Source organism: Pseudomonas sp. E45-MNA-CIBAN-0222, from assembly GCF_040310405.1.
GTDB classification, from domain to species: Bacteria; Pseudomonadota; Gammaproteobacteria; order Pseudomonadales; family Pseudomonadaceae; genus Stutzerimonas; species Stutzerimonas stutzeri_AC.
Genome location: NZ_JBEOPU010000001.1, coordinates 115,012 through 172,682, shown reverse-complemented (window position 1 = coordinate 172,682; position 57,671 = coordinate 115,012). Strand labels below are relative to the sequence as shown.

Annotated in this window: 39 protein-coding genes and 2 pseudogenes (1 of these 41 running past the window's edge); 27 read left to right on the top strand and 14 right to left on the bottom strand. The window is 63.8% G+C overall.

Translation table 11 applies throughout. The annotated features are described in order from the left end of the window. Positions 1–35 precede the first annotated feature (35 nt). Positions 36–938 (bottom strand): TIGR01777 family oxidoreductase, encoded by a 903-nt coding sequence (locus AAEZ08_RS00735; RefSeq protein ID WP_427701873.1) that lies wholly within the window; start codon positions 936–938, stop codon positions 36–38. A gap of 333 nt (positions 939–1,271) precedes the next feature. On the opposite strand from AAEZ08_RS00735, the gene AAEZ08_RS00730 reads away from it, so the two are divergent. The 9 genes from AAEZ08_RS00730 to AAEZ08_RS00690 are packed head-to-tail and all read left to right on the top strand — an operon-like array spanning position 1,272 to position 10,651. After that, positions 1,272–2,231: a YbgA family protein gene (locus tag AAEZ08_RS00730; protein ID WP_102819720.1), complete on the top strand. Its 960-nt coding sequence runs from the start codon at positions 1,272–1,274 to the stop codon at positions 2,229–2,231. Between the two features lie 2 nt (positions 2,232–2,233). Beyond that, complete coding sequence (locus AAEZ08_RS00725) at positions 2,234–3,169, top strand: MerR family transcriptional regulator (RefSeq protein WP_500123539.1); 936 nt, start codon at positions 2,234–2,236, stop codon at positions 3,167–3,169. Then, positions 3,166–4,596: a deoxyribodipyrimidine photo-lyase gene (gene phrB, locus AAEZ08_RS00720; RefSeq protein ID WP_181066471.1), complete on the top strand. Its 1,431-nt coding sequence runs from the start codon at positions 3,166–3,168 to the stop codon at positions 4,594–4,596. The genes AAEZ08_RS00725 and phrB overlap by 4 nt, the downstream gene beginning before the upstream one ends. Next, positions 4,593–5,021, top strand: a complete 429-nt coding sequence (locus tag AAEZ08_RS00715) for a nuclear transport factor 2 family protein (RefSeq protein WP_058064413.1) — start codon at positions 4,593–4,595, stop codon at positions 5,019–5,021. Before phrB ends, AAEZ08_RS00715 begins: the two co-directional genes overlap by 4 nt. Continuing rightward, positions 5,018–5,785: an SDR family NAD(P)-dependent oxidoreductase gene (locus tag AAEZ08_RS00710; RefSeq protein WP_500123538.1), complete on the top strand. Its 768-nt coding sequence runs from the start codon at positions 5,018–5,020 to the stop codon at positions 5,783–5,785. The genes AAEZ08_RS00715 and AAEZ08_RS00710 overlap by 4 nt, the downstream gene beginning before the upstream one ends. 2 nt (positions 5,786–5,787) lie before the next feature. Continuing rightward, entirely contained in the window at positions 5,788–7,035 is a 1,248-nt protein-coding gene (locus AAEZ08_RS00705) for an NAD(P)/FAD-dependent oxidoreductase (RefSeq protein WP_102819725.1), read from the top strand. Between the two features lie 11 nt (positions 7,036–7,046). Continuing rightward, positions 7,047–7,847, top strand: coding sequence for a DUF1365 domain-containing protein (locus AAEZ08_RS00700; protein ID WP_500123685.1), 801 nt, complete (start codon positions 7,047–7,049; stop codon positions 7,845–7,847). After that, positions 7,834–9,123 carry a class I SAM-dependent methyltransferase gene (locus tag AAEZ08_RS00695; protein WP_483032108.1) on the top strand — a complete coding sequence of 430 codons (1,290 nt, stop codon included), beginning with the start codon at positions 7,834–7,836 and terminating at the stop codon, positions 9,121–9,123. The genes AAEZ08_RS00700 and AAEZ08_RS00695 overlap by 14 nt, the downstream gene beginning before the upstream one ends. A gap of 31 nt (positions 9,124–9,154) precedes the next feature. Then, a complete protein-coding gene (locus AAEZ08_RS00690; RefSeq protein WP_500123537.1) occupies positions 9,155–10,651 on the top strand; it encodes a methyl-accepting chemotaxis protein in 1,497 nt (498 codons plus the stop codon). A gap of 13 nt (positions 10,652–10,664) precedes the next feature. Here AAEZ08_RS00690 and AAEZ08_RS00685 read toward each other — a convergent pair whose 3' ends face one another. Next, the gene (locus AAEZ08_RS00685) at positions 10,665–11,990 is read right to left on the bottom strand and encodes an oxygen-independent coproporphyrinogen III oxidase (RefSeq protein WP_102819729.1); all 1,326 of its coding nucleotides are present in this window, start codon (positions 11,988–11,990) and stop codon (positions 10,665–10,667) included. 257 nt (positions 11,991–12,247) lie between these two features. On the opposite strand from AAEZ08_RS00685, the gene AAEZ08_RS00680 reads away from it, so the two are divergent. From AAEZ08_RS00680 to AAEZ08_RS00660, 5 genes are all read left to right on the top strand, one after another. Beyond that, complete coding sequence (locus AAEZ08_RS00680) at positions 12,248–13,006, top strand: SIR2 family NAD-dependent protein deacylase (RefSeq protein WP_500123536.1); 759 nt, start codon at positions 12,248–12,250, stop codon at positions 13,004–13,006. 435 nt (positions 13,007–13,441) lie between these two features. Continuing rightward, positions 13,442–16,000, top strand: coding sequence for a nitrite reductase large subunit NirB (gene nirB / locus AAEZ08_RS00675; protein WP_500123535.1), 2,559 nt, complete (start codon positions 13,442–13,444; stop codon positions 15,998–16,000). Further along, on the top strand, positions 16,000–16,383 hold the full coding sequence (nirD, locus tag AAEZ08_RS00670; RefSeq protein WP_003282035.1) for a nitrite reductase small subunit NirD: 384 nt from the start codon (positions 16,000–16,002) through the stop codon (positions 16,381–16,383). Before nirB ends, nirD begins: the two co-directional genes overlap by 1 nt. A gap of 181 nt (positions 16,384–16,564) precedes the next feature. Next, on the top strand, positions 16,565–17,377 hold the full coding sequence (locus AAEZ08_RS00665; RefSeq protein WP_500123534.1) for a formate/nitrite transporter family protein: 813 nt from the start codon (positions 16,565–16,567) through the stop codon (positions 17,375–17,377). A gap of 59 nt (positions 17,378–17,436) precedes the next feature. Next, positions 17,437–19,158 carry a bifunctional protein-serine/threonine kinase/phosphatase gene (locus AAEZ08_RS00660; protein WP_500123533.1) on the top strand — a complete coding sequence of 574 codons (1,722 nt, stop codon included), beginning with the start codon at positions 17,437–17,439 and terminating at the stop codon, positions 19,156–19,158. Here the strand turns inward: AAEZ08_RS00660 and AAEZ08_RS00655 are convergent. Next, positions 19,155–21,107 carry a UvrD-helicase domain-containing protein gene (locus tag AAEZ08_RS00655; protein ID WP_500123532.1) on the bottom strand — a complete coding sequence of 651 codons (1,953 nt, stop codon included), beginning with the start codon at positions 21,105–21,107 and terminating at the stop codon, positions 19,155–19,157. The genes AAEZ08_RS00660 and AAEZ08_RS00655 overlap by 4 nt on opposite strands. Before the next feature lie 208 nt (positions 21,108–21,315). On the opposite strand from AAEZ08_RS00655, the pseudogene AAEZ08_RS00650 reads away from it, so the two are divergent. Continuing rightward, a pseudogene (locus tag AAEZ08_RS00650) lies at positions 21,316–24,302 on the top strand (PAS domain-containing protein). 211 nt (positions 24,303–24,513) lie between these two features. After that, positions 24,514–24,702 (top strand): hypothetical protein, encoded by a 189-nt coding sequence (locus AAEZ08_RS00645; protein WP_148273157.1) that lies wholly within the window; start codon positions 24,514–24,516, stop codon positions 24,700–24,702. 52 nt (positions 24,703–24,754) lie between these two features. Here AAEZ08_RS00645 and AAEZ08_RS00640 read toward each other — a convergent pair whose 3' ends face one another. Continuing rightward, on the bottom strand, positions 24,755–26,479 hold the full coding sequence (locus AAEZ08_RS00640; RefSeq protein ID WP_102819734.1) for a potassium/proton antiporter: 1,725 nt from the start codon (positions 26,477–26,479) through the stop codon (positions 24,755–24,757). 214 nt (positions 26,480–26,693) lie between these two features. On the opposite strand from AAEZ08_RS00640, the gene AAEZ08_RS00635 reads away from it, so the two are divergent. Then, on the top strand, positions 26,694–27,185 hold the full coding sequence (locus AAEZ08_RS00635) for a phosphatidylglycerophosphatase A family protein (RefSeq protein WP_003282026.1): 492 nt from the start codon (positions 26,694–26,696) through the stop codon (positions 27,183–27,185). A gap of 202 nt (positions 27,186–27,387) precedes the next feature. Here the strand turns inward: AAEZ08_RS00635 and AAEZ08_RS00630 are convergent, their stop codons facing one another. From AAEZ08_RS00630 to AAEZ08_RS00605, 6 genes are all read right to left on the bottom strand, one after another. Next, the gene (locus AAEZ08_RS00630) at positions 27,388–29,349 is read right to left on the bottom strand and encodes a PhoX family protein (protein WP_003282025.1); all 1,962 of its coding nucleotides are present in this window, start codon (positions 29,347–29,349) and stop codon (positions 27,388–27,390) included. 30 nt (positions 29,350–29,379) lie between these two features. Beyond that, positions 29,380–30,186 (bottom strand): energy transducer TonB, encoded by an 807-nt coding sequence (locus AAEZ08_RS00625; RefSeq protein ID WP_500123531.1) that lies wholly within the window; start codon positions 30,184–30,186, stop codon positions 29,380–29,382. After that, a complete protein-coding gene (tolR, locus tag AAEZ08_RS00620) occupies positions 30,186–30,650 on the bottom strand; it encodes a protein TolR (protein ID WP_003282022.1) in 465 nt (154 codons plus the stop codon). Before tolR ends, AAEZ08_RS00625 begins: the two co-directional genes overlap by 1 nt. A gap of 11 nt (positions 30,651–30,661) precedes the next feature. Next, complete coding sequence (gene tolQ, locus AAEZ08_RS00615; protein WP_058064430.1) at positions 30,662–31,375, bottom strand: protein TolQ; 714 nt, start codon at positions 31,373–31,375, stop codon at positions 30,662–30,664. Positions 31,376–31,444: 69 nt separating this feature from the next. Then, positions 31,445–33,358, bottom strand: a complete 1,914-nt coding sequence (locus tag AAEZ08_RS00610) for a phytase (RefSeq protein ID WP_500123530.1) — start codon at positions 33,356–33,358, stop codon at positions 31,445–31,447. A 74-nt stretch (positions 33,359–33,432) separates the two neighbouring features. Then, positions 33,433–35,913 (bottom strand): TonB-dependent receptor, encoded by a 2,481-nt coding sequence (locus AAEZ08_RS00605; protein WP_500123529.1) that lies wholly within the window; start codon positions 35,911–35,913, stop codon positions 33,433–33,435. A gap of 744 nt (positions 35,914–36,657) precedes the next feature. Here AAEZ08_RS00605 and AAEZ08_RS00600 point away from each other — a divergent pair. The 5 genes from AAEZ08_RS00600 to AAEZ08_RS00580 all read left to right on the top strand — a co-directional run bounded on the left by AAEZ08_RS00600 (position 36,658) and on the right by AAEZ08_RS00580 (position 42,812). Further along, positions 36,658–37,572: a GGDEF domain-containing protein gene (locus AAEZ08_RS00600; protein ID WP_003282017.1), complete on the top strand. Its 915-nt coding sequence runs from the start codon at positions 36,658–36,660 to the stop codon at positions 37,570–37,572. A 7-nt stretch (positions 37,573–37,579) separates the two neighbouring features. Beyond that, the gene (locus AAEZ08_RS00595) at positions 37,580–38,614 is read left to right on the top strand and encodes an AraC family transcriptional regulator (protein WP_427701851.1); all 1,035 of its coding nucleotides are present in this window, start codon (positions 37,580–37,582) and stop codon (positions 38,612–38,614) included. A gap of 45 nt (positions 38,615–38,659) precedes the next feature. Beyond that, on the top strand, positions 38,660–39,562 hold the full coding sequence (locus AAEZ08_RS00590) for a LysR family transcriptional regulator (RefSeq protein ID WP_500123528.1): 903 nt from the start codon (positions 38,660–38,662) through the stop codon (positions 39,560–39,562). 101 nt (positions 39,563–39,663) lie between these two features. Continuing rightward, positions 39,664–40,467 (top strand): formate dehydrogenase accessory sulfurtransferase FdhD, encoded by an 804-nt coding sequence (gene fdhD, locus AAEZ08_RS00585; protein WP_500123527.1) that lies wholly within the window; start codon positions 39,664–39,666, stop codon positions 40,465–40,467. Next, entirely contained in the window at positions 40,464–42,812 is a 2,349-nt protein-coding gene (locus tag AAEZ08_RS00580) for an FdhF/YdeP family oxidoreductase (protein WP_500123526.1), read from the top strand. Before fdhD ends, AAEZ08_RS00580 begins: the two co-directional genes overlap by 4 nt. A gap of 3 nt (positions 42,813–42,815) precedes the next feature. Here the strand turns inward: AAEZ08_RS00580 and AAEZ08_RS00575 are convergent, their stop codons facing one another. The 4 genes from AAEZ08_RS00575 to AAEZ08_RS00560 all read right to left on the bottom strand — a co-directional run bounded on the left by AAEZ08_RS00575 (position 42,816) and on the right by AAEZ08_RS00560 (position 48,517). Continuing rightward, positions 42,816–43,205 (bottom strand): GFA family protein, encoded by a 390-nt coding sequence (locus AAEZ08_RS00575; protein WP_500123525.1) that lies wholly within the window; start codon positions 43,203–43,205, stop codon positions 42,816–42,818. A gap of 131 nt (positions 43,206–43,336) precedes the next feature. Continuing rightward, complete coding sequence (locus AAEZ08_RS00570; protein WP_058065999.1) at positions 43,337–44,041, bottom strand: potassium channel family protein; 705 nt, start codon at positions 44,039–44,041, stop codon at positions 43,337–43,339. After that, positions 44,031–45,359: a TrkH family potassium uptake protein gene (locus AAEZ08_RS00565; RefSeq protein WP_500123524.1), complete on the bottom strand. Its 1,329-nt coding sequence runs from the start codon at positions 45,357–45,359 to the stop codon at positions 44,031–44,033. The genes AAEZ08_RS00570 and AAEZ08_RS00565 overlap by 11 nt, the downstream gene beginning before the upstream one ends. A gap of 131 nt (positions 45,360–45,490) precedes the next feature. Next, positions 45,491–48,517, bottom strand: coding sequence for a PAS domain-containing hybrid sensor histidine kinase/response regulator (locus AAEZ08_RS00560; RefSeq protein ID WP_500123523.1), 3,027 nt, complete (start codon positions 48,515–48,517; stop codon positions 45,491–45,493). A gap of 330 nt (positions 48,518–48,847) precedes the next feature. Here AAEZ08_RS00560 and AAEZ08_RS00555 point away from each other — a divergent pair, with 330 nt between their 5' ends. From AAEZ08_RS00555 to glgP, 5 genes and pseudogenes are all read left to right on the top strand, one after another. Then, entirely contained in the window at positions 48,848–49,621 is a 774-nt protein-coding gene (locus AAEZ08_RS00555; protein WP_014820417.1) for a TerC family protein, read from the top strand. A gap of 427 nt (positions 49,622–50,048) precedes the next feature. After that, complete coding sequence (locus AAEZ08_RS00550) at positions 50,049–50,723, top strand: TIGR04211 family SH3 domain-containing protein (protein WP_014820418.1); 675 nt, start codon at positions 50,049–50,051, stop codon at positions 50,721–50,723. Between the two features lie 315 nt (positions 50,724–51,038). Continuing rightward, positions 51,039–54,158, top strand: coding sequence for a transglycosylase domain-containing protein (locus AAEZ08_RS00545; protein WP_500123522.1), 3,120 nt, complete (start codon positions 51,039–51,041; stop codon positions 54,156–54,158). A gap of 339 nt (positions 54,159–54,497) precedes the next feature. Next, positions 54,498–55,441: pseudogene (locus tag AAEZ08_RS00540) on the top strand (endonuclease/exonuclease/phosphatase family protein). A 75-nt stretch (positions 55,442–55,516) separates the two neighbouring features. Then, positions 55,517–57,671, top strand: partial view of an alpha-glucan family phosphorylase gene (gene glgP / locus AAEZ08_RS00535; RefSeq protein WP_500123521.1) — the 5' portion only. It continues 371 nt past the right edge of the window; 2,155 of the gene's 2,526 nt are visible here — the first part of the coding sequence; it begins with the start codon at positions 55,517–55,519; its stop codon lies off the right edge, out of view.

Below are 57,671 nucleotides of genomic sequence, written 5' to 3'. Positions count from 1 at the left end.
GCGGCAGGCGCGCTATTTTCACACAGGGCGCCCCCTCAGGGGTGCGTCAATAGGTCGGCCAGGGCCGAATCCAGATCACTGAAACGAAAGCTAAAGCCTTCTTCCTGCAACCTTTGCGGTGACACATGCTGGCCACCAAGCAGCAGCCCCGCAAGCTCGCCCAGCATGGGCTTGAGTATCGCTGCCGGCACCGGCAGCACCGTCGGGCGACTCAAGGCACGCCCTAGGCTACGAGTGAAATCTGCGTTGCGCACCGGCTCCGGCGCACACGCATTGTAGGGGCCACTGGCTGCGGGTTGCCGTAGAAGAAAATCAATCAGGGCGATTTGATCCTCTATATGAATCCAGGGCATCCACTGGCGGCCATTGCCCAGACGCCCTCCCAGACCCAGCTTGAACAGCGGCAGCAGACGCGTTAGAAACCCGCCGTCTTTTGCCAGCACCAGCCCGGTACGAACCAGCACCACCCTCATGCCCAGTACCGTCGCTTCCATCGCCCGTTCTTCCCAGGCGTTGCACAACTGGCTGGCAAAGTCGGCTGACACTGGCTGATCGGCTTCGGTGAGGCGGTGTTCACCGCCATCGCCGTACCACCCCACTGCAGAGCCAGAAATCAGCAGCGGCGGTTTCTGCTCGCGCTTGCCGAGCCATTCGACCAACTGATCGGTGAGCTTCACCCGGCTATCCCACAACAGCGCCTTGCGCGACTTGGTCCATGGGCGATCCGCGATAGGCGCGCCGGCCAGGTTGACCACTGCGTCCAGCGCCACCGCATCCAGCTGCTGCAAGCTGCCCACGCCTTGAACTTCGGGACCGCACAGCTGCGCGACCCGCTGCGGCGTGCGGCTCCAGACCCACAGCCGATGCCCATCAGCCACCCAGCGTCGGCACAACGCGCGGCCAATCAAACCGGTACCGCCAGTCAGCAAGATATTCATGTGAGCTCCTGGTGCGCGAGCGCGCTGCGCTAGTTCGAGGACATCCTGTACAGCATACACCTATACAGCGCCATACGAATGTACAGCAACTCGATGCCATGCCCATGACAAATGCAGCAAGTGCCTCCAGGACAAATCGCCGCGACCCTCGTAACGAATAGCTGTGCATCGCGCGTGATTGGCTGTCGCAGCCCTATCCCAGGGCGCTGGCTGACGTAAAACGTATAAGAATTTCGATTAAGTTGTACAGCTCTTATTGACTTGTACAATCTCAGTATTATGATGACCTCACGTTGTACAAAACTCCAGCTTGTACAGGATGAGGTCACCACCATGCACACCACGCTTCCCACGCCCAAGATCGGAATCAGCGCCTGTCTGCTAGGCAACCCGGTGCGCTTCAATGGCGGACACAAGGAATCACGCCTGTGCAGCGAAACCCTGGCGCAACACTTCGAGTTCATTCCGGTATGCCCGGAGGTGGCCATCGGGCTTGGCACGCCTCGCGAACCGATTCGCCTGGTAGGCGATACCGACGCGCCGAGGGCAGTCGGGACCGTACGCCCTGAACTGGACGTCACCGAAGCGCTGGCCACCTACGGTCGGCAGATCGCTGAGCAGCTGCACGGTATCAGCGGCTACATCCTCATGCAGAAGTCGCCGTCCTGCGGAATGGAACGCGTCAAGGTCTATGCCGCCAACGGCCATACCTTGCCCGGTGGAGGCACCGGCGTGTTCGCCCAGGCGCTGATGCAGGCCTGCCCTGACCTTCCGGTAGAAGAGGATGGCCGGCTGAATGATGCCGTGCTGCGCGAGAACTTCCTGACCCGCGTCTACGCCTACGCCGACTGGCAGCGCCTCTTTGAAGCCGGACTGACGCGGCGCGCCGTCGTCGATTTCCACTCGCGTTACAAGTATCAGCTGATGGCCAGCAACCCGCTGCAATACAAGGTGCTAGGTCGCCTGGTCGCCCGATTGGCCGAACACTCGCTCGAGGAGTTTGCGCCCCACTACTTCAGCCAAATGATGCAAGCACTTAAAAAGCCGGCAACTCGCGGCACGCACTGCAACGTTCTGCTGCATTTGAGTGGCTATCTCAAGAACGCACTGGGCTCGGAAGATCGCCGCGAGATACGCCACCTCATCGACCAGTACCGCGACGGAGTCATCCCTCTGGTGGTGCCGCTTACGCTGCTCAAGCATCACTTCCGCCGTCACCCCGATCACTACATTGCGCGCCAGGCCTATATGCAGCCGCACCCTGAAACCCTAAGCCTGCGCAACGGAATCTGACCATGAGTGAACCAAAGGACCTGGAGCAGCAGACCGCCGATGGCCTGCTGCCGATCCGCGAAGTGGCGCGTATTACCGGCGTCAACGCTGTGACCCTGCGTGCCTGGGAGCGCCGTTACGGGCTGATCGTCCCGCTGCGCACGCCCAAGGGTCATCGGCTGTATGAAGAGGCGCACATCCAGCGCATCCGCGACATCCTCACCTGGCTCAACCGCGGTGTCTCCGTCAGCCAGATCAAGCCGCTGCTGGACACTACCACGCCTCCGGAGCTGCCCAGGCAGAACCAGTGGTCCGAGCTCCGCGAAGAGCTGCTGCAGGCCATTGACCGCCTCAGCGAACGACGTCTGGACGATGCCTTCAACCGGGCCATGGCGCTGTATCCGCCGCGCACGCTTTGCCAGCACCTGCTGCATCCGCTACTCGACGCGCTCGAACAACGCTGGCAGGGCCAATACGGCGCCGCCGTGGAGCGGGTGCTGTTTCATTCCTGGCTACGCAGCAAGCTGGCGACACGCATCTACTTCAACAATCGCCAACAGGCAGGGCGCCCGCTGCTGCTTGCCAATCTGGACGATGAGTCCTTCGCGCCGGACCTGTGGCTGACCGCCTGGCTCGTCTCCAGCACAGACTGCCCGGTCGAGATCATCGAGTGGCCGGTACCGCTGAACGAGCTGAGCCTGGCAATGGAACGCATCCTGCCTCGCGCCCTGTTGCTCTACGCGAGCAACAGCCTGCCGGGCAACTGCCTGCAACGCGACCTGCCACGCCTGATCGAGCAAAGCATCGCGCCGCTCTGCGTGGCCGGCCCGGCCGTTCATATCCACGCTCCGGAACTGCATCGACACCGCGGGCTGATGCTCGCCGAGGGTCCCCTCGGCGCTCTGCAACAGCTGCATGGCGCAGGCCTGCTGCCCGGCAGCGAAGGGAGCTCGTCATGACTCAATTGCTCTGGATTCGTACGGATCTACGCACGAGTGACAACACTGCCCTGGCAGCTGCCTTGGCGGCCGGCCCGACCGTGGCGCTTTATCTGGTCACGCCTGGCCAGTGGCTTGCCCACGACGATGCCCCCTGCAAGGTCGATTTCTGGTTGCGCAACCTTGCCGAGCTGTCCACCCGGCTGGGCGCGCTAAACGTGCCACTGCTGATTCGCGAGGTCGATGATTGGCAGACGGTACCAGACGCATTGCTGAAACTCTGCCGCGAACTGAACGTGCAGGGTGTGCATTACAACGAAGAGTATGGCGTCAACGAGCAGCGCAGAGATCGAGCCGTCGCTGCAAAGCTGGATGACCTCGACATCCGCGTGCGCGGTTATCTCGACCAGCTGCTGTTCACCCCGGGTAGCGTGCAGACGCAGTCGGGTAGCTACTTCAAGGTGTTCAGTCAGTTTCGCAAACAGTGCCTCTCGCGCCTCAGTGTGTCGCTGCCGCCCTGCGTGCCGCTGCCGGCAGCGCAGGCGCCTGTTTCCATCACCAGCGATCCGGTTCCCGCAGCGGTGGCTGGTTTCCCACGACCGACCGACTACTTGCGCGCGTTGTGGCCCGCTGGTGAAGAATTCGCGCAACGGCGCCTGGCAATGTTCGTAGAGGACGACCTGAGCGATTACCACCAGCGCCGCGACCTGCCCGCCGAGCCCGGTACCAGCCAGCTGTCGGCCTATCTCGCCGCTGGCGTCCTTTCCATCCGCCAGTGCCTGCACGCGGCGCTTGGCTACAACCAGGGCGAGCTGGACAGCGGCAGCACCGGCGCTACCACCTGGATCAACGAACTGCTCTGGCGCGAGTTCTACAAGCACATTCTGGTGGGCTACCCACGGGTGTCGATGTACCGCGCCTTCCGCCCGGAAACCGAGGCGCTGCCATGGCGGCGCGCGCCATACGAGCTGGAAGCATGGCAGCAGGGCCGCACCGGCTTTCCGGTCATCGATGCAGCCATGCGACAGATGCAGGAAACCGGCTGGATGCACAACCGTTTACGCATGATCGTCGCCATGTTCCTCAGCAAGAACCTGCTGATCGATTGGCGTGAGGGCGAGCGCTGGTTCATGCGCCACCTGATCGACGGCGACCTTGCCGCCAACAACGGCGGCTGGCAGTGGAGCGCCTCCACCGGCACGGATTCGGTGCCCTACTTCCGCCTGTTCAATCCGATCAGCCAGTCGCAGCGCTTCGACCCGGACGGGCAGTTCCTGCGCCGCTGGCTTCCCGAGCTGCAGCACCTGAGCAAGCGCGACGTGCATAACCCGTCGGCGCACCGCAGCCTGTTTGGCGTAACGGAATATCCGGCACCCATCGTCGACCTCAGTGCCACGCGCGCAAGGGCGCTGGATGCCTTTCGCAACTTGCCGGACGCGCAAGCATGAGCGGCTTCCTGCAGCGTTTCGCCAGCGAGTTCGCCCGTCTCGACGCGACCAATCTCGACCGCCTGCGCGACCTCTACAGCGCCGACGTGCACTTCACCGACCCGCTGCATGAGGTCTGCGGGCTAGTCGAGCTGGAACGCTATTTCAGCGAGCTGTACGCCAACGTCGAACACCTGCATTTCGAGTTCATCAGCCACGACGAGGTATGCGACGGCCAGGGCTATCTGCGCTGGATCATGAGCTACCGTCATCCGCGGCTGAACGGCGGCGAGCTGATCAGCCTCGAAGGCTGCTCGCTGCTGCGCTGGAATGGCGCAGGCAAAGTCGTCCGCCACCGCGACTACTTCGATGCCGGCGCCCTGCTCTATCAGCATGTGCCGCTGCTCGGCGCGGCCATTCGCTGGCTGCAGCGGAGGCTCGCGTGAACCTCTCGCGACGTATCTGGCTGACCGGCGCCAGCAGTGGCATCGGCCTGGAGCTGGCGCGCCAGCTGCTCGCCGACGGGCACTGCCTGGCGCTGTCGGCACGCCGCGCCGAGCCGCTGCAGGCCTTTGCCCGGCGTTACCCGGGGCGAGTACTGGTGTTGCCCGGGGATCTCACCGACAGCGAACAGGTGCACGACATCGGCACCGCCATCCAGACGCAATGGGGCGCGCTGGACAGCGTAATCCTCAATGCCGGCACCTGCGAATACATCGATGCCGACCGATTCGACGCGGCGCTGCTGGAGCGTGTGATGGGCGCCAACGTGCTTGCCGTCGGCTACTGCATCGAGGCCGCATTGCCACTGCTGCGCCAAGGGGTGCGCCCGCATCTGGTCGGTGTCGGCAGCTCGGTGACCTGGCTGCCGCTACCGCGTGCCGGGGCTTACGGCGCATCCAAGGCTGCGCTGCGCTACCTGCTCGAATCACTGCGTCTGGATCTGGCCAGCGAGGGCATCGACGTTACCCTCGTCAGCCCCGGTTTCGTCGACACACCGCTGACCCGTCGCAACGACTTTCCCATGCCCATGAGCTGGCCGGCGGACAAGGCCGCACGGCAGATCGCCAGGCGCCTGGAACGCCGCCCGCTGCACATCGCTTTTCCCGCGCCGTTCATCGCCGTACTGCGCCTGCTCTCACTGCTGCCCGCACGCCTGCAATTCGCCCTCGGCCGGCGACTGGCGCGCACGCCACTCAAGGAAGGATAACCATGAAGATCGCCATCATCGGCAGCGGTATTGCCGGACTTACCTGTGCGCATCTGCTGTCCCGTCAGCACCAGATCGCGGTGTTCGAATCCGCCAGCTGGATCGGTGGTCACACCCATACCGTCGACTTTCGCATGCACGGCCGGGACTACGCGGTGGACACCGGCTTCATCGTCTTCAACGACTGGACCTACCCCAACTTCATCAAGTTGCTGGACAAAATCGGGGTGCGCTACAAGCCGACCGAAATGAGCTTTTCGGTGAGCGACCCGCGCAGCGACCTGGAATACAACGGCCACGACCTCAACACCCTGTTCGCCCAGCGCAGCAACCTACTCTCGCCGCCCTTCTGGGGCATGATCCGCGACATCCTGCGCTTCAACCGCGAAGCGCTGGATGACTACAAGCACGGCCGCATCGGGGCCCAGGTCACCCTCGGCGACTACCTCAAGCTGGGCCGCTACAGCCAGCGCTTCATCGATCACTACATCGTGCCGATGGGCGCGGCGATCTGGTCGATGTCGCTGGCCGACATGCTGGAATTCCCGGTGGAATTCTTCATCCGCTTCTTCAAGAACCACGGGCTGCTGTCGGTGAGCGATCGCCCACAGTGGTACGTCGTCGAAGGCGGCTCCAGCGCCTATGTATCGCCACTGACGCGGGGTTTCAGCCAGCACATCCGTCTCAACTGCCCGGTGTTCGAGGTGCTGCGCGATGAGCACGGCGTAACGATCCAGAGCCCGGCCGGTGCCGAGCGTTTCGACAAGGTGATCTTCGCCTGTCACAGCGACCAGGCGCTGAGCCTGCTGGCCGAACCGAGCCGGGTCGAACGAGAGATCCTCGGAGCCATCGGCTACGCCGCAAACGACGTGGTGCTGCACACCGATACGCGCCTGCTGCCCAAGCGGCGCCGCGCCTGGGCCAGCTGGAACTACCGCCTCGGTGGGCCGACCGCGCAGCAGGCCGCGGTGACCTACAACATGAACATTCTGCAGGGCATCGAGTCGCCGGAAACCTTCTGCGTCAGCCTCAACCAGAGCGAAGCGATCGATCCGGAACTGATCCTCGCGCGCTTCTCCTACGCCCACCCGCAGTACAGCCTGGCCGGCATCACCGCGCAGACCCGTGCCGACGAACTCCTCGGCGATCACCACAGCTACTTCTGTGGCGCCTATTGGGGTAACGGCTTCCACGAGGACGGTGTGGTCAGCGCGCTGCGCGTCGCCGCCGCCTTCGGAGAGTCGCTGTGAGTAGCGCCATCGTGCACAGCGCGCTGTACAGCGGCTGGGTGCAGCATCGGCGCTTCGCGCCGCGGGCCCATGCGTTCAGCTATCGCATGGGCTTGCTGTACCTCGATCTGGCCGAGCAGGACGCGGTGCTCGGGCTTTCACCCTTGAGCGGGCGCGCCCGCTTCGCCGCATTTTCCTTCCGCGAGCGCGACTACCTGCCGCAATACACCAGCCAGGGCATCACGCTGGCCGACGCCGTCCGCCAGCGGGTCAGCGAAGCCCTCGGGCGGCCGGTCACCGGCGCCGTGCGCCTGCTGACCCAGCCGCGCAGCTGGGGCCTGTGCTTCAACCCGGTCAGCTTCTTCTATTGCTTCGACGAACAGGAACAGCTGACCGCGGTGCTCTGCGAAGTCAGCAACACGCCCTGGCACGAGCGTTATCACTACGTGCTGCCCGCATCCGGCAATCGCAATCTGCGCTGCACCGTGGCCAAAACCTTCCACGTCTCGCCGTTCCTGCCTGGCGAGCTGGAATACCGCATGCGTTTCAACCCGCCGGGACGGCGCATCGGCGTACACATGGAGGACTGGCAGGGCGAGCAGAAGCTGTTCGACGCCACTCTCGGCCTGCAACGCCAGGCACTGACTTCCGGCGCAGTGCACCGCTACCTGCTCGGTTTCCCCTGGATGACCGCCAAGACCCTGCTCGCCATCTACTGGCAGGCGCTGCGCCTGCTACTCAAGCGCGCACCGATCTTTACCCATCAGCCCGCTACCACGGCGTACGGGCTGGCCGTCACGCAACCCACCGGAGCCCGCCATGAAGAGCCCTAGCCTGACCGTCAAAGCCCGTCCGCTGGCGGGCATGGGACTGGCCAGCAGCCTGCTGCGCCGTACCGTGCTGAATCAGCTCGAACACCTGCGCCACGGGTTGCTGAGGCTGCAGCATGGCGATGTCTGCCAGCTGTTCGGCGACTTGGCGAGTCCGCTCAAGGCAGAGATACACGTGACCGACAGTGCCGCCTGGGGCCTGATCGCTGCGCGCGGTTCGATCGGCGCCGGCGAGGCCTACATTCATGGCTATTGGCACAGCCCGGACCTCACCGCGGTGATCCGCCTATTCGTCGCCAACATGGACGTGCTCGACAACATTGAGCGCGGCAGCCTGGCGCTGTTCGGCCAGCCGGTGATCAAGGCCCTGCACTGGCTCAACCGCAACACCCGCAGCGGTTCGCAGCGCAATATCGCCGCCCATTACGACCTCGGCAACGAGCTCTTCGAGCAATTTCTCGACCCGACCATGATGTACTCGGCGGCAATGTTCACCAGCCCCGAACAGGATCTGGAACAGGCCCAGCTACACAAGCTCGAGCGCATCTGCGAAAAGCTCGACCTGCAGCCCGAGGATCACTTGCTGGAGATCGGCACCGGCTGGGGCAGCATGGCGCTCTATGCCGCTACCCATCGCGGCTGCCGGGTGACCACCACCACGCTGTCGCGCGAACAGTTCGCCTACACCCAACGACGCATCGAAGAACAGGGCCTGCAGGACCGCATCACCCTGCTGCTCAAGGACTACCGCGATCTCGACGGTCAGTTCGACAAGCTGGTTTCCATCGAGATGATCGAAGCGGTCGGCCACGACTTCCTGCCCACGTACTTCCGCCAGTGCTCGCGGCTGCTCAAGGACGACGGGCTGATGCTGCTGCAGGCCATCACCATTCGCGACCAGCGCTACGAACAGGCGCGGCGCAGCGTCGACTTCATCCAGCGCTACATCTTCCCTGGCGGCGCGCTGCCCTCCATGCAACGGATGCTCAATGTCGTGTCCAGCGACTCGGACATGAACCTGCTGCACATGGAGGACTTCGGCGAACACTACGCGCGCACTCTGCGCCTGTGGCACGAGAACTTCCGCCTCGCCCGGGGCGAGCTGGAGCGCAACGGTTATGACGACTATTTCTACCGGCTCTGGGAGTTCTATCTGTGCTACTGCGAGGGCGGTTTCATCGAACGCGCCATCGGCACCGCACAGCTGCTATTGGCCAAACCGGGCGCTCGTCGGAAACCGCTCTACGACGGGTCAAGTGGCTCAAATACAAGCCGCTAACAGCCTTGCGTAACTTCATCCGGAGCCCCTCATGAACACCGAAAGCGTCACGCTGCAAGCGCATTATCTGAAGGCCGATCGCATCATGCTGGGTGTGATCTGGTTTCTGGTGATCTATTCCTTCGGAGTAGCGGCGTTCTATGACACCTGGGCACAAGCCTTGGTTATCGGCGGGCTGACCGGTATCGCGGTAACGGCGCTGTACCTGCTGATACCCGGTCAACGGTTGCTGCGCTGCCTGATCGGCGCCGCATTCATGGTGTTCTCCGCGCTGCATATCAACCAGGCTCACGGCATGCTGGAGATGCACTTCGGCATCTTCGCGCTGCTGGCATTTTTGGTTTACTACCGCGACTGGCTGCCCATCGTGGTCGCCGCGCTGACCATCGCCGTGCACCACCTGAGCTTTTTCGCCCTGCAACAACAGGGCACCGACGTATTCCTGATGCCCGATGGCAACTGGGGCGAGGTATTCCTGCATGCGTTCTACGTGGTGCTGGAAAGCGCAATCCTGGTCTATCTGGCAATCCGTGCCGCCGCCGAGGCCCGCGAAGGCGAAGCGCTGCTCGGCGCTGCCGCCGCCATCACCGCGCGTTCCGAACGCATCGATCTGAGCTACCGCAGCCAGGTCAGCGGGCCGGTCACCCAGCGCTTCAATCAACTGCTCGATCAACTGGGCGAACTGGTCGGATCAGTGGTACGCGACACCGCAGGCCTGGGGGGTACGGCGGCAAACCTGAGCGACGCGACTCGCCAGTTGCGTGACGGAGCCAGCCGCCAGCTGGATGAAACCGCGTACATGGTCGAGGCCATGCAACAAATGACCGTAGCCATCGATGATGTTGCCGGCCATGCCGATCGCGCCGCTCAGGCAGCACAAGGCGCCAGTCAGAAAGCCAGCCAGGGCCGTAATGCGGTGAGTGGCGTGCGCAGCGAGATCAGCACCCTTGCCGAACACATCGAAGGCACCGACCGCGTGGTTCAGGACCTGGCCGCGCAATCGGAGCAAATCGACCGCGTGCTGGAGGTGATCCGTACCATCGCCGAACAGACCAACCTGCTCGCCCTCAATGCCGCCATCGAGGCCGCACGAGCCGGGGAACAGGGTCGCGGGTTCGCCGTGGTCGCCGACGAGGTGCGCAATCTGGCGCAGAAGACCGCAGCTTCCACCACCGAGATCCAGGGCATCATTAGCCGCCTGCAGCAAGGCAGTCGCAAGGCCACCGAAGCGATGCAGAACAGCCGCGACAGCGTGGCCCGTTGCGTGAGCAGCAGCCAGGACACCACCGCCCTGCTGGACGCCATCGCCAGCGAGATCGAGGGCATCAGTCAGATGAACGAGATGATTGCCGCAGCGACCCATGAGCAGACGGCCGTTTCAGCCGATATGGGGCGTCATCTGCAGAGCGTTCAGCAGATCGCCGAACGCAACGCCGGCGATGCCAGCCAGCTGGACAGCGATGGTCGCCAGCTCCACGAGCTGGCGGGTCGCCTGGGCAACCTGAGCGGTCGCTTCACCGTACGCTGAAATCGAGGTCAGCTTAGCGCTGCCAGCCTTGGCCAACGGAATGGCCTTGCGCCGCAACGCTAGGGTGTTCGAACGCCGCACATACGGCTGCAACCAGCAGTCGAGCGTGCGGCGGTATCTCCAGCCCGTTTTCTTGCAGCACGATTACACCATCGGCATGCAACTGCCGTAGCGTTGCCCAGTGCTCGGCGTAACGCTGGCGCACCTCCACACCGCTTTGCAGGCTGAGGGCATCGAAATCCAGCGCGAAGGTGCACAGCAAGCGCTCGATCAGCCTGTTATGCAGCGGATCGACATGGCTGGCATGCAGGCCGCAGCTGCTGGGTAACTGACCCTGATCAAGTGCCTGCTGATAGGCCTGGACCGTGCTGACGTTCTGGCAGAACAACCCACCGACCCGGCTGATAGCACCGACACCCAACCCAAGATGATCGCACTCACCATGCGGCGTATAGCCGAGGACATCGTGATGCAGTGCGCCAATCTCCTGTGCCATGGCCAGGTCATCATGCGGCAGCACAAACTTGCCAAGACCGATGTAGCGATAACCGGCGGCACTCAACTGCTCGACCCCATGGCGATACATCGCCAGCGTGTCGGCGACCGAAGCCAGGCCAAGTCGCGCGCCGCCTGGAGTGACATCGCGGTAGTCGAACATGGTGACCTGATCGGGTGCCAGTTCGATGATCGACGCCAGCTTGCGCGCAAAGCTCGCGGGCGTCTGCCACGACCTGCCGTAGCCGAGATCGAGATTCACCGAGCGGTAGTGCAAGGCGTGCGCTGCCTCGATCACTGCGCGGATGCGTGCTGAGCTGCGGAAGTACTCCACCGTCCCGCCATCATCGGCTCGCAGGTCCGGTACGGCGACGCTGAGCTGGTTGAAACCGAGCTCATGCAGAGCCCCGATCAGCGGCCAGTCGACATGGGCCAGTTCCACCTCGGCGGTAAAGCTGCCCGCACGAGGATCGACAAAGCTGAATCGCGCCTTGAGCAGTCTTACCAACCGCTGCAGCGCCTCGATACCCAGTGTGCCGGCGCTCAGCCGCAACTGCTCGACCTGCTGCATCGGCCCGACGTGGCAACCGAGTTGATCGATCTCGCGCTCAAGACGCAGCTGGTAGGCCGCTGCCTCGCCGGGCTTCAACTCTGCGCCGTCGGGCTGCTGAATCGCGATGGAAAGCGGACGCCCTGCTCGGCGGCTTTCCCGCAGCGCACGTAGCAAGTCCAGTGGTGCGATACGGTCGCTGAAATCGACCGCCGCCGGATAGCTGCAATGCAGCCGCCCGATCTGCCCGTAACGTTGTACCAGGCTGTCATCCCAGTCCACTGAGCCAAGCATAAGAGCCTCCCGGCATCGAATATTGCGTCTATTGCTGTATGGGGCATCATCCGCGAGCCGCTGCCCGTGGCGTTGACGTCCGTCAAGTAGGTGACAGATGGCCAAAGCGAACGGCTGGACGGTCAGAACTTCGACGCGAAGGAAGATGTGCTGCTTGAACAGCCGACACCAGCCAATGCCGTTCGCCCAGCAGGCGCGTTGGAAAGCCAGCGACGTGATGGTATTGATGGTCAGCCATTCCTGATCCGGAGCCGACCGTGATTCCAGCTTCTCTGATTTCCGCGCTGCGCTCGGCGCGCCATGTCGTCGTGTTCACCGGTGCCGGCGTTTCCGCCGAGAGCGGCATCCCGACCTTCCGCGACGCGCTGACCGGTTTATGGGAGCGTTTCGATCCGGGCGAGCTGGCCACGCCCGAAGCGTTTCGCCGCGATCCGGCGCTGGTCTGGGGCTGGTATGAATGGCGGCGCATGCGCGTCCTCCAATCCCAGCCGAATCCTGCTCATCTGGCCATCGCCGACCTCGCGCGCCATGTACCGCAACTGACGCTCATCACGCAGAACGTCGACGACCTGCACGAGCGTGCCGGCAGCGAGGATGTCATTCACCTGCACGGCAGCCTGCACCGACCGCGCTGTTTCGCCTGCGCCCGCGAGCCAGCCGAGCCACTGCCGGCTGCCGACGAGCCCGAAGGCGGTCGTCGCCTCGAACCGCCCCGTTGCAGCCACTGCGGCGGACGGCTGCGCCCCAGCGTCGTCTGGTTCGGCGAGAGCCTGCCCGTCGCTGCACTCAGTGCCGCGTTCAAGGCGGCTGGCGAATGCGACCTGCTGCTGTCGGTGGGCACATCCGGCGTGGTCTATCCCGCTGCCGAGGTGCCGCACCGGGCGCGCGACGCCGGAGCCACCGTGGTGCACATCAACCCACAGGGCGAGGCTACTGCCGGCAACCGCGAGCATCTGATCGCCATGTCTGCCGGCCAAGCGCTACCGAAGCTGCTCCGCGAGGCGTTTGGCGGTTGATGCAGAAACAATCTGCGCCCTGCCTCTGGTCCTGATTGCCCCAAAGGGGGGAGCGTGCCCGCACCGTCGCACTGTTCTGGTTCAAGCCTGCCGCGCTCAGGTCAGAGTTACGAAGGCTGATCGCTGAGCATCCTAGCGACCAGCACCGCGCAATCACCGGCCTGGCAGCCGCACATGCGCGCTACTGGAAAAGCTGGCATACAACCTGCAATCGCCCTCGCAACACCTGCCGCCTCGCGGCAGGACATCCCAGACGGTCAGCGGCGACCGTCAAGCCAACAGGCACGGGATCGGGTGTAGCAGGCAACGAGGCCTGACCGACCACCCCACACACCACTAATTACCAGGCAAAGGCGCCTGGAGCTGATACCAGCTCCAGGCGCCTTTTTGCGTTTTGCCGGCCCAGTGCCGCAGCAGCTCGACTGAGGAAAGGCCATGAGTTCTACCGTCACTCCGCTCACGCTCGAAAAACTGGTCATCGTCGGCAACGGCATGGTCGGTCACCACTGCATCGAACAGCTGATCGAGCGCGGCGCCCTCACCCGCTACGAGCTGCATGTGTTCGGCGAGGAGCGCCAGCGTGCCTACGATCGCGTGCACCTGTCCGAATACTTCGGCGGTCGCGATGCCGAGTCGCTGGCCATGTGCGATGCCGACTACTACAGCAGCCACGGCGTCTACACCCATCTGGGCGTACAGGTGCTGGGCATCGACCGCGAGCGCAAGGAAGTCGTCACCAGTGCCGGCCGCCAGCCCTACGACCAACTGATTCTTGCCACTGGCTCCTACCCCTTCGTGCCACCGATCACCGGTGCCGAAGGCAGCGCGCGACTGGTCTACCGCACCCTCGACGACCTTGATGCGATTCGTGCGGCCGCCAGCGGCGCCACACGCGGTGTGGTGGTTGGTGGCGGTCTGCTCGGCCTGGAAGCGGCCAACGCGCTGAAGTCGCTAGGCCTGGAAGCCCATGTCGTCGAATTCGCCCCGCGCCTGATGCCAGTACAGCTGGACGGCGAAGGCGGCGCGGCATTGAAGGCGCGCATCGAGTCGCTCGGCGTCGGCGTGCACCTGTCGCGCGCCACTCAGGAAATTGTCGCCGGCGAGGACTACGCCTGGCGGATGAACTTCACCGATGGCGAACTCCTCGAAACCGACCTGATCGTGTTTTCTGCCGGCATCCGCCCGCAGGACGCCCTCGGCCATGTCGCGGATCTGGAGATTGCCCCGCGCGGCGGCATCGTGATCGACAGCGAATGCCGCACCTCTGACCCGGCGATCTTCGCCATCGGCGAGTGCGCCAGCTGGAACGGCAGCGTGTTCGGCCTGGTTGCTCCCGGCTACAGCATGGCGCGCAGTGTCGCCGCGCAGCTGGCCGAGGAACCCCACGAGCCCTTCTACGGCGCCGACATGTCGACCAAGCTGAAACTGCTTGGCGTGGATGTAGGCTCCATCGGCGATGCCCATGGTGCCACGCCGGGCTCGCGCAGCTACCGCTTTATCGACGAGGCCAGCGCCAGCTACCGCCGTTTGGTGGTATCCGCCGATGGCAAGACCGTGCTCGGCGCGGTGCTGGTCGGTGACAACAGCTACTACGACACCCTGCTGCAGTACGCGCAGAACGGCATCAAGCTGCCGGCCGATCCGTCCGCGCTGATCCTGCCGCAGACCGAGGGCGCTCCGACCCTTGGTCCAGACGCCCTGCCGGCCAGCGCGACCATCTGCTCCTGCCACAACGTCAGCAAGGGCGCGGTGTGCTGCCAGGTCGACGCTGGCGTCACCGACCTCGGCGAACTCAAGGCCGCAACCAAGGCGGCCACCGGCTGCGGCGGCTGCAACGCGCTGCTCAAGCTGGTGTTCGACGCCGAACTGTCGGCGCGCGGCGTGGCGGTGGACAAAAGCCTGTGCGAGCACTTCGCCTACACCCGCCAGGAGCTCTACGGCATCGTCCGCGTCGAGGGTATCCAGAGCTTCGCCGAACTGCTGGCCAAGCATGGTCGCGGGCATGTCGGCTGCGACATCTGCAAGCCGACGGTGGGTTCGATCCTCGCCTCTTGCTGGAACCAGCCGATCACCGATCCGGCGCTGATTCCGCTGCAGGACACCAACGACACCTTCATGGCCAACATGCAGAAGAACGGCACCTACTCGGTGGTGCCGCGTATTCCCGGTGGCGAGATCACCCCGGATGGCCTCATCGCCATCGGTGCCGTGGCGAAGAAATACGACCTCTACACCAAGATCACCGGCGGCCAGCGCATCGACCTGTTCGGCGCCCAGCTGCACGAACTGCCGGACATCTGGGGCGAGCTGATCGCCGCTGGCTTCGAAACCGGTCACGCCTACGGCAAGAGCCTGCGCACGGTGAAATCCTGCGTCGGCAGTACCTGGTGCCGCTACGGTGTGCAGGACAGCGTCGGCATGGCGCTGCGCCTGGAGGACCGCTACAAGGGCCTGCGTGCACCGCACAAGATCAAGTTCGCCGTATCCGGTTGCACCCGTGAATGCGCCGAAGCGCAGAGCAAGGACATCGGCGTGATCGCCACCGACAAAGGCTGGAACCTCTATGTCTGCGGTAACGGCGGCATGCGCCCGCGGCATGCCGAGCTGTTCGCCACCGACCTCGACGACGAAGCGCTGATACGCACCATCGACCGCGTGCTGATGTTCTACGTGCGCACCGCCGACAAGCTGCAGCGCACTTCGGTCTGGCGCGAGAGCCTGGAAGGCGGCCTGGACTACCTGAAGGACGTCATCCTCGACGACAGCCTGGGCCTTGCCGCCGAGCTGGAAAGCCAGATGCAGCACGTGGTCGACAGCTACCAGTGCGAATGGGCCAATGCCATCTCCGATCCGGAGAAGCTCAAGCGCTTCCGCACCTTCGTTAACGACGGACGCGGCGACCCCGACATCCACTTCGTCAAGGAGCGTGGCCAGCGTCGGCCGGTGCGCGCCAGCGAACTTCACCTGATCCCACTTACCCAGGAGGTGCTCTGATGAGCCAGTCCAACGTCGTTCGTCTCGACTCCCGTTCCGCAGCCCCGGCGACCTGGCAGGTGCTGTGCAGCCGCGCCGACCTGGTCGCCAATTCCGGTGTGGTGGCCTGGCATGAAGGCGCCCAGGTGGCGCTGTTTCACCTGCCCGATAACGCCGAAGGCGAGCAGCTGTTCGCCATCGACAACCGCGACCCCAAGTCTGGCGCCAACGTGATCGGCCGCGGCATCGTCGGCAACTTCAAGGGTGAGCTGGTGATCGCTTCGCCACTGTACAAGCAGCATTTCCGCCTGCAGGACGGCAGTTGCATGGAATACCCCGAACAAAGCCTGCGCGTCTGGCCGGTGCGCCTGGAGGGAGACGTGGTGCAAATCGCCGTCGGCTGATTGCCAACGTTTACTCGCGCGGCTCCCCGCTCCCAAATCGCACCGATCCCATGGGAGCGGCCTTGACCGCGACCGAGCCTTCAGCAACACCCAACGCTTCGCCCTGCAACCCGACAACGCCCAGCCAGCCCCGGTACGACCGCCGGGGCCGGCCTTCCATTGCCAATAAAGAGATTCCGCCATGTCCTACATAGTCCCTGCCGAGTTCGTCACCAAGATGGTGGACGCCGGCGAATCGAAGATCTTCATGTCCACCCGCGACACGCTGATCCGCGCCTTCATGGCTGGCGCCATCCTCTCCCTCGCCGCGGTGTTCGCCGTAGCCGTTACCGTGCAGACCGGCTCGCCACTGGTTGGCGCGATGCTGTTCCCGGTGGGCTTCATCATGCTTTACCTGATGGGCTTCGACCTGCTCACCGGGGTATTCATGCTCACCCCGCTGGCCCTGCTCGACCGTCGTCCTGGTGTGACCGTGAATGGCATCCTGCGCAACTGGGGCTGGGTGTTTCTCGGCAACTTCGCCGGTGCGCTGGTGGTCGCCTTCATGATGGCCTTCGTCTTCACCATGGGTTTTTCCACCGAGCCGGGGCCGATCGGTGAGAAGATCTCGCACATCGGCGAGGACCGCACACTGGGCTACGCGGAGTTCGGCGCGGCGGGCTGGGCGACCATCTTCCTGCGCGGCATGCTGTGCAACTGGATGGTCTCGATGGGTGTCGTCGGCGCGATGATCTCCACCTCGGTCAGCGGCAAGGTGATCGCCATGTGGATGCCGATCATGCTGTTCTTCTTCATGGGCTTCGAGCATTCGGTGGTGAACATGTTTCTGTTCCCCTCGGCGATGATCATGGGCGGCGACTTCTCGGTGATGGATTACATGCTCTGGAACGAGATCCCCACCGCTTTGGGCAACCTGGTCGGCGGCCTGGCCTTCACCGGCCTGACGCTCTACACCACCCATGTGCGCACCGCACCCAAGCGCACCGTCTACTGACCCTGGAGTGAACGAAGGCCCCGGCTCGCATGCGCGCCGGGGCTTTTGCGCAGATAAACATGCCCAGCCAACTCGCCATTTCCCTCGGCCAGCATTCGGACCGCGGACGCAAACCGGCCAACCAGGACTTTCACGGCGCCTGCGTGCCGGCTGACGCCCAGCTCGCCAGCAAGGGCATCGCCATTGCACTGGCCGATGGCATCAGCAGCAGCGAGGTCAGCCATATCGCCAGCGAAACCGCGGTGGCGAGCTTTCTTTCCGACTACTTCTGCACCTCCGACGCCTGGTCGGTGAAGCAGTCGGCGCAGCGGGTGCTGGTGGCGATCAATTCCTGGCTGCATGCGCAGACCCGCCACAGCCCGCACCGCTATGACCGCGACCGCGGCTATGTCTGCACCTTCAGCGCGCTGGTGCTCAAGTCGGCCAGCGCGCACCTGTTCCACGTCGGCGATGCGCGCATCTATCGACTGCGCGACGGCAGCCTCGAACAGCTGACCGAAGATCACCGCGTGCGCGTGTCGGCGGATACCAGCTACCTCGGCCGCGCGCTGGGCATCGACCGGCACCTGGAGATCGACTACCGCACCCTGCCGCTGGCGGTCGGCGATCTGTTCCTGCTCGCCACCGATGGCGTCTACGAGCACATCGGCGCGCGGGATGCGGCGCAGCTCGTCGCCGAGCATGGCGACGACCTCGACCTGGCGGCGCGCCGGATCGTCGAGCGGGCATTGGCCAACGGCAGCGACGACAACCTCACCGCACAGCTGGTACGCATCGACAGCCTGCCGGAGCAGGCCGTCGACGACGTGCAGCGGCAACTCGGCGAGCTGGCGCTGCCGCCACTGCTGGAGCCGCGCATGCAGTTCGACGGCTATCGCATCGTTCGCGAGCTGCACATCAGCAGCCGCAGCCATGTGCATCTGGCCGTCGACGAAGCCAGCGGCGCCAAAGTGGTGCTGAAGACGCCGTCGATGGATCTGCGGGGCGACGCGGCCTATCTGGAGCGCTTCCTGCTGGAGGAGTGGATCGCCCGCCGCCTGGACAATCCCCACGTGGTCAAGGCCTGCCCGCCGCCACGGCAGCGCCGTTACCTGTACACGGTGAGCGAATTTATCGATGGCCAGACGCTGGCGCAGTGGATGCTCGACCATCCACAGCCGGACCTGGAAACCGTGCGCGGCATCGTCGAGCAGATCGCCCGCGGCCTGCGCGCCTTCCACCGCCTGGAAATGCTGCACCAGGACCTGCGCCCGCAGAACCTGATGATCGACGCCACCGGCACCCTGAAGATCATCGATTTCGGCTCGACCCGCGTCGCCGGGCTGACCGAGCGCAACGCGCCGGGTACGCAGGACAACCTGCTCGGCACCGCCGCCTATACCGCCCCGGAGTACTTCCTCGGCGAGGCCGGCACGCCGCGCTCGGATCAGTATTCGCTGGCGGTGATTGCCTATCAGCTGCTCAGCGGTCGCCTGCCCTACGGCGCCGACGTCGCCAGGGCACGTACCACTGCAGCGCAGAAACGTTTGTGCTATCAGCCGCTGCGCCATGCGCAGCGCGATATCCCCGCGTGGATCGACGAAGTGCTGGGCAAGGCGCTGCATCCCGATCCGGCGCGGCGCTATGCCGAGCTGTCGGAGTTCGTCTTCGAGCTGCGCCAGCCCAACCCGGCGTTTCTCAACCGCGCCCGCCCACCGCTGCTCGAGCGCAATCCGCTGCTGTTCTGGAAGGGCCTGACGCTGCTGCTGGCCGGTACAGTAGTTGCGCTGCTGTTGCGCTAGCCGCGCTGGCGCAACAGTGCCGTGGCACCCTGAGGCTTGCGCGTGTACCAGAACACCCGGCTGACGCCGCGGGTGATCGCCACATAGCCCAGGCGGAGGCTTTCATCGGCCATGGCCTGGTCATAGCTGTTGCGGAAGAAACCCGAGTAGGCATACAGCGCATTGCGCAGCGGGTGCGGCTGCACCGGGGCGCAGTCGTCGATGATGATCGCCACCTCGGCCTGCAGTCCCTTGGCGCGGTGGATGGTGTAAGCCTTGACCGGCAGCTTGCGGTCCAGCTGCGCCTGAATGGTCCGCAGCGGCTCGTTGCGCCGGCTGAGCAGCAGCACCGCGGTGCGTTCGCGGCTTTGCCGTTCGGCCACATGGGCACATTGCGCAGTGATCGCCTCGATCAGCTTCGGCAGGCCCTTGTTCAGGTCGAAACCGGTGACCAGCTTTACCCCGTGGTCGCCGGGCTGCGTCGGTTTGCATGGCCGGCTGGTCTTGGCCTGCTTGAACCTAACCCCGGCCAGCACCGCCTCGCCATCGCGAATCACCGGCTCGATGGAGCGGTAGTTGGTTTCCAGCAGCAACGTCTCGCTGCCCTTGGCGCCGCGCCGCGGGAAGTACTTGTCGAAGTCCATGAACAACTCCGGCGAACTGCCGCGCCAGCCATAGATCGACTGCCAGTCGTCACCGATGGCCATCAGACTCGGGCCGACCTTCTGTCGTGCCAGCCGGCGATGCAGCGCTTGTAGCCACTGGACGATCTGCGGGGAGATGTCCTGAAATTCGTCAATCAGCAGGTGTTGGAACGGCCCAAGGCTGGCCTGTGGCATGTCCGAGCCTGAGCCCAGGCGCTCGGTGAGCTGCTGAAAGGCCTCGTTGAAGGTCAGCAGCCCCTGCTCTCGCAGTGCGGCCCTGAAGTAGCCATGGAAGCTCACCAGCGCCTCGATGAAATCCTTTTCGCGCGCCGCGCACTGCAATCTGGCCGCTTGCAGCTGATCGATGCGAATGCCGATGCTGTCGATAAACCCAGCCTGGGCGTAGAAAGCCTCGTACAGCGGCAGTGGCGTGAACTCGCCGGCCAGGGTGAAGGCATCCCCTGGCGCTTTTGGTGCGGCGCGCTTGCCCTGCTCGGCTTCGGCTGCAGGCTCAGGCAGATCGAGCAGGCGGTGCACCTGTTCGCGGAATGTCGCTTGCTCGGCGTAACACTGCTGATAGGCCTGCTTGAGCAGGCGAACTTGCGCCGGACGCAGGCGTGCGGTGGCCAGCGGGTTGTCCGGCTCGTCCGCCGCGGCGGCCTTGTCATCCAGCTGCTCGAACCACACCGGCCGGGCCAGCACCTCACGCGCCAGCTGCGCCATGGCCGAATGGAAGGTGCGCACGCACTGGCGCGCCTGCTGCGCATCGAACGGCACCTGCCAGAAGCCGAGCACGCGCACCAACTGTTCGCGCAGCTGCACGCACGAGGCATTGGTAAAGGAAATGACCGTCAGGCGTCCGGGCTCGACGCCCATGTGGCAGAGCATGAACACCACCCGCAGCAGCAAGGTGGTGGATTTGCCGGAACCGGCGCCGGCGAAGATCCGCGTCACCGGGCTGCGGCTGAGAATCATCGCCCACTGCTCCTCCGACGGCGCGCTGATGATTCCGGCAGCCACCGCCTGGCGAACGCGGTCGCGCATCGCCTGGACCTGCGCATCCTCAACCTTCAGTTGCGCTGCCGCATAGATGCCCTGAACGGCCGGCTTGCGCGGTTTCTCCGTGGCGCGTTTCGTCCCGGCAGGCTTGGTTTTGCCCTTGCTTTTGCCCTGGCCTTTAACTGCCTTTGGCGCTTTGCCCTGGGCGGTGCGCCAGCGGCGAAACAACAGCTCATCCTCGTCACGCAGATGGGCCGAAGTACGTGGAAAGCAGCGCTGCAACACCCGGGCAACCAGGGACTTGTAGCGCTTGACTGCAGAAAGCATCCGAAAACTCACCGTAACCCTTACATATCATTGATATGGTACGGGTTTTCCCCTGTATTCTCGCCGCCGCAGCGACCAACAACAGCAAATCAATGCCAGGTGTTGAAGCGGCAAGACTTCCAGCGCAAAAGGCTGTCCGAGCTGAAGCAGCCCCTGTTTCGACTTACTCCAACGTGTCACTTCGTCCAACCCGTTACGGATCGCTTTGATGGAACTGGCAGCCAATCCCTCGCCTGACGACTCGAGCCTCATCTTTCTACCCGACGCAGGTGAGCTCAGCGCGCTGATTCGCAGCTTCGACTGGTCGCAAACGGCGCTGGGGCCTCTGGCTCTATGGCCGTCGAGCCTGAAGACCGTCACCGCCATGCTGCTACTTTCGCCAACGCCCATCGTGCTGCTCTGGGGCGAGCGCGGCATCATGATCTACAACGACGCCTACTCCGCGTTTGCCGGCAGCCGGCACCCACAACTGCTGGGTTCGGAGGTACGCGAGGGTTGGCCGGAGGTCGCCGATTTCAACGATAACGTGATGAAGGTCGGCCTGGCCGGCGGCACTCTGTCGTACAAGGATCAGGAGCTGGTGCTTTACCGCAACGGCCGCCCTGAGCGCGCCTGGATGAATCTGGACTATTCACCGGTATTCGATGACCAGGCGCAGCCGGCCGGTGTGATTGCCCTCGTCGTGGAAACCACCGAACGGGTAATGGCCGAGCGTGAGCTGCAAGGTCAGCAGACACGCCTGCGCCAGATGTTCGAACAGGCACCGGGCCTCATGGCGATGCTGCGCGGCCCGGAACACATCTTCGAAATGGCCAACCCGGCCTATCTTCGGGTGGTTGGCGAGCGGGACGTCATCGGCAAGCCGGTACGTGAAGCGCTACCGGAAGTCGAACGTCAGGGCTTCATCGACATTCTCGACCGGGTCTACCGCAGCGGCACCGCGTTCGTCGGCTCCAGCATCCGTATCGGCCTGCAACGCATCCAGGGTGAAGCGGAGGAAGAGCGTCTGCTGGATTTCGTCTTCCAGCCGGTGACCGATGCCGATGGCAACGTCGGGGGCATCTTCGTCGAGGGTTACGATGTCACCGAGCGTGCCGAGGCAGAGCAGGCACTGCGCGAGAACGAACAGCGCCTGCGCTTTCTGGATGCCCTGGCCAAGGAAACCGCACGCAGCGTTGATGCCGATGCAATCTTGACGATCACCACACGCATGCTCGGCGAGCACTTAGGCCTATCCAGCTGCGCCTACGCAGACATGGACCCCGACCAGAACGGTTTCACCATCCGCGGCGACTGGGCCGCACCCGGCTGCATCAGCATCGTCGGCCGCTACCAGCTGGAGGCCTTTGGCTCACTGGCGGTGAAGAAACTGCGTAGTGGTGAAGCCTTCATCGTCGACGATCACTGCGCGCAGCTGCCGCCGGCCGAGGCCGCGGCCTTCCAGCAGCTCGATATCGCTGCAACCATCTGCATGCCGCTGGTCAAAGATGGCCGACTGACCGCGCTGATGGCCATTCACGATCGCGCGCCTCGTGTTTGGAGCACCTGCGAACTGGCCTTGCTCACCGAAGTCGCCGACCGCTCCTGGGCCCATATCGAGCGCGTGCGCTCGGCTGCCGCGGTCAGGCAGCGCGAGCAGTGTTTTCTGGAACAGCTCGAAGCCAAAGTGGCAGAGCGCACTGCGGCGCTGGCACGCAGCGAGGCGAATATCCGTGCAGTGCTGGAAACCTCGCACCTGTACAAGGCGATGCTCGCGCCGGATGGTTCGATTCTCTACGTGAACGCCACCGCGCTGTCGGGTATCGAGGCGCGCTTCCACCAACTCGCCGGCATACCCTTCTGGGAATCGCCATGGTTCGCCGCAACCCCTGGGATGCCGGAGGCAATCAAGGCGATGACCCAGCGCGTCGCTGCTGGCGCCACCGAGCATGTGACCATGGCGCTGAACATGCCGGGCGGCACGCGCACCTTCGACTTCTCCATGCGTCCGGTGCTGGGCGACGGCGGCGACGTGGTTGCTCTGGTCCCCGAGGCACTGGACATCAGCGAACGAGTGGCTGCCGAACAGACACTGCAGCAGCTGCACAAGATGGAAGCGCTGGGCAACCTCACCGGCGGCATTGCTCATGACTTCAATAATCTGCTGATGGCCGTGCTCGGCAGCCTGGAGCTGTTGCGTCGGCGCATGCCGGCCGATCCGGCCCTGCTGCGCCTGGTGGACAACGCCCGCGCCGGTGCCGAGCGCGGCGCCTCGCTCACGGCGCGCATGCTCTCGTTCGCCCGCAAGCAGGAGCTGAACAAGACGCCGATCGACCTTCAGCAGTTGATCGAGGGCATGCGCGCACTGCTGCTTAGTTCGCTCGGTCCGACCATCCAACTGGACGTCAACCTGCCGCAGCACCTGGCGCGGGTAAAGACCGATCCGAATCAGTTGGAAACCGCGCTGCTCAACCTCTCTGCCAACGCACGTGATGCCATGGCAGGAGAAGGCCGCATTCTCATCAGCGCTGAAGAGCAGACGCTGACCACCGAACAAAATGGGCTACGGCCGGCCGATACGTTCGCCTCGCCGTCAGCGACAGCGGCACGGGCATGGACGCGACGACGCTCAAGCGCGCGGTCGAACCGTTCTTCACGACCAAGGGTGTTGGCAAAGGCACGGGCCTTGGGCTGTCCATGGTGCACGGGCTGGCCGAGCAATCCGGCGGGCGCCTGGTATTACGCAGCAACCCTGGTGCTGGCACTACCGCGGAGATCTGGTTGCCCGCGCTGGATGAGGCCATCCGGCACGTAGCCGATCAGCCTGTCGCCTCAAGCGACCCTCAGCGCACCGCAAAACCGCTAACGGTGCTGGCCGTCGATGATGACGAGCTGGTGCTATTCGGCACCGCCGGCATGCTTGAAGCCGCAGGCCACCACGTCATCACCGCTCGCTCGGCCAGCGAAGCGCTGGATCTGCTGCGCGTTGCTCAGGTAGACATGCTCATCACCGACCACGCGATGCCACTTATGAATGGCGCGCAACTGGCAGCCGTGGCACGGCAAAGTCGGCCGCACCTGCCTATTCTGCTGCTCTCCGGCTATGCCGAGCTGCCAGCCGCTGTGCCTGCGCTGCCATTGCGACGGCTGGCCAGACCATTCAGCCAGAGCGAGCTTTTCGACGCCATCGAGCAGCTGCGCGCCGGCGGCGCCTGAGCAAGCTCGCACAGCGGGCACCGTCGCTGTTGGAAGTGGCCCCACGGGGCCTCTATCCACCGTAACCATCCCCCGCAATCCGCGGCACCGTTCAACATAAGCCCATTGCAGGTGGGCACCTCGAGAGCCCAACTTGCAGCAGCGGGATTGAAAACAGGCGCGGCGCCCCAACCTACACGCCGTTCCCAACTTTCTACCCTACGAGAACCACATGAATACTCCCATGATGATCCTTTGCGCCGTGCTCAGCATTGGCGTGGTTGGCGCGGGCGCCGTGCTGGACCTTCGCACGGCAGAGCGAGATCGTGCGGCCAGGACCACCGATTACAACAGCCCCAACACGCTCCTCACCATCAGGCATTCTCGTGTCGAGACAAAGGAAGGCAAGCGCAAGGCGTAGGTCTTGCGGCAAACGAAACCCTTTCCTTCTCACCCATTCAATAGGTGCTGCGTTAACTGACTGGGTCAGCCGAGGCCGCCTGAATGCCAACCGTGGTAATGCGCCCCTGCAGTTGCTCGCGGACGATTAACAGAGCTGCCCCTGCCACGAGTTCGGCCCCTTGTCGGGCGGTGCCGTCGAGGGCCTGTTTGATCAACCCATCCAGGGTCTGCTCCTTCTCTGCTGCCAGGTCGATGCCGTAGGAATTCCATACGTCTACGACCTTGGTGCTGCCCTTGAGCCGAAGCTCAAGGTTGGGCAGATCGGTTCTCGACGCTTCTACCGCCTGAGAGAAAACGCAGTCGACGAAAGGTTGATTGGTGGGTTTGAGGACGACAAACAGATGATCACCGGCTTCAAGCCGCGTCGACCCCCGGGGCGGTATGACGGCCGATCCTCGCGTAATCATCGCCACGACTACGCCTTCGGGCAGCGCCATCTGCGAGAGCAGTCGGCCGGAGGCTCTCGCATCGTTGCCAAGTTTGTACTCGACGATTTCCGCGTCGACATCGTGCAGAGATGAGATCTCGAGGGTCGCGGCGGGAGCCGCCGGCGGTTTCTCAGTCAGCCCGAGCTTGCGCGCCACGAGCGGGAGCGTTGAGCCCTGCACCGTTGCGGACAGCAAAACCACGAAGAAAACCACGTTGAAGATCAGTGGCGCATTTGGCAGTCCGAAAAGCAGAGGGAAGATTGCCAGGATGATTGGCACCGAACCGCGCAGACCCACCCAGGAAACGAGCGCCGTCTCCCTGAGGTTGAAACCAAACAGCGCAAGCAGCGGAGCAACCGCCAGGGGTCTGGCCAGCAACACCAGAACCAGCGCAATCACCAGTCCCTCGAACCAGACGTCGAGCAGCGAAACCGGATCGACGAGCAGACCTAGGACCACGAACATGGTGATCTGGCTGAGCCAGGCCAGGCCGTCCATGAACAGGAACGTGCTGCGTTGAAAAATGAATTTCTGGTTTCCGATCATCACACCGGCGACGAAGATCGCCAGAAAGCCGCTGCCGCCCAGATTTGCGGATACCCCATAGGCGAGCAGTCCGCCGGCCGCGACGAGCACCGGATACAAGCCGGTCGCGACCAGCTTTATCCTGCTCAGTAGCCTGAGCACCGACCAGCCGACGCCAAGCCCGACCAGCGCACCTACCCCCATTTGCATCAGGAACAGTTGAAGCAGCCCCCAGCCAAGGGGCATGCCGTTAACCAGGACCTCCAATAGGCCCACCGTCAGGAAGATTGCCATGGGGTCGTTGGAAGCGCTTTCGATCTCCAAGACCGACTTGAGTCGCTGGTTGATATGAATTCCGGCATTTCGCAATAGCGAAAACACCGCTGCAGCATCGGTCGACCCGATGATTGCCCCCAGCAACATGCCTTCAAGAACCGGAAGCTCAAGCATCCATGCCGCTGCCAGCCCTGCGATAGCGGCCGTTGCAAGTACCCCGACGGTTGCTAGCAGCGAAGCTGGCTTCCAGACCTTCCGTATTGATGAGACGGGCGTTTGCAAGCCACCGTCGAAAAGAATAAGCGCCAAGGCCAGGGTGCCGAGCGCATGAGCAGCGACCGCATTATCGAAAACGACCCCGCCAATGCCGTTCTCACCCGCAAGCATGCCGGTGATCAGAAACAACACCAGCACGGGGAGCCCGAGACGAGCTGACAACTTGCTGGATAGCACGCCGAAGAGAATCAGTACTGCAGCCAGCAGCAGTAGCTTGTCGATTGCAAACATCGTGGGTCCTTATTAATCAATGCGCCGCCATGATGTTTCGTGAGCCGGCGCAGCATCGTAGTAAGCGCAGCGAGCCACGCCGGCACCGACGTGCCTCGTGGCCGCATTTGCTAGCAGCAGGAGAAAGCGGCGTTCAATTTGTGCGATGTTCGATACCCAACGGTCGAATTGATTTCATGCCACACGTTGCAAGGCATTTTTTGAGCTACGCCAGATGGTCATCACAGAGGTTCGACAATTGATCACGGAGCATGTCGTTTTATTGATTGCCACGGGTTTCGGGCTGGGACTATCGCCCTGGATGCCCGGAACCTTGGGATCACTGCTGGGTATACCGTTAGCGTGGTGGCTTTGGGGTCAGCCTTTAGCAAGACAACTGCTGATCATAACCGCGTTGCTATTGGTCGGTGTTCCGCTGTGCCACTGGGCCTCACACTGGCTTGGCGGTGGCGATGCTGCGCAGATCGTTGCCGACGAGTATCTCGCCTTCCCACTCGTCTTGGTTGGTCTGGCAACAGCTCATAGGGGGTGGACGATAGGCGCTGGACTCCTACTTTACCGGCTGTTCGATATCACCAAGCCTCCGCCCATTGGATTCGTCGAAACCATTGGTGGTGGCTTGGGTATCGTCTTGGATGACGTGCTCGCCGCGCTGTTAGCCTGGCTCGTCCTGCGCTGGACTCTAGCGCTACGGCAGCGAGCGTAGTTCCGGTCAATGTCCAGCTAACGGACGCTGCCCTTGATTCACCATGCACCCGTGGGCTGGCATAGGCGCCCGTACCAGCGCAAGGTGCCAACCAGCGCAGCAAATCATGCTGCGCATGTGCAAGCTCTGCAGCAAGTCGTGCACGAGCCAGCCCACGATGGCAGAGGTCGCTTTGCCTCGGCCCAATTCGCTGACGCTACCGTCAGCTGCCGATCACCCCACCATCGTTCTTGGTGATCAGCATCGTGGATGAACGCGGGCGTGACTGGCCGTCGCTGGCCGGGAAGCTCAGCCCGGGGTGCTGCACGTTGATCCACATGGCGCGGTAATCCGGGCTCCAGGTGATGCCGGTAATCTCGCACCCTCGTGGTCCAACCAGGAAACGCCGCACCTCGCGCGTTTTCGGATCGGCGCAGAGCAGCTGATTGGTGCCCATCGCCTGCATCGCGGGCTGGTCATCGTCGAAGTCGGTTTCGATCCACAGCCGTCCATCACGGTCGAACGCCAGGCCATCCGGCGAGGAAAAGCGGTCGCCATCGATGGTGCCAATCAGATTGGCGGCAACCGCATTACCCTGGGCATCCCGTGCGCCGCGTTGCTCACCGGCAAGCAGAAAGACTTCCCACTGGAAGCGCGTCGCCGTCGGGTCTGCGCCCTCTTCATTCCAGCGCAGGATCTGCCCGTGCAGGTTGTTCGGGCGCGGATTGGCCTTGTCCAGCGGCTGCTTGGCGCCGCGTCCGTCGTTGTTGGTCAGCGTGACGTAGACCTCGCGGCTGTCGGGATGCACCGCCACCCACTCCGGCCGATCCATCGGCGTCGCCCCGGCGCGGTCGGCGGCGGCGCGGGCGTTGAGCAGCACCTCTGCCTGGCTGGGGAAGCCGTTCTCCGTGGTCAGACCGTGCTTGCCGTGCACCAGCGCCAGCCACTGGCCACTGCCGTCGGCGTCGAAACGCGCGACATACAGCGTGCCGTCGTCCAGCAGGCGGCGATTATCAGCATCCGCACCGGCCACGAAGCGGCCGTTGGGGACGAACTTGTAGACGTACTCGCCCTTGGTGTCGTCGCCTGAGTAGAACGCCATGCGCCCGTCCTCACCCAGCGACAGCACCGAGCACTCGCGGCAATAACGGCCGAAGGCGGTGCGTTTGATCGGAGTGCTCTGCGGATCGAACGGATCGACCTCCACCACCCAACCGAAACGGTGCGGCTCGTTGACGAAGCCGCCATGGGGCTGATCCGCCTGCGGCGTGGCATCGAAGCGCGGATCAACCGTGCCCCAGCCATAGAGCTTGCTCATGCCGCTGCCGGCGATACCGTAGCGGTTATGCGAGACGCGTGCGGCGAGGTCCTGGGGGTCGTGGTTGACGAAGTAGTTGTGCCAGTTCTCCTCGCAGACCAGATAGGTGCCCCAGGGCGTGAACCCGCTGGAGCAGTTGTTCAGCGTGCCCAGCACCGTCATTCCTTCCGGGTCGTCCTTGGTTTTCATCGCTGCGTGGCCGGCCAGCGGCCCGGCAACCGCCATTGGTGTAAGGCCGGAGATGCGGCGGTTGTACGGCGAATCCATCACCCGCTGCCATTTACCCTGCGCATCCTTGCGCACTTCGATGACGCTCAGGCCGTGGGCCGCCTGCTCCTTGCGCACCTGCTCCAGCGGGCGCCGGCCGTCGACCACGCTGATGCCCTCGGGATGCAGCGTCGGATTGACGTACTCGTGGTTGATGGCCAGCAGTCCGCGGCTGTCTGGCGCGTCGGGAAAGGCAAAGAAATGCATGCCGTCATGGTTGTCACCGGCCTGCTTGAGTTGGGCCTGCCAGTCGTCACTGGCGTCCGGCTGCCACTGCGGCGCATCAGCCAACACCGGATCGCCCCAGGAAAAGAACACCCGGGCGCTATAGCCGGGCGCTACCTCCACACGGTCGAAATGCAGGTCGAGCTGGGCGGGAATACCTTCGAAGCCGAGCAGCGAATCTTGTCGGGCTGCGGCTCGTGCCCCTGCCATGCCTCCACCGAGAAAAGCGATGCCAGCTAGGCCAAGGCCGCCCTTTAGCAAGCCACGGCGGCGTTGATCGATGGTCTGCGCCAGCGATGCGTTGCCGCTCGGATTGACCGGCTGATCGTCATGAGCAGCAACGCTGGCGTGGAATTCAGTGAAACCCTGTTTCATCGAAAATGAATCCTTGGTCTGCAACTCGCATCATTCGATGCGGTAGTGAAAGGTGTTCCGTACATCCGGTACGGGCACGGCCCGACCATCGACGATGCGCGGCTGGTAACGGAAGCTCTCGGCGGCCGTAAGCGATGGACGAATGAACAGCGGGTGGCAGTCGCCGACCACCTTGGGCGAGCGCGCGCGACCCTGGGCATCCACCGTGTAGCTCACCGTGCACGAGCCCTGCAGGCCGGAGTCCAGCGCCCGTTGCGGGTACACCGGGGGCTTCTTGGCAATCGGCAGATACTGACGACTAGCCGCTTCGGCCGCCGCAGCCTGACGCGCGCGTTCAGCAGCCTCGGCACGTTGCGTCGCTTGCGCCTGGCGCCGGGCTTCTTCCACCCGTGCCTGCTGGGCCAACCGCTCCTGCTCGCGTGCTTGCTCCTGGCGCTGCTCTTCACGACGCCGTTCGAGGCGTTCGCGCTGCAACTTTTTCTGTTCGGCCTCACGCTCCTGCTCGGCACGCTTGAACGCCAGTTCAGCCTGTTCCAGCCGCAACTGCTCAGCCGCGGTATCGACCTGCGGTTCGACTGGCGGCGGTTCCACCACCGGCTCGACAGGCGGTTCTGCCAGCATCTCAGGCACTGCAGGCGGTGGCAGGCTGATTAGCTCGGTGTGCATTACCTGCGTAGCGCGAGGCATCTCCAGCGCCGGTGTCCAGCCTGTGAGCAACAACGTGAACAATCCGGCGTGCAGCCCGACCGTCAGCAGCGCCGCCCCGGCTGACCCAACCCATTGCCGCTGATGATGAGGTTCGTAGCCCTGCGCTGCAGACGGGCTGAACGTGCTCATCATTGCCCCTGCCCCACATCGGCAGGCGCCTCGGTGATCAGCCCCAGGTTGAGCACGCCACCGCGCTGCAGTTCGGCGATGCCGGCAACCACGCGTCCGTAATCGGCTGCCTCATCAGCGCGGATGTAGACCTGGGTGTCCCCCCGCTCAGCGATGATTGCACCGATCTTGGCCTGTAGCTCTGCCAAGTCCACGGCAGTATCGGTCTGGTTCTCGACATCCAGCTCGCTACCCAGATTCCAATAGAAGCCACCGTCAGCCTTCACCGAAAGGGTGAGGATCTGCCGCTCGTTTTCAACCGGCAGCGCCTCGGCAGCCACCTTGGGCAGCTCGATCTTGACGCCCTGCACCAGCATCGGTGCGGTGACCATGAAGATCACCAGCAGCACCAGCATGACGTCGATATAGGGCACCACGTTCATTTCCGCTTTGGGCCCGTGTTTGTGCTGTGGCCTGACTAGCATGACAAACCTCCTCAGGCGGCTGCGGCAACGCTGGGCGAGCCGGCGTGCAGCCGACGGTGCAGTCGCGCCTGCAGCTCGTTGCCGAAAGCGTAGTAACGTCCGGTCAGCGTCTGCCCGCGCGCGGCGAAGCGGTTGTAGGCCATCACCGCCGGTATTGCCGCGAACAGACCGATGGCTGTAGCGATCAGCGCTTCAGCGATACCTGGGGCAACCGTGGAAAGCGTCGCCTGCTGCACCTGCGACAGCCCGAGGAAGGAATTCATGATCCCCCAAACGGTGCCGAACAGGCCGATGTAAGGGCTGACCGAGCCTACCGTAGCGAGAAACTGCAGGCCCTTCTCCAGACGCTCTTCCTGCTCGGCGATGGCCACGTACAGGCTGCGCTCGACACCTTGCGCCACCGCATCCGCCGCGATGCCTGGCTGGCGCTGCAACTGGGCGAATTCCGCATAGCCGGCAAGGAAAATGCGTTGCAACGCGGCCTCTTCCGGCAACGGTTTTTCCTGGCCTTCGCGGTAAAGCTGGGCAAGATCGCCACCCTGACGGAAGCGCTGCTGGAAACCACGCTGCAAGCGCTCGGCGCTGCGCAACGCAACACTGCGGCGAATGATCAGATACCAGCTGGACACCGAAGCCAGCACCAGAATGACCATCACCGCCTGAACCACCAGGCTGGCTTCACTGATCAGGCCCCAGACGGACATGTGCTCAAGAGTCGTTTGCATAAATCGTTTCCTCCTGCCCCGAGTGGGCAGCTGCTATTGGATGACAGGTCAGTTACAGGGCGATGACATTCAGTCCAGGCCGAGCGCATCGGCAACCGCCGACCAGGGCAGGTACTTGTAGTTTTGCGCCCCCTCGGGCATGCGCTTGCGGCCGTCCTGCACCACCAGCATGCCGCGGCCCCAAATCCCGCCGAGGTTGGCTGAAGTGACTTCCAAACCGTCGGTCTCGGACGCACCGTCGATACCGCGCTCGGCATTCAGGCCGATGCGGAAAGCACCGCGTACGGCATAGGGCGCCTGGGCATCGAGCACCACATAGCTGTCGTTGCCCTGGCTGGAAATGACCAGGTAATCGCCTCTCGTGCCCTGGTAAAGGGCCAGGCCTTCGATGTCGTCATGCACTGGCCCGCCTACGTCGATCACTTTTTCCAACGCGGTCGGTGCCTCGGCTCGGGCGTCCAACACCCATACCGCGACATCCTCTTCGCCGACGAAGAGCCGCTCATTACGGTCGTCCGCGACACATCCTTCCGGCTGGGTCTCCACCTTGAAGCGCCGTACCAGCTCGCCACGCGGCTGCCCGGTCGTACCGTCGAGGCGGTACTGCACGAAGGTGCCATCCTTGTCGTTGGCGATGGCATGGATGCCGCCCTGGCGATCCTTGAACATGCACAGGCCGTAGATATCGGTCAGCGGCGTAGCGATCTGGCCGATGTCGGCCAACATGCCGCTAACGCGATCAATGGCGAACAGATGCAGGCTGTTGCGATCCCGATTGCTCGCCACTGCCAGATCGACCTGTTTTGCGCCCAAGCGGAAATCACTGCGCACATCGACGTTGTTCAACCGACCGACCCGCAGGTCTTGGACCTCACGCCCATTCAGGTCGTACACCAGCAGACCGCCCTTTTTGTCGGTGCCAAGCACGCGGCTCTGTGCCGGATTGCGCGGGTGGACCCAGATGGCCGGATCGTCCGCCGCATCGCCCAGGCTAGGCACGGCGTCGGTCTCGGCTGCTGCCGGCAAGCTGATGATCGGCGCAGTTTGCGCTAGCGCTTGCGGCTGCCAGGCCAGGCGAGCGCGATGCAGGCCGCGCTCGTCCGCCAACAACAGCTCGATGCCGTCCTGAGTGCGCCGAGCGCTGATCTGCTCTGGCTCATCGAAATCCTCAAGAGCAACGACACCGTCGGCTTTCCAGCCGTCCTGAGTCTGGCGGTACAGGTGCAACGCCGGCGCTTCAGGGTCGAGTGCCAGCAGCCCGCCTGGCACCAACGCCATTCCGGCCGCCGCTTCAGCCAGATGGCCAAAGGGCTGGCGCAGATCCACAGGCTCACGCTGCAACGGCGCCTCGGCATCAGCCGGATACCGCCACAAGCCGACGTTTTCCTCGTTGACGTAGAGCTGTGCCGTCGCGTCGTCGGTCTGGCAGAAAGCGCTTTCCGGCGGCAAGCTTAGACCGCGCACCCGGCGCGCCTCGCCAAGCAGGCGGCCTTGGCTAGCCACCAGCCATTGCTCGCCGACACCCTCCTCACCAACCAGGAAAACGAAATCATTGCGGGCACTGTCGCGATACAGGCACAGCCCTTCGATGGCGAAGGCCGTACGCGGCAGATAGAGCGGCTGACTCCAGGCGCGCTTGGCATCCAGGCCGATCAACATCGCCTGCTGACGCTTGCGCTCGACGGTGGCCAGCAGCAGCCCTTGCTGGTCCGCGCGATGGTCGAGCCCTTCGAAGCGCCCGGCATATTCAGCAAGGGTGCGGCCGCTGGCGTCCACCAGGTGTAGCCCCTTGGCATCAAGCTGGATGCGCTCGGCGCTGGACCAGGGGGTGTTACTCATCAGCTGGGCGTACTCGAGGCCATCCTGCACGGGCTCGATAGAGCTCAACTGCACCGCGTTGGAGGGTTCATCTTGCTTTACGGACTGGCAAGCCGCCAGGGCGATACACAGGCCGAGCAGCGCGGTTTTGGATAATGCGTACATGGTGTTTCCATTCAGGCTGCCGCGTGCCGATGCCCGGCCGAAAGGGGGACGGCGGGCACCGGGGCGGCATAAGGTCAGAAGTGGGTCAGGGTCAGGCCGAGCTTGTAGGTCGGGCCGTATTCTTCGTACTGAGCGTTGAAGGCGTGGCGCCCGGTGTAGACGTAGTAGGACTCGTCCGTCAGGTTCAGCGCCTCGAAGGTCAGCTGCAGGCTCGGCGTGAGGAAGTAACCGGCCTTGAAGTCGACGAACAGCTGGTCGTCGACGTACAGGTCGTGGGCCTTGTCGTCGATGCCGGCCACTTCGTACAGGTAATCGGACTTGTAGTTGGCAGCCAGGCGCACGTTGAGGCGATCGTTCTCCCAGCCGAGCATCAGGTTGGCGACCGTGTCGGAGTGATTCGGCAGGTCGATGCTGCGCTTCATGCCCTGCCCTTCGATGTCCGCATCGGACTGGCTGAAGGTGGCATTGGCGCCCAGCAATACACCGTTCCACGGTGCGGGCAGCCAGTCGAGCTTCTGCGAGTAGGCCAGCTCCAGGCCGTAGAGCTTGGCGCTGCTGCCATTCTGGAAGCTCAGGGCTTCATCGAATGCGCCCCACTCGCCGGTGCCGGCGAGGTCGGTGTTGTAGATGAAGTTGTCGATGTCCTTGTAGAACAGGTAGGCCGACACCACGCCGGCGCGCCCCATGTAATGCTCGATGCCCAGGTCGTAGTTCACCGACTCCAGCGGCTTGAGATCAGGGTTGCCAAACGAGGCATCGTCGCCGTCGATAACGAAGCCAGGCGCAAGCTGGCCAAAGGTCGGCCGGACTACGCTGTTGGTCCAGGCAGCACGAATCATGGTGTCGGGCGCCAGCTGATAACGTGCGTGCAGGCCTGGCAGCCAGTGGTGATAGCTGTTGCTACTGGAAATCGACTCGAACTGGTCATCGCGCATGCCGGTGCCTTTGGCACGAAAGCGGGTGCCTTCGTAGCGCAGGCCGGCAATGAAGCGCCAGCGGTCGATGTCCACGGTGTTCATCAGGTAGCCAGCGTTGATGTCTTCATGCATGTCGAAGTCGTTGATGCGTGACTCCTCCTCGTCGTAGAACTGACTGGAATCCAGACCGGCGATGGCACCCTTGATAGCCGAAGCACTGATCCCCGGGCCAAAGCGGCCTAGGGCGTAATCGACCTTGCCACTCTGGAAATCAGCCAAGGTCAGGCCGTCGAAATCGTCGTAAATCCAGACTTCGCTGTCGTTGTCTTTGTGGCGTCGGCTGACCTTGCCGCCGAACTTGGCTTGTGCGGCGTACCCCTGGATGTCGTACTCGCGCGCCAGATCCAGGCGGATGTTCTTTTCGCGGTCGCGGGTGTCGCTCTTCTCCCACTCCACCTCGTCCAGTTCGAACGCGTTCGGATCGTAGAATGCCGAGCCCGCTGTCAGGCGCGGCTTGCGGCTGCTGGAATAGCCGACGTCCGCAAAGTCTCCTTCGAATGTCGCACCAGCAATACCGCCTGGGTTGCGTTCGCGCGCCTGGCTGTAACCGGCCTGACCGCTGAGCGTCCACAAACCCATCATGCGTTCGCCGCCGAACACGTAGGACTGGATGGTCTGGGTGTCCTCGCGGGATTTCAGCTCGCGCCAGCCCTCGGCATCGCCGGTCTCACCGGGCGCCTGGGGATCTGCAAACTCGACGCCCGCGGCATTCCGGGTTTCGGTGTCTTTGAAACGGCTATACAGCGTGCGCAGGTAGTAGCTACTGACGTCATCCGGCTTGTAGTCGAAGTTCAAGCCAAAGCCGGTGCGTTCACGAGTGATTTCGTAATCACGCTGCTCGACTTCCTCCAACCGGGCCGCGTCGTCGAAATCCCACTTGCCGCCGGTTTCAACGTTCTCCGAACCGAAATCGCGCTCTTGCCAACTAACCGCCGCGGCAACGCCGAAGTTGTCGATGCCATCGCCCAGGCTGAAGCGATTGCTGATCGCACCAGAGAATTTCGGGCTGGTCTTGTCGACGTTATCGTCGTAACTGCCCTCGCCGCTGATGCTGTAGAACAGCCCATCGTGATCGAAGGCGGACAAGCTCTCCACTTCGATTGTGCCGCCGAGGGAGTTGGCATCCATGTCCGGAGTCAGCGTCTTGACCACCGACAGCGACTGCACCAGTTCCGAGGGCAGCACGTCTAGCGCTACCGCGCGACGACCGCTTTCCGGTGAGGGCACCAGGGTGCCGTTGATGGTGACGCTGTTCAGATCCGGCGCGATGCCGCGCACGCTTACGAAGCGCCCTTCACCCTGGTCGCGCTCGACGGACAGGCCAGGAATGCGCTGCAGCGCCTCGGCGGCGTTGTCGTCCGGCAGTTGGCCGATGCCATCGGCATGTACGACGCTCTTCACGCTGTCGGAACGGCGCTGATCCTTCAGTGCTTTATCGATACTGACGGCCTGACCGACAACCTCAACGTGCTCCATGACAAGTGGCTCTTCGGCCCAGGCCGAACCGGCACTGACGGCCAGGGCCAGCAGGCTGATGCGGAATCCAGCACCGCGGATGCCACTGCGGTATGTGCTCATGAACAATCCCCCGAACGGTATTTACCGGGTCCATCCCGGAACTGCAGCGGACGGTAAGTAGGGGATATGGCGGTTCTGTGACAGGAAGTTTGGGGAGGGGTTGGAAGAATGGGTTTTGGGGGATTCTGGGGGTGGGGTTGAGCTGATATGACCTGTTTTCAGGGTGGACTGCACGCCAGAGCCGTTTTTCGAAGAGGTCGACAGTTTCTGTTTCGCCCTGCTGGGCGAGTCACTTTTTCCAGACGCGCCTGCCCGGCCAGGAAAAAAGTAACCAAAGATTGGACAGTTTGCTGGTGGGCTCGGGATGTGGTTTGTCCTATGAGTGATCCTCTAACCTGGGGAAGCTCAAGCCAGTTCATTGTTCTGCTCGCACGGCCTACCCAGCGACTCCCCATTGCCCCTTCAGGAGGGTGAACGGAGGCGTCGTGTAGAGGGGCGAGCGGCATGGATGCCGCGAGAGAACTAGGCGTTCCCCCGTAAAGGGCCATGGATGGCCCTTGTACGGCGACCCTCGGAGCGGCGGCGGAGAGAACGAACTCCGGCGCAGCCGTGGCCGGATGCAGGGGCGAGCGTTTGTGCCTACTTTTTCCGCGACTGGAAAAAGTAGGTCGCCCTAATTCGTCCGACGCCCCAAAAGACCAAAAACCCCCTGAGCCAATTCAACCCCCACCCCATTCATCCAACTGTCACATCCATCTGTTTCCGTGCCCTCACGCACTGGCGCGAACCCGCCACGGAGACCTCATGAAATCCCTCCTCAAACTCCATACCCTCACCCTCCTCGGCCTCGCCCTGGCCGCCAACGCTGGCCTGCAGATTCTGCTCGCCGCAGGCGAGTTAAAGACCTGGGCCGAGATCGACTGGATGGACGTGGTCGGCGAAGGCGGCTGCGCCGTACTCACACTCGCCTGGCTGATGATGCTGTTGCACAGTCGCCCGGCCGGTCGGGTTACGAGGCTGTTGGCACTTGGCTTGGCATGCATCTGCTTTTCGTGGTGGATGGACGTCCTCGACGAGTTCATTCAGCTGCCCGCCACCGCCACCTGGGACAACTGGCTGGAGACAGCCCCGATGCCTGTCGGGCTGATACTGCTGACCTTCGGTATCTACCACCTCAATCAGGAGCAGCGCGCCATCAACGTGCAGATGAACAAGCGCGAGCGCCTGTTTCGCGAACATCGCCTGTTCGACAACCTGACTCCGCTCGGCACCGCGGAATACCTGCGCCGCCAGCTCGATATGGCCCTGCGCCAGGCCAGCGACGAACAACGCCCGCTGTCGCTTATGGCGGTCGACCTCGATGAGTTCAGCCGGGTCAACCAGCGCTATGGCCAGGACGAAGGCGATTTGGTGCTACAGGCAGTGGCACAGTTGCTGGTGCTCAACCTGCGCCATCAGGACCTGCTCTGCCGCCTAGCCGGTGATCGCTTCGTCGTGCTGCTGCCCGATACCGCCGAGCAGCAGGCGCGGCAGCTCGCCGAGGAGTTGCAGACAGCCGTCGCCAGCCTCGCGCACAAGACGCGCCAGCACGGCGAGCGCCTGCATCTGCGCGCCAGCACCGCGGTGGTGATGGCCTTCGACGACGATGCCGAGCAACTACTGAAACGCCTCAACCTCGGCTTGGCCAAGGCCAAGCAATCCCTGCCCCGCTGCGCCTGAGGCGATCATGGAAAGCCCGTCACATTGGTACGAATGGGACACTCGCTTCATCGCCGCACACCACCAGCCGGCAGTATTGCTGGACCTGGCGCTCTCGCGCGGCATTGACAGCCATGCACTGCTGCGCGGCAGTGGGCTGTTCTACGAGGACATCGCCAGCGGCCGCGCCCGCGTCAGCCCGGAGCAGTTGCTGACGCTCATCGGCAACACCGAACGCTTGTTGGGCGCTGCAGACAGCAGCTTTCTGTTTGGCCAGCGCCTGCTGCCCGGGCACTACGGCGATGTCAGCCTGGCACTGGCCAATGCCGGCAACCTCGAACAGGCGCTGGAGCGTCTTAGCCAGTTCCGCGCCCTGCTCTGCCCCCTGCTGGCACCCCGCATGCTGCTGGACGAGCACCAGCTGCACATCTATTGGCTGGACGGCAGCGCCGGTCGGCACCAACGGTTTCTAATCGAGGCGCATGTGACCGCTATCGTCGCACTGTGCAAGCGCGGCAGCGGCCTGCGCCTGCCGTGGCGCTTCCAGTTCGCCTACCCGCAGCCGCGCCACGTCGAGCAGTACTGGGTGCATCTGGGCGATGCATTGCAGTTCGACCGTCACCTGACCCTACTCAGCCTGCCCCGCGAGTACCTGCATCAGCCCTGGCCGGATGCCTCGGCCACGGTAGGCCAGGTCGCGCAGCAGGCCAGCCAGCAGCAGATCGAAGCGCTGGAAGGCCCCTGCGCCTTTCTCGATGCGTTTTATCAGTACCTGCATGACAACATCCGCGAGCCGCTGAACCTGGAGCGCGTCGCCCTGGCGTTCGCCATGAGTCCGGCGACGCTCAAGCGCAAGCTGGCCAAGCACGGCACGCACTTCCAGGAACAGCTCGATCTGGTGCGCACGCACGTCGCGCTCTACCTCTATCAGGCTCGAGGCCTCGGCAATGAGGCCGTGGCGCGGCACCTCGGCTTCAACGACACCACCAACTTCCGCCGCGCCTTCAAACGCTGGACCGGCGTGGTGCCCAGTGGGCTGCAGCCGCTGTTCGACGCCCCCTGACGGCGTGCTAAGGTGCCGTCCGCATTACCTTCGAGGCGAGCGGGCATGGATATCAAGCAGCTGAAGTTTCTCGTGGCGCTGGATGAAACACGTCATTTTGGTCAGGCGGCGGCGCGCTGCCATGTCACCCAGCCGACGCTGTCGATGCGCCTGCGCAGCCTGGAAGACGAACTCGGCCTGCAACTGGTGATCCGCAGCCAGCGCTTCGAAGGCTTCACCGCCGAAGGCGAACGCATCCTGGCCTGGGCGCGCAGCCTGCTCGCCGCACAGGACGGCCTGCTGGCCGAAGCCGCCTCCTGCCGTGGCCAGCTGGTCGGCACCTTGCGCCTGGGCGTGGTGCCGCTGGCCGGTTTCGACCCGATGCAATTGGTGCAGGCCTTCGGCGAGCGCCATCCGAACCTGCGCTTCGAGTTGTTCGCGTTGAGCAGCGATCAGATTCTCGAACGGCTCAATCGCAATCTGCTGGACCTGGGCCTGTCCTACCTGGAACGGCTGGATGACGCGCACTTCACCAGCCTCCCGCTCGGCGAAACCCGCATGGGGCTGTTGCATGACGAGCGCCATTTTCGCTTCGACGCGCCATCGCTGCGCTGGGAAGCCCTCGCCGATCTTCCGCTCGGTCTTTTGACCGGCGGCATGCACTTTCGCCAGTCCATCGACCATGCGATGCGTAGCCGTGGCCTGAGTCTGGCACCGCGGCTGCAGACCGATGCCGTGCACCATCTGCTGCAGGCCGTAGGGGCCGGATTGTGTTGCGCAATCATGCCGCTGGATAGCGGCCTCGAAGCACTGGACAGCCGACTGACCCTGACGCCCATCGACAACGCCAGTACCCTCGCGCCGCTGGGGCTGATCCTGCGTCGCGGCTCACTGCGATCCGCGCTGGGCGAAGCCTGTTTCAACGAAGCGCGCGAGCTGTTGCAGCGGCAAAGACCTGCCATCTCCTGACGGGCGATCGACACGCTCGATCACCCTATCGAACATAGCGATTGGACGATCCCTCCCTGCGCTCCTAGGCTCCCTGCGTCGACCTGTCGCAGGCCATCGCCATGCAATACGCCACCCTCAACGCCCCAAGCGCCAATGCTCCGGATCTCGGCGCGGCCCCCTTGGCTGACGAATGCGCCCTGGCCATCAGCTACAACGGCCTCAATCAGGCCGTGATGATGGTGACGCCGCTGGATCTGGAAGACTTCGTTATCGGCTTCAGTCTGAGCGCCGGCTTGATCGAGCGCATCGATGATCTACGCGACCTGCGTTTGCGGGGCGATGGCAGCGCGCAGCATGCCGAAGTGCAGGTGAGCCCGCGGGCGTTCTGGCACATCAAGCAGCAACGGCGGCAGTTGGCCGGCCACAGCGGTTGTGGCCTGTGCGGTGTGCAGGCGCTGGAGCAGGCATTGCCGCAGCTCGCACCACTTTCGCCAATCGATCTGCCGCCCGAAGGGCATTTCCACGATCTGCGCCAGCGCATCGCCAGCGCCCAGCTGCTGGCCCGCGATAGCGGCGCACTGCACGCGGCACTGTATATCGACGGCAACGGAGAGATCGCCCTGTGCCGCGAGGACATCGGCCGGCACAACGCCCTGGACAAGCTGATCGGTGCGCTGATGCTGCAGCGCCGTACGCCAAGCGAAGGCTTCGTCGTGGTCACCAGCCGCTGCAGCCTGGAGCTGATCCACAAGGCCGTGCGCGCCGGTATCGGCACCCTGGTCAGTCTGTCCGCGCCGACCCACCTGACCGTCGAGTGGGCGCGTCGGCATCACCTCAATCTCATTCACCTGCCCCACCACAGCGCGCCGCGGGTCTACAGCCCGGCGCCCGCGCTGCCCGAACAGAACGGATGCCACCCATGAGCCGCACGTCCCGCTTCCATCCCGCCACCCGTTTCCAGCCCTACGCCGGCCCGGCAGGCGGCTGGGGCGCGCTGCGCAGCGTGGCCAGCGCCTGGCTCGGCAGTGGCAACGCGCTGAAGAACATCCGCGCCATGCTGCGCACCAACCAGAACGGCGGCTTCGATTGCCCCGGCTGTGCCTGGGGTGACTCGCCGGAAGCCGGTGCGGTGAAGTTCTGCGAGAACGGCGCCAAGGCGGTGAACTGGGAAGCCACGCGCCGCCGCGTGGACGCCGCGTTCTTCGCCCGCCACAGCGTCAGCCAGTTACGCGAGCAGAGCGATTACTGGCTCGAATACCAGGGCCGCCTGAGCGAACCGGTCCGTTACGAGGTCGCCAGCGACCGCTACCTGCCGATCAGCTGGGACGATGCCTTTGCGCTGATCGCCCATCACCTGAACGGCCTGGACAGTCCGCACCAGGCAGCCTTCTACACGTCCGGTCGGGCCAGCAACGAAGCGGCCTATCTCTACCAGCTGTTCGGTCGCAGCTTCGGCACCAACAATTTTCCCGACTGCTCGAACATGTGCCACGAGGCCAGCGGTGTCGCCCTGACCGAATCCATCGGCGTCGGCAAGGGCACGGTGACGCTGGAGGATTTCGATCACGCCGATGCGATCTTCGTCCTCGGCCAGAACCCCGGCACCAACCATCCGCGCATGCTCGAACCATTGCGTCAGGCTGTGGAACGCGGCGCTCAGGTGGTCTGCTTCAATCCATTGCGCGAGCGCGGGCTGGAACGCTTCCAGCACCCGCAGAAGCCCATCGAGATGCTCGCCAACCAGGACGCGCCGACTCACAGTGCCTACTTGCGGCCCAATCTCGGTGGCGATCTCGCGGTGCTGCGCGGCATCGCCAAGTACCTGCTGCAATGGGAGCAGGAAGCCCAGGCCAGCGGTGCGCCGGCGGTGTTCGATCACGCGTTTCTGGCTGAGCACAGCCACGGGCTGGACGCCTATCTGGCCGAGGTCGAAGCCACGCCCTGGGCGCTGATCGAGCAGCAGTCGGGGCTCGACCGCGAAACCATTCGCCACGCAGCCGCAATCTACCGCAACGCCGAAAAGGCCATCGTCTGCTGGGCGATGGGCATCACCCAGCACCGTCACTCGGTGGCGACCATCCAGGAAATCGCCAACCTGCTGCTGTTGCGCGGCAACCTCGGCAAGCCCGGCGCTGGCGCCTGCCCGGTGCGCGGCCACAGCAACGTACAGGGCGACCGCACCATGGGCATCAACGAGCGGCCGCCGCTCGCGCTGCTCAATGCACTGCAGCGCCAGTTCGACCTGCCGATGCCGCGCCAGCCCGGCTACAACACCGTGGAATGCATCCAGGCCATGCTCGCCGGGCAGGTCAAGGTGTTCATCGGTCTGGGCGGCAACTTCGCCCAGGCCACGCCGGACACCCCGCGCACCCAGCAGGCGCTGCGCAACTGTGCGCTGACCGTACAGATCAGCACCAAGCTCAACCGCAGCCACCTGACCATGGGCCGCGACGCGCTGATCCTGCCGTGCCTCGGCCGCACCGACATCGACCGCCAGGCCTGCGGCCCGCAGGCGGTCACCGTGGAAGACTCGTTCAGCATGATCCACGCCTCCCGGGGCCAGCTCGAGCCCGCGTCCGCCGAGATGCGCTCGGAGCCGGCCATCGTCGCTGGCATCGCCGCCGCCACGCTTGGCAAACACCCGGTGGACTGGCTCTGGCTGGTGGAGGACTACGCCCGTATCCGTGAGCTGATCGCGGCCACCATTCCCGGTTTCACCGGCTTCGACCACCGCCTGCATCGCCCTGGAGGCTTCTACCTGGGCAATGCCGCTGCCCGGCGCGAATGGAACACCGCCAGCGGTCGCGCCGAGTTCAAGGCGCTACCGTTGCCCGCCGATCTGCTGCCCGAGCAAGCCCGCCATGACGGCGTGGAGGCCGACCTGATCCTGCAAACGCTGCGCTCCCACGATCAGTACAACACCACGCTCTATGGCCTGGATGATCGCTATCGTGGGGTGAAGGGCATGCGCGATGTGGTGTTCGTCAATCCCGCCGACATCCAGCGCCTGGGCCTGCAAGCCGGCCAGCAGGTCGATCTGATATCGCTGTGGGACGACGGCATCGAACGCCGCGTGCGCGGTTTTACCCTGCTCGCCTACGACACCCCGCTCGGCCAGGCCGCCGCCTACTACCCGGAAACCAATCCGCTTGTACCGCTGGAAAGCTTCGGCGACCGCAGCCACACGCCAACTTCGAAATTCATCGCGATTCGCGTGCTGCCGAACACCCAGAAAACAGAGCAGCAGCTGATCGCCAGCGGGCAATAACGCTTATTCGAAGCGGCTTGAGTCGTCGCGATCGTGCTGATAGCGCCGGTGAAGCGGAAACGGCGGCAGCCAGGCTTCGCGGCGCACGGTCCAGCATTCGTAGGTCGGCGTCAGTTGGTCGGGTGCATCCAGGGCGCCGAGATGCACCTCGATTTCATCAGCGAGGCGGGAAAAAACCGAAGAGCCACAGCGCGGGCAGAAATGCCGTCCGGCATATTCGGCCGTCTCTCCTTCGACGGTCACCGCATCCTGCGGAAACACCGCAGCTGCGTAGAACAAAGCACCATGATGCTTGCGGCAGTCCAGGCAGTGGCAGATCCCGACCCGATAGGGCTGCCCCGCCGTCACGATTCGCAGGTTGCCGCACAGGCAGCCTCCAGTTAATGAATTCACATTCGGCGTCCTCTAATTCAACGAAGGAAGCAGCGAGCCCAGGCTATCGATCACTGAACCGCAGGCTCGACCGCCCGAGAAGCGTAGTCGCCTCTCGGCTACCGCACTAAAGGAGCGCGTAGCCCCAGGCCTCAGCTTCGCTTGCGCCCCTGGCCGGCGAAGCGCTGGATGTCATGGGTCGGGCCCGAAACGATCAGCAGATCACCCGGCAGCACCTGGGTGCTGGGCGTCGCATGCTGAAAATCCTCATTGGCGCGCTTGAGGCCGACAACGGTCACGCCGAACTTCTCGCGCACCCCGGCCGCGGCGAGCGTCGCGTTATGAACGCGTTCCGGCGCATGGATCTTGGCGATGGCGAAGCCGTCGTCGAACTCGATGAAATCCACCATCCGCCCGGAGATCAGATGGGCGACCCGCTCGCCCATGTCCGCTTCGGGATAGACCACATGATGCGCGCCGATCCGCGTGGCGATCTGTCCGTGTTCAGCAGTCAGCGCCTTGACCCAGATGTCTTTAATGCCCAATTCGGTCAACGCCATGATGGTCATCAGGCTCGCCGCCATGTCGGTGCCGATGCCGACGATGGCGTGAGGAAAATCAGCTACCCCGAGCTGGCGCAGCGCCATGACATTGGTGGAATCGGCCTGCACCGCATGGGTCAGCAGATCGGCCCAGGCATGCACCGGCTCCGCCGCCTGATCGATGCCCATCACGTCATGGCCCAGACGCGTCAATGAGCGCGCCACCGAGCTGCCAAACCGCCCCAGCCCGATGACCACTACACTGTCGCCTTTTGAGAACGAAAATTGCTCTGAAAACAACAATTTAGCCAACAATTGGGTGTTCCTCCGGATAGCGGTATGGCATGCGGTGCTCGCCCAGTGCGAGTGAAGCGGCCAGCGTGATGGTGCCGACCCGGCCGACATACATGAGCAGCGTCAGCATGAGCTGACTGGTTTCCGGCAGGTCAGCGGTAATGCCGGTGGACAGGCCGACGGTGCCGAAAGCGGAGATGACTTCGAAGATGACCTGATCGGTGGGGATATCGGTATCGCGCAGAATGACCAGCGTACCCAGCACCACCAGAGCGCTGCCCAATACCAGCACAGTGATGGCCTGGCGCTGCACGGAACTGCCGACCCGCCGACCGAAAGCCTCGACGTCGGGCCGGCCGCGAATCTCGGCGATCACCATCAGCGCCAGGATGGCCACGGTCCCGACCTTGACCCCGCCCGCGGTCCCGGCACTGCCACCGCCGATGAACATCAGGAAATAGTGCAGCGCCCAGCTCTCGTGGGTCAGCGCGCCGATGTCGATGGCATTGAAGCCGGCTGTACGCGCCGAGACGGAAACGAATGCCGCCGAAAGCATCTTGTCCGCCCAGGCCATCGGGCCGAGCGTGCCCGGGTTGGACCACTCGAACAGCAACACGGCCAGGAAGCCGCCCCCGAGCAGTACCGCGGTCCCCGACAGAGTGAGCTTGGTGTGCAGCGACCAATGCCGCGGATCGGCCCACTTGCTGCGCAGATCGTAGAGCACCGGGAAGCCGATCCCGCCGATCACGATGGCGCTCATGACCGGTGTCAGAATCAGCGCATCGGTGGCATAGCGGACCAGACCGTCGCCGTGAATGGAGAACCCGGCATTGTTGAATGCCGAGACCGCGTGGAACAGCCCGCTCCAGGCTGCATCGCGCCAGGCGAGGCCGTGTGTCAGATGCAAGCGCAGGGTGAGCAGCAGCATCACCGCCAGCTCCATCACCAGCGTCACCACCAGCACCAGTTTCGCCACGCTGGTGATGTCACCCAGACCCAGCACGTGGGATTCGGCCTGGGCGATCAACTTGGTTCGCAGGTGAAATGAGCGGTTGACCAGCAACCCGAGCAGCGTGGCCAGGGTCATCATGCCGAAACCACCGAGCTGGAACAGCAGCATGATCACCACCTGGCCGAAGGTCGACCAATAGGTGCCGGTGTCGACTACCACCAGCCCAGTGACGCTGACCGCTGAAACGGCGGTGAAGAAAGCGGTGATCCACGGCGCCGATTCGCCCTGAGCTTGGGCAGCGGGTAATGACAGCAACGCTGTGCCGCAAAGAATGGCGATGAGAAAAACGAGCGCAACGACCCTGCCGGGGTGCAGCAGTGATTTCATTCGACCCACACTGACGGATCCGAAGAGTGAGAACCGCCGGAATCGGCGGCCCTGAAAGCAGAGCGAGAGGCTAGGCGCATTGCATCGATTCTTCAACAGGATGACCGAAATAGAGCGCCCGAAGGCTGACCCTAGGCTTTCATCATCTCGAGCACCCGGGCGGCGAGTACATCTATTGCAAATGGCTTGGTCAGCACTTGCATACCAGCCCCGAGCGAGCTGTTGCCCAGCGCGGCACTCTCGGCATAGCCGGTGATGAAGAGTGTCTTTAGACCGGGGCGCACCTGGCGACCGGCATCGGCCATCTGCCTTCCATTCATCCCACCGGGCAGTCCGACATCGGTGATCAGCAGGTCGATGCTTACATCAGACTGCAGCAGCTTCAGTCCAGCGACACTGTCCGAGGCTTCGATCAGGGTGTAACCGAGGTCGCCAAGCACATCCATCAGCAACAGGCGCACGGTCGGCTCGTCGTCGACGATCAGAATCGTGCCGCAAGCGCCGGCAAGCGTGGTTGACGATTTTGCCTGGGCGATCGCACCACTCCCGGCATTGCCGTGGTAGCGCGGCAGATAGATGCACATCGATGTTCCGCGGCCAACTTCGGAATTGATCCGTACCTGCCCGCCGGATTGCTTGGCGAATCCGTAGATCATCGAAAGACCAAGACCAGTGCCTTCGCCAATCGGCTTCGTGGTGAAGAACGGATCGAACGCCTTGGCGATCACGCTCGGCGTCATGCCGGTGCCGGTATCGGTTACCGACAGCGACAGATATTCACCGGCGGGCAGATCATAGGCATGAGCCTCGTCTGGGTCAAGCGTACGGTTGGCCGTTTCAATGGTGATCCGCCCGCCGTCGGGCATCGCATCACGAGAATTGATGCAGAGATTGAGAATCGCGTTTTCCAACTGGCTGGCATCGACCGAGGCCGGCCAGAGATCCGGCGCACTGACGGTTTCGAGCAGGATGCTCGGCCCCACTGTGCGCTGGATCAGCTCGCTCATGCCTTCGGTCAGCATGTTGACATCGACCGGCCGTGGGTCGAGGGTCTGCCGGCGAGAGAACGCGAGCAATCGATGAGTTAGCGCCGCGGCACGCTTGGCAGCGCCCTGAGCGGCCAGCATGTATTTGTCGATGTCGTCCAGACGGCCCTGGGAAATCCTCATGCTCATCAATTCCAAGGCGCCGCTTATACCGGCCAGCAGGTTATTGAAGTCATGGGCGAGACCGCCGGTCAGCTGGCCGACTGCTTCCATCTTCTGCGACTGGCGTAGCTTCTCCTCGGCCTGAATCAGTTCGGCGGTCCGCTCGGCAACACGCTGCTCCAGGGTGTCATTGAGCGCGCGAAGCGCAGCAGTAGCACGATCCCGCTCGGCCTCTATGGAGCGCCTATCCTCCACATCGATCAGCACACCCGGAAAGCTCAAGGGGGTGCCATCGTCGGCGTGGTCGACGCGCCCATTGGCCTCGATCCAATAGAACCTGCCATCGGTACGTCGTACCCGGTACTGGTGGGCATAGGCGCCACCGCGCCCGATGACTTCGCTGATCGCCGCGATCAGCCCTTCTTTGTCCTCAGGGTGCACGGTTGCGATGATCTGCTCGAGACTGAGCCCTTCCCGTCCGAGCGCTGGGTCAAGGCCGAAGGCGTTCGCAAACCCTTCATCCACGGTGAAGCGGTCGGTAGGCAGGTGCCAATTCCATGTGCCGATGATTGCGCCTGCCTCAAGAGCCAACTGAACACGCTGCACATTTTCGCGCGCAAGGCCTTCGCTGATGCGCAGGCGCTCCTCGGCATTCCGTCTTGCGGTGACGTCGTTGAAGAGAATAGCGATTCGCCGCTCGGCAGGTTCGCCGACACGAACGGCCCGAACATCGAACCAGCGTTCGAACGCCTCGGCATAATTCTCGAAGTTGGTAGGCTCACCGGTCTTGGCGACGTGGCCGTAAATTTCGAACCAGAATTGCTCGAGATCCGGCGCGAACTCGGTGACCCATTTGCCGCGCAGGTCTACGCCGGCCTGGCGCTCAAACGCAGGATTGGCCTCGAGGAAGCAGTAATCCACGGGATTGTCGTCGGCGTCGAACTTGACCTGAACGATGGCGAATGCCGCCTCGATGGTCTCCAGAATGGTGCTGAAGCGTTCCTCACTCTGGCGCAAGGCCGCCTCGGCAGCGCGCATGCGCGTCAGGTCGAGCATCGCGCCAATCATCCGCACGGCCTGGCCGTGAACGTCACGAATCACATGACCGCGGTCGAGGATATCTGCATAGGAGCCATCCAGACGGCGAAAGCGATACTCGCCGGTCCAGGTCACCTCGCTGCCATCGATGACCGCGTGGATCGACCGGTGAATACGTGCACGGTCATCCGGATGGATATGCGCCAGCCACCAGTCACCGGAGCTGTCGACGTTTGCCAGCGGATGGCCGTACGCATGTTCCAGCGCATCGTTCCACAGCACGTGATTGCTGATCAGATCCCAGTCCCAGACCGCATCGTTGGTCGCCTTCGCGGCCAGCCGATAACGCACCTGGGTGTCTTCCATGGCGAGGCCCGCAAGGTGCTCGCTGGTGCGGTCACGCAGGATTTTCATGAAGCCGAGGTGTGCACCGTTTTCGTCATGGATCGGCGAGAGTTCGCCCGCTGCCCAGAACTGCTGACCGTCCTTGCGCAAGTGCCATCGCTCGTCCAGAGCGCGGCCCTCGCGTAGCGCGCTCTGCATCTCTTCGCCGAGCCAGTCACAGGCACGATCGGCCGGCGTGAAGAAGCGCTCCGCGCTCTGCCCACGCATCTCGTCTGCGGTCCAGCCCATCACCTGCTCGGCGCCGGCATTCCAGTCTGTGATGATGCCTGCGGTGTCGGTCAGGATGATGGCGAAGTCGATCGCGCTCTCGAATATCGCGCGCTGTCGTGCCTCGCTGCCAGCCAGTGCCAGAAGGCTGGCATGCAGCGTTTCGGGGAGATGTTTGGAGGCACCCAACTGTGCAGGTGTCGGGCGCTGACGATGCTGCTCGCGGGCGGGCTGACTATCACGGTGAACTTGAGATAGGGCCGGATCCGGATCGATTCCAGCCCGGTCCAGAACCGTGCGCAGGCGCGCCACCTCAGCCACCAGCTCCTCTCGGGTCAGATTTTCCAGAGCTATTCCCACTATGCATCGTGATGAATGGGCGGGCGGTAATCCCGCAGCGTGCTGCAGGTCATAAAAGCAGAAACCGCCAGGCTTTGCACTTGCAGCTGCCCAGGCGGTTGCACGAAATCAAGCGGCCTGGCTCGCCGAACTGTGGCGCCCCAGGTGCATCATTTCCGCCAGGACCCTGCTCTGCCCAGATGGGCACCGCACGCGCGGCGGTCGCCGTCGAGCACTGAATCGATTTGATACAAAGCGGTCCAAAATGCGGGCTCTATTACGGATTGCCTTGCAGCTATGCTCGCGCACCCGCCAGACGCGGGATCGTCGTCACTCACGCTAGAGATCCATATGGAATCGCTTATCCAGCTCTTCTCCGAACCCACCACCTGGGTTGCCCTGGCAACCTTGATCGCCATGGAGGTGGTTCTCGGCATCGACAACCTGATCTTCATTTCGATTCTGACGAACAAGCTTCCGGAACATCAGCGTGAGCGCGCGAGGCGCATCGGCATCAGCCTGGCGCTGGTCCTGAGACTAGGCCTGCTCGGCACGGTGGCCTGGATCGTTCAGCTCACCGAGCCGGTCATCGAACTGTTCGGCAATGCGTTTTCCTGGAAGGACATGATTCTGATCGCCGGCGGCCTGTTCCTGCTCTGGAAGGCCACCAAGGAGATTCACCACAGTGTCGACCCGACACCCGGCGGCGACATGTTCGAAGGCAAGCAGCTCGACAATGCCGTCACGATGGGCTTCAGCGCCGCGATTGCGCAGATATTGCTGCTCGACCTGGTGTTCTCGGTGGACAGCATCATCACTGCGGTGGGTATGACCGATCATGTTGCGATCATGGTCATTGCCGTGGTCGTCGCGGTAACCGTGATGCTCCTGGCGGCGAACCCGTTGGCCAAATTCATCAACGAGAACCCGACCGTCGTGATGCTCGCGCTCGGCTTCCTGTTGATGATCGGCATGACCCTCATCGCCGAGGGCTTCGGTGCCCACGTACCAAAGGGCTACGTGTATGCCGCCATGGCATTCTCCGCCGGAGTCGAGATGCTGAACATGATGGCCCGGCGCGCACGGCAGAAGCAGCTCGGTCTCGCTCAACAGCAATCGAAATAAACTGACGGTGGGCCTGCATCAGCGAACAGGAGTCACGCTGGAGCAGGCCCGCCGCGCCGAAGCTCTCATAGCCATGCTGGCATAGAGATCGGCTCGGTCTCGCACCGCCCCACACCGCGGTTTAGCCGCTTGCGGATGGCATCGACTACAGTTGCCGAGCTCGCCGCCCCTCATCGCCAGCATTGTCAGCCCGACAAAAACCGCCTGAACTTTCGCCAGGGAAGACGGTCAGTCAGCTGATGCGCCCGCGGAGCATCTTCATTTTCGTGCCGTTTGCACGTCGGGCTCCGACCTGTGGCTGCCACCGCGTCCGGCCACTAAAAGCGGTGCTTTTCTCTGCGGCTGGCCCAGAGTCTCGCGTGCCAGATGCAGCCGACCTCACCACCCTCACGCTTGGGTCCTATTCTTCCAATAACGCGAATTTTTCATGTCCATATCTCTTCATCTTTTTGCCTTGCTCTCCCGGTTCAGCTTTTCCCAGCCGCGCCAGGTCATCGGCGCCAGTCTGTTCGGCGCCCTGCTCATTGCAGGGCCTGTGGATGCCCAGGAATCGTCCGATAACGCGCGCTGGGTCAGCGACAGCCTGAACACCTACGTACGTAGCGGCCCCACCGACGGCTATCGCATCGTCGGCACGCTCACCTCGGGGCAGAAGGTCGAGCTGATCAGCACCCAGGGCGACTACAGTCAGGTCCGCTCGGAGTCCGGCAGCAACGTCTGGATACCCAGCAAGGAACTGCAGGACGTTCCCGGCCAGGCCGAGCGCCTGCCGCAGCTTGAACAGCAAGTCGCCGAACTGAGCGAGGAGCTCAAGACCATCGACGATAGTTGGAAGGTGCGCGTGCAAGGCATGCAGGAAACCCTGGACTCGCGCAAAGCTCTGATCGACGAACTCGACGCCCGCCGCATCGCCCTCGAGGCGGAGCTGACCGAAGCACAGTCGGAACTGCGTACGACCCAGGCGCGGCTCGGCGACGAGAACAAACAGGTGCTCATGCAGTACATGGTCTATGGCGGCAGCATCGCCGGTGCTGGGCTGCTGGTGGGCCTGATCCTGCCAATGCTCACCCGCGGCCGTAAGCGTAACGATCGCTGGTTCTGACCATAAGCGGGCCGGCCGAAAGGCGCACGATCGCCGGCGCGCTCAGGTGCTGATGGACATTCGCGGCTGATTGGTACCCGGTGGCCAGTAGCTGTGTCTCCGTTCTCGCAAGGCGGGTCCGTCAAGCAGAGCGCAGATATGAATCACGCCCCATTCCGGCGCTCCATGCGCCGGACTTTATAAGCATGCCGAGGCGCCCCACCGCCTCCGCTTCAAGGCTCGTGTTTGAGCCGCTCCGTTCGTCAAACCGCCATCGCTTAAGCCGTGCGGGCGAACTATGCTTGCCGTAGAGCACTGCTAGGAAGCCAGGCACACATGGGCGCAGTATGGCGGTCCGACAAGACATCCCAGGATGGGCGTAATCAGCGCGCCCCAACTCCGAAATCACCCCGCAAATCAGCTAAAGGCCGCCGCAAGGCAGCCCGCCGCTTGGCACTGCTCGTCGGTGTTTCGCTGCTTGCCGGTGGGGGTTACCTCGGCTGGCAGGAGCTGGACAGCGCCCGGTGGCAATCGCACTGGTTAAGCCGCTATGCGGCCGATCTGGATTACGCGGTCAAACCCGGGCCGAGCCCACGCATTCAGTTCCCCGAGGACGGTCCGTTCGACCGCCGCCTGGGCTACATCGATCTGCCGCGCTTCATTCAACAGCTGTCACAGCGCAATTTCAGAATCGAGGAGCAGGCACGCTTCTCGCGGGCACTGCTGGATTACACCAACCACGGCTTCTTTTCGCCCTACCCCGAGGACTCCCAGGCCGGGTTGACCATCATCGACTGCCGCGGCGTGCCGATCTACACCAACAGCTATCCACGCCAGTATTACGAGCGCTTCGAGGACATCCCACCGCTGGTAGTGATGAGCCTGTTGTTCATCGAGGACCGTGGCCTGCTGGACGCCAGCCGCCCCCACGCCAACCCGGCGGTGGACTGGCCGCGCTTCACCAAGGCGGCGATCAGCCAGCTGGAGAAGCGCCTCGGCCTCAGCGGCCAGGCCGCCGGCGGCAGCACCCTGGCCACCCAGGTCGAGAAGTATCGGCATTCGCCCGAAGGCCGCACCGGCGATCCGCAGGAAAAGATCCGGCAGATGATCTCCGCCAGCGTGCGTACCTATCGCGAGGGCCCGCAGACCCTGGCCACCCGTCAGCGCATCGTGCGCGACTACCTCAACAGCGTGCCGCTCTCGGCGGCGCCCGGGCACGGTGAAGTGCATGGCATCGCCGATGGCTTGCGACTGTGGTTCGGCGCCGACTTCCGTGAAGTCAATCGCCTGCTCGATCCACGCAGCGCCGACGAGGTCGATGCGCAGGCGCGCGGTCTGGCGCTGCGTCAGGTGCTGTCGCTGCTGATCGCACAGCGGCGCCCGTCGTACTACCTGGGTGCCGGTCGCGAGGAAATGGCAACGCTGACCGACAGTCACATCCGCCTGCTGGCCAACGGCGGCATCATCGATGCCGGCCTGCGCGACGCCGCGCTGGGCCAACGCGTCCTCGGACAAAGCCCGAGTCGCGACTCGGCGATCCGGCAGGTGGAAGCCACCAAGGGCATCACCGTCGCGCGCATGCGTCTGGCCGGGCTGCTCGGCTTGCCGCTGTACGACCTGGATCGCCTGGACCTCACCGCCAGCACGCCGCTGCAGGGTGATCTGCAGGCACAGATCAGTGAGTACCTGGTGCGCCTGGCCGATCCCGCTTTCGCCGAATCGGTCGGGCTGTTCGGCGATCGCATGCTGTCCCCGGAGAAAACCGCCGCGGTGCGTTACAGCTTCACGCTGTTCGAGCGCGGCGAGGAAGGCTTCCAAGTGCGGGTGCAAACCGACAACACCAACCAGCCGTTCGACATCAACGAGGGCAGCAAGCTGGAGCTGGGTTCAACCGCCAAGCTGCGCGTGCTGACCACCTATCTTGAGGTTATCGCCGAGCTGCACCAGCGCTACTCGGATCTCACCCCAAGCGAGCTACGCAAGATCGACACCAAGGCCAATCTAAGCCGCTGGGCCATCGATTACCTGGCCACGCACAGCGACCGCAGCCTGGAGCGCATGCTCGACGCCGCGCTGGATCGGCGCTACTCGGCCAGCCCCGCCGAACGCTTCTTCACCGGCGCCGGCATGCACCGCTTCGGCAACTTCCGCCGTGAAGACGACGGACGCATCCCCACCGTACGCGAATCGCTGCGCGAATCGATCAATCTGCCCTTCGTACGGCTGATGCGTGATCTGGTGAGTTACAGCACCTACGAAACCATCAATAGTGCCGAACTGCTGGGTGACGACAAGGACCCGCGCCGCCAGCAATACCTGACCCGCTTCGCCGATCGCGAGGGCTCGGTGTTCCTGCAACGTTTCTGGAAGAAGTACCGCAACAAGAGCGCCGAGCAGCGCATCGAGACCTTCCTGCAGGGCATGCGGCCGACACCCGTGCGCCTGGCGGCCGTGCATCGCTACCTGATGCCGGATGCCGAGCGGCCGGTATTCGACAGTTTTCTCAAGCAGCATCTGCCGGACTCCGATCTCAACGACAAGAAGCTGGATGCGCTCTACACCCGCTATGGCCCGGGCGCCTACAGCCTGCCCGATCAGGCCTACATCGCCCGCACGCACCCGCTGGACCTCTGGCTGCTGGGCTACCTGATCGCCCACCCGCAGGCGACGCTCTCCGAAGTGGTTGCCGACAGCCGCGCGCAGCGCCAGGAAGTCTACGGCTGGCTGTTCCGCAGCCGGCACAAGAGCGCGCGCGACAGCCGGATTCGCATCATGCTGGAGGTCGAGGCCTTCACCGACATTCATCGCCGCTGGCAGCGGCTGGGCTATCCGTTCGACAACCTGGTGCCGTCACTGGCGACCGCGCTGGGCAGCTCGGGTGATCGGCCGGCTGCGCTGGCCGATCTGATGGGCATCATCCTCAACGATGGTGTCCGCCTGCCCAGCGTGCGCATCGACAACCTGCACTTCGCCCAGGGCACGCCCTATGAAACCCGCATGGGCCTTGCCACCGGGACCGGCAAGCGGGTGATGCCGGTCGAAGTGGCCCGCGCGCTACAGGATGCACTGGCCAATGTGGTCGAAGGCGGTACCGCACGGCGCCTGCAAGGCAGTTTCGTGCAGCAGGACGGAAGCGCTTTGCGAATGGGCGGCAAGACCGGCACCGGTGACAACCGCATCCAGAGCGTCGGCGCTGGCGGCCGGCTGATCAGCTCGCTGGCGCTGAACCGCACCGCCACCTTCGTCTTCTATCTCGGGCCCAACCACTTCGGCACGCTGACAGCCTATGTGCCTGGGCGCGCCGCCGACAGCTTCCGCTTTACCTCGGCGCTGCCCGTGCAAACGCTCAAGGGCATGGCGCCCATCCTGCAACCCTACCTGCAAGGTCATAACACGCTGTGCCGACCGGATGACCTCCCGGCACTGACCAGCGGCATGCTTTCGGCCGAGAACTGATCCCCAAAACGCGCGTGCCGGCGCCCTTTCGCGGCGCCGGTTTCGGCGCGTGCGCCGGCAAAATCTGGACGTAATCCAAATTCGTTTGCGACGCTTCGCCTGATTGCCTGTCGAATATCCCGGTCCTGGAACCAATCTGGAGTGCACACCTGATTGCCGAACTGATCGGCCACAACGGGAAATGTCATGATCGAAGGGGTACTGCTGCTCACCACGGGACTCTTTGTGCTGGTCACACTCCTGCCGCTCTGGCGGCATCGCGCCTGGTGGGTGCGCGTATGGGAGTTTCCACGCCTGCAGCTCGGCGCACTGCTGGTCGCCCTGCTCGTCGCTCAAGGCATGCTGCTCGACTACAGCCAGCCGTGGCATTACCTGATCTCTGCCTTGGCCGGCGCCTGCCTGGTATACCAGCTCGCATGGGTCGTGCCCTACACACGCCCCTGGTGCAACGAGGTGCGCAGGGCGGAGACAGATGCTGCAGGGCCGCGCATCCGGGTGATGTCATCCAATGTGCTGGGGCCGAACCGACAGTCCGATCGGCTGCTGGCGCTGGTTCGCGAGTACCGCCCCGACGTGCTGGTGACCCTCGAATCGGACCAATGGTGGGAAACGCAGCTCGAGCAACTCGCCGAGCAATACCGCACAGCATCCGCTGCCCACTGGACAACCTCTACGGCATGCATGTGTTTTCACGTCTGCCGCTGGAAGAGCCGGAGCTGTGCTTTCTGGTGGAGGACGACGTGCCCTCCATGCATGCCCGGGTGCGTGTCAGCGACGAGCTCGCGGTGCGCATGCACTTTCTGCATCCGGCACCGCCCAGCCCGACCGAGAACGAGGAATCCACCGAGCGCGACGCGGAGCTGCTGGTGGTCGCCAGGAGCATCCAGGACAGCGATGACCCGATCATCGTCAGCGGCGACCTCAACGATGTCGCCTGGTCGCCCACCACGCGCCTGTTCCGCAAGATCAGCGGACTGCTCGACCCACGGGTCGGCCGCGGCATGTACAACACCTTCCATGTCCATCACTGGTTTCTACGCTGGCCGCTTGATCACTTTTTTCACAGCGCGCATTTCCGCTTCATCCGCCTGCTGCGGCTGCCTGATATCGGCTCCGACCATTTCCCGGTGTTCATCGAGTTGCAGTACGACCCCAAGCACACTGAAGAGCAGCATGGCCTTGAAGCCGATCGCGACGACGAGCAGCAGGTCGAGGAAACCATCGACGAGGAGCCCGTCACCCCGAGCGAGGTGCCGCAGCCTGCGGCCGGTCCGCGACGCTGAGCCGCTGGCCCTCAGCCGCGGCGATCGGCCTATGCTGGAACACACCGCGCGCCCAGTTCAGACGAGAGAGCCTGCATGACGCCTGCATCCGAACGCCCCGCCATCACCCCGGAAACCCTGCGCCAGCTCGCCTTCGACCAGTCCATCCGCTGGACCAGCCAGAACGATGACCTGTGGCAGCTGATCGATAACGACCTGTGGCAGCTCACGCGCAATCCCAGCCTGGTGCTCAGCACCGTGCCCGAACAGAAGCTGCAAGCACTGCTGCAACGCGCTGAATGCCATCGTCTGGTGGAGGGCATCGTCGAAGCTCAGCAGGCACGCCTGGAGAGGCCGACCTGGTTCGCCAGCCAAGGCCACGGTGACCGCAGTTACAGCGAACAACTCGCGCGAGTCGCCTATTTCTCCATGGAGTACATGCTCAGCGAGGCGCTGCCGATCTACTCCGGCGGGCTCGGCAATGTCGCCGGCGACCAGCTCAAGGCCGCCAACGACCTCGGCGTGCCGATAACCGCAGTAGGCATGCTCTGGCAGCACGGCTATTTTCGCCAGAGCATCGGCCCGGATAGTCGCCAGCAGGCACTCTACCCGGTCAATGACACCCGGCAGATGCCCATCGAGCCGCTGCTCGACACCAGCGGAACAGCATTGCGTTTCGCGATCCAGCTGCCTGGCGTGCAGATCTGGCTGCGCGGCTGGCAGGCCAGGGTCGGCCGCCACCGCCTGCTATTGCTGGACACCAACGACCCTGCCAACCCGCCCATCGCACGACTGATCACCAGCGAACTCTACGGTGGCGACAACGAAATGCGTCTGCGCCAGGAGTTGGTGCTGGGCATCGGCGGCTGGCGGCTGCTCGAAGCCGCCGGACTGCAGGCCGACGTGCTTCACCTGAACGACGGCCACGCCGCATTCGCCGTGCTGGAGCGCGCCCGCAGCTACATGGCCAGGGAGCGCGTGTCCTTCGACGTGGCACTCCACGCAACCCGCGCGGGCAATCTGTTCACGACCCATACGCCCGTCGAAGCCGGCTTCGACCGCTTCCCGCCGGATCTGCTGAGCAAATACCTGGAGCGCTATGCCGAGTACGAACTGGGCATCCCGCTGCAGGCGCTGCTGGCCATGGGACGCAAGCATGTGCACGACCCACACGAGCCATTCAACATGGCCTACCTGGCAACGCGCGGGGCCGGCGCGGTCAATGCCGTCAGCCAGCTGCATGGCCGCACCAGTCGCTACATCTTCCGCGAGCTTTATCCACGCTGGCCGCTCGAGTCGGTGCCGGTCGGTCATGTCACCAATGGCATCCACCTGCCGACCTGGGTATCGCCAGACGCCGAAGCCCACTGGTATGAGCTGCATGGCGATGAAATCCCCTGGCGCGGCACCGACCAGGCTTCCGTGGACGACCTGCTGGCGCAGGTCGATGACCGCTGGCTGTGGCAGATCCGCCAGCATGCCCGTGGCGAACTGCTCAGCTTCGTACGCAGCCACCTGGCTCGCAGCCTCGCGGTGCACGGTGCCTCGCCTGCGGAGATCGAATTCGCCGGCTCGCGCCTGCATCCGCAACGGCTGACGCTAGGCTTTGCCCGGCGATTCGCCGCCTACAAACGCCCCAATCTGCTGCTGCAGGACCCGGAGCGGCTGGCGCGCCTCCTCACCCATCGCGATTACCCGGTGCAGCTGCTGGTTGCCGGCAAGGCGCACCCCGCCGATCGCGCCGGCCAGGCGCTGCTCAGCGAATGGCAGCAGTTCGCCGCGCGCCCCGATATTGCCGGCCACGTGGTATTTCTCGAGGACTATGACATGCGTATCGCCCGGCACATGGTGCAGGGCGTGGATGTCTGGCTGAATACCCCGCGTCGCCCGTGGGAAGCCAGTGGCACCAGCGGCATGAAGGTCCTGGCCAACGGTGGGCTGAATCTTTCGCAGCTCGACGGCTGGTGGGCCGAAGCCTATGCCGCCGACCTCGGCTGGGCGGTCGGCGACGGCCTGGAACATGAACCCGAACACGATGCCGTGGACGCCGAACAGCTGTATCGGCTACTCGAAGAGCACGTCGTGCCCTGCTTCTACCAGCGCGACCAGCAGGACATCCCCACCGCCTGGGTGAAACGCATGCGCCGCAGCATGAGTGCTCTGGTGGAACGCTTTTCCGCCGACCGGACGGTGCGTGAATACACCGAGCGCTATTACCTGCCGCTGTCAGACCGCTACCGACAGCGCTGCG

What these genes read in the sequence shown, in the direction of transcription:
- AAEZ08_RS00735 (WP_427701873.1), bottom strand. Translation starts at nt 938, where the DNA reads ATGAATATCTTGCTGACTGGCGGTACCGGTTTGATTGGCCGCGCGTTG.
- AAEZ08_RS00730 (WP_102819720.1), top strand. Translation starts at nt 1,272, where the DNA reads ATGCACACCACGCTTCCCACGCCCAAGATCGGAATCAGCGCCTGTCTG.
- AAEZ08_RS00725 (WP_500123539.1), top strand. Translation starts at nt 2,234, where the DNA reads ATGAGTGAACCAAAGGACCTGGAGCAGCAGACCGCCGATGGCCTGCTG.
- phrB (WP_181066471.1), top strand. Translation starts at nt 3,166, where the DNA reads ATGACTCAATTGCTCTGGATTCGTACGGATCTACGCACGAGTGACAAC.
- AAEZ08_RS00715 (WP_058064413.1), top strand. Translation starts at nt 4,593, where the DNA reads ATGAGCGGCTTCCTGCAGCGTTTCGCCAGCGAGTTCGCCCGTCTCGAC.
- AAEZ08_RS00705 (WP_102819725.1), top strand. Translation starts at nt 5,788, where the DNA reads ATGAAGATCGCCATCATCGGCAGCGGTATTGCCGGACTTACCTGTGCG.
- AAEZ08_RS00695 (WP_483032108.1), top strand. Translation starts at nt 7,834, where the DNA reads ATGAAGAGCCCTAGCCTGACCGTCAAAGCCCGTCCGCTGGCGGGCATG.
- AAEZ08_RS00690 (WP_500123537.1), top strand. Translation starts at nt 9,155, where the DNA reads ATGAACACCGAAAGCGTCACGCTGCAAGCGCATTATCTGAAGGCCGAT.
- AAEZ08_RS00685 (WP_102819729.1), bottom strand. Translation starts at nt 11,990, where the DNA reads ATGCTTGGCTCAGTGGACTGGGATGACAGCCTGGTACAACGTTACGGG.
- nirB (WP_500123535.1), top strand. Translation starts at nt 13,442, where the DNA reads ATGAGTTCTACCGTCACTCCGCTCACGCTCGAAAAACTGGTCATCGTC.
- nirD (WP_003282035.1), top strand. Translation starts at nt 16,000, where the DNA reads ATGAGCCAGTCCAACGTCGTTCGTCTCGACTCCCGTTCCGCAGCCCCG.
- AAEZ08_RS00665 (WP_500123534.1), top strand. Translation starts at nt 16,565, where the DNA reads ATGTCCTACATAGTCCCTGCCGAGTTCGTCACCAAGATGGTGGACGCC.
- AAEZ08_RS00660 (WP_500123533.1), top strand. Translation starts at nt 17,437, where the DNA reads ATGCCCAGCCAACTCGCCATTTCCCTCGGCCAGCATTCGGACCGCGGA.
- AAEZ08_RS00655 (WP_500123532.1), bottom strand. Translation starts at nt 21,107, where the DNA reads ATGCTTTCTGCAGTCAAGCGCTACAAGTCCCTGGTTGCCCGGGTGTTG.
- AAEZ08_RS00645 (WP_148273157.1), top strand. Translation starts at nt 24,514, where the DNA reads ATGAATACTCCCATGATGATCCTTTGCGCCGTGCTCAGCATTGGCGTG.
- AAEZ08_RS00640 (WP_102819734.1), bottom strand. Translation starts at nt 26,479, where the DNA reads ATGTTTGCAATCGACAAGCTACTGCTGCTGGCTGCAGTACTGATTCTC.
- AAEZ08_RS00635 (WP_003282026.1), top strand. Translation starts at nt 26,694, where the DNA reads ATGGTCATCACAGAGGTTCGACAATTGATCACGGAGCATGTCGTTTTA.
- AAEZ08_RS00630 (WP_003282025.1), bottom strand. Translation starts at nt 29,349, where the DNA reads ATGAAACAGGGTTTCACTGAATTCCACGCCAGCGTTGCTGCTCATGAC.
- AAEZ08_RS00625 (WP_500123531.1), bottom strand. Translation starts at nt 30,186, where the DNA reads ATGAGCACGTTCAGCCCGTCTGCAGCGCAGGGCTACGAACCTCATCAT.
- tolR (WP_003282022.1), bottom strand. Translation starts at nt 30,650, where the DNA reads ATGCTAGTCAGGCCACAGCACAAACACGGGCCCAAAGCGGAAATGAAC.
- tolQ (WP_058064430.1), bottom strand. Translation starts at nt 31,375, where the DNA reads ATGCAAACGACTCTTGAGCACATGTCCGTCTGGGGCCTGATCAGTGAA.
- AAEZ08_RS00610 (WP_500123530.1), bottom strand. Translation starts at nt 33,358, where the DNA reads ATGTACGCATTATCCAAAACCGCGCTGCTCGGCCTGTGTATCGCCCTG.
- AAEZ08_RS00605 (WP_500123529.1), bottom strand. Translation starts at nt 35,913, where the DNA reads ATGAGCACATACCGCAGTGGCATCCGCGGTGCTGGATTCCGCATCAGC.
- AAEZ08_RS00600 (WP_003282017.1), top strand. Translation starts at nt 36,658, where the DNA reads ATGAAATCCCTCCTCAAACTCCATACCCTCACCCTCCTCGGCCTCGCC.
- AAEZ08_RS00595 (WP_427701851.1), top strand. Translation starts at nt 37,580, where the DNA reads ATGGAAAGCCCGTCACATTGGTACGAATGGGACACTCGCTTCATCGCC.
- AAEZ08_RS00590 (WP_500123528.1), top strand. Translation starts at nt 38,660, where the DNA reads ATGGATATCAAGCAGCTGAAGTTTCTCGTGGCGCTGGATGAAACACGT.
- fdhD (WP_500123527.1), top strand. Translation starts at nt 39,664, where the DNA reads ATGCAATACGCCACCCTCAACGCCCCAAGCGCCAATGCTCCGGATCTC.
- AAEZ08_RS00580 (WP_500123526.1), top strand. Translation starts at nt 40,464, where the DNA reads ATGAGCCGCACGTCCCGCTTCCATCCCGCCACCCGTTTCCAGCCCTAC.
- AAEZ08_RS00565 (WP_500123524.1), bottom strand. Translation starts at nt 45,359, where the DNA reads ATGAAATCACTGCTGCACCCCGGCAGGGTCGTTGCGCTCGTTTTTCTC.
- AAEZ08_RS00555 (WP_014820417.1), top strand. Translation starts at nt 48,848, where the DNA reads ATGGAATCGCTTATCCAGCTCTTCTCCGAACCCACCACCTGGGTTGCC.
- AAEZ08_RS00550 (WP_014820418.1), top strand. Translation starts at nt 50,049, where the DNA reads ATGTCCATATCTCTTCATCTTTTTGCCTTGCTCTCCCGGTTCAGCTTT.
- AAEZ08_RS00545 (WP_500123522.1), top strand. Translation starts at nt 51,039, where the DNA reads ATGGGCGCAGTATGGCGGTCCGACAAGACATCCCAGGATGGGCGTAAT.